This window comes from Pantoea dispersa, from assembly GCF_035783935.1.
Classification (GTDB): domain Bacteria; phylum Pseudomonadota; class Gammaproteobacteria; order Enterobacterales; family Enterobacteriaceae; genus Pantoea; species Pantoea dispersa_C.
In genome coordinates this window covers 1-56653 of the sequence record NZ_JALKOV010000007.1, presented here as the reverse complement: position 1 = coordinate 56653, position 56653 = coordinate 1, and the positions used below count along the sequence as shown (strand labels likewise).

57 protein-coding genes and 1 tRNA gene (1 of these 58 cut by a window edge) are annotated in these 56653 nt (G+C 55.0%); 19 read left to right on the top strand and 39 right to left on the bottom strand.

All coding sequences use genetic code 11. The annotated features are described in order from the left end of the window. The 5 genes from cbl to MXF20_RS14370 form a co-directional block, all read right to left on the bottom strand. Nucleotides 1-156, bottom strand: partial view of an HTH-type transcriptional regulator Cbl gene (cbl, locus tag MXF20_RS14390; protein ID WP_325969966.1) — the 5' portion only. Its footprint begins 804 nt before the window's first position; only the first 156 of its 960 coding nucleotides appear in the window; the start codon lies at nt 154-156; the stop codon falls past the left edge of the window. Nucleotides 157-428: 272 nt separating this feature from the next. After that, nucleotides 429-1346: a nitrogen assimilation transcriptional regulator NAC gene (nac, locus tag MXF20_RS14385; protein WP_325969965.1), complete on the bottom strand. Its 918-nt coding sequence runs from the start codon at nt 1344-1346 to the stop codon at nt 429-431. 454 nt (nt 1347-1800) lie between these two features. Further along, nucleotides 1801-2832 (bottom strand): ABC transporter permease, encoded by a 1032-nt coding sequence (locus MXF20_RS14380; protein WP_058777949.1) that lies wholly within the window; start codon nt 2830-2832, stop codon nt 1801-1803. 14 nt (nt 2833-2846) lie between these two features. Beyond that, the gene (locus tag MXF20_RS14375; RefSeq protein ID WP_325969964.1) at nt 2847-4331 is read right to left on the bottom strand and encodes a sugar ABC transporter ATP-binding protein; all 1485 of its coding nucleotides are present in this window, start codon (nt 4329-4331) and stop codon (nt 2847-2849) included. Nucleotides 4332-4364: 33 nt separating this feature from the next. Beyond that, the gene (locus tag MXF20_RS14370; protein WP_325969963.1) at nt 4365-5288 is read right to left on the bottom strand and encodes a sugar ABC transporter substrate-binding protein; all 924 of its coding nucleotides are present in this window, start codon (nt 5286-5288) and stop codon (nt 4365-4367) included. Between the two features lie 507 nt (nt 5289-5795). Between MXF20_RS14370 and MXF20_RS14365 the strand changes: the two genes are divergently transcribed. Further along, a tRNA-Asn gene (locus MXF20_RS14365) sits at nt 5796-5871 on the top strand. Nucleotides 5872-6250: 379 nt separating this feature from the next. Here MXF20_RS14365 and MXF20_RS14360 read toward each other — a convergent pair. From MXF20_RS14360 to MXF20_RS14325, 8 genes are all read right to left on the bottom strand, one after another. Beyond that, complete coding sequence (locus MXF20_RS14360) at nt 6251-9277, bottom strand: type I restriction endonuclease subunit R (protein ID WP_325969962.1); 3027 nt, start codon at nt 9275-9277, stop codon at nt 6251-6253. Next, the gene (locus MXF20_RS14355; RefSeq protein ID WP_110269033.1) at nt 9274-9942 is read right to left on the bottom strand and encodes a retron system putative HNH endonuclease; all 669 of its coding nucleotides are present in this window, start codon (nt 9940-9942) and stop codon (nt 9274-9276) included. Before MXF20_RS14355 ends, MXF20_RS14360 begins: the two co-directional genes overlap by 4 nt. Next, nucleotides 9943-11361: an AAA family ATPase gene (locus tag MXF20_RS14350; protein ID WP_325969961.1), complete on the bottom strand. Its 1419-nt coding sequence runs from the start codon at nt 11359-11361 to the stop codon at nt 9943-9945. Further along, the gene (locus MXF20_RS14345) at nt 11358-12641 is read right to left on the bottom strand and encodes a restriction endonuclease subunit S (protein WP_110269035.1); all 1284 of its coding nucleotides are present in this window, start codon (nt 12639-12641) and stop codon (nt 11358-11360) included. Before MXF20_RS14345 ends, MXF20_RS14350 begins: the two co-directional genes overlap by 4 nt. Next, a complete protein-coding gene (locus MXF20_RS14340; protein ID WP_325969960.1) occupies nt 12638-14764 on the bottom strand; it encodes a class I SAM-dependent DNA methyltransferase in 2127 nt (708 codons plus the stop codon). Before MXF20_RS14340 ends, MXF20_RS14345 begins: the two co-directional genes overlap by 4 nt. Further along, nucleotides 14761-15423, bottom strand: coding sequence for a hypothetical protein (locus MXF20_RS14335; RefSeq protein WP_325969959.1), 663 nt, complete (start codon nt 15421-15423; stop codon nt 14761-14763). Before MXF20_RS14335 ends, MXF20_RS14340 begins: the two co-directional genes overlap by 4 nt. Then, on the bottom strand, nt 15389-15595 hold the full coding sequence (locus MXF20_RS14330; protein WP_050084567.1) for a helix-turn-helix domain-containing protein: 207 nt from the start codon (nt 15593-15595) through the stop codon (nt 15389-15391). Before MXF20_RS14330 ends, MXF20_RS14335 begins: the two co-directional genes overlap by 35 nt. A gap of 204 nt (nt 15596-15799) precedes the next feature. Continuing rightward, nucleotides 15800-16156, bottom strand: a complete 357-nt coding sequence (locus MXF20_RS14325) for a Tn7-like element transposition protein TnsE (RefSeq protein WP_325970172.1) — start codon at nt 16154-16156, stop codon at nt 15800-15802. A gap of 517 nt (nt 16157-16673) precedes the next feature. On the opposite strand from MXF20_RS14325, the gene MXF20_RS14320 reads away from it, so the two are divergent. Together MXF20_RS14320 and MXF20_RS14315 are read left to right on the top strand one after the other, a co-directional pair. After that, nucleotides 16674-17519 carry a DUF3289 family protein gene (locus MXF20_RS14320; protein WP_325969958.1) on the top strand — a complete coding sequence of 282 codons (846 nt, stop codon included), beginning with the start codon at nt 16674-16676 and terminating at the stop codon, nt 17517-17519. Beyond that, nucleotides 17516-17908 (top strand): DUF943 family protein, encoded by a 393-nt coding sequence (locus MXF20_RS14315; RefSeq protein ID WP_325969957.1) that lies wholly within the window; start codon nt 17516-17518, stop codon nt 17906-17908. The genes MXF20_RS14320 and MXF20_RS14315 overlap by 4 nt, the downstream gene beginning before the upstream one ends. Nucleotides 17909-18043: 135 nt before the next feature. Here the strand turns inward: MXF20_RS14315 and MXF20_RS14310 are convergent, their stop codons facing one another. Together MXF20_RS14310 and MXF20_RS14305 are read right to left on the bottom strand one after the other, a co-directional pair. Next, entirely contained in the window at nt 18044-18493 is a 450-nt protein-coding gene (locus tag MXF20_RS14310) for a GNAT family N-acetyltransferase (protein ID WP_325969956.1), read from the bottom strand. A gap of 85 nt (nt 18494-18578) precedes the next feature. Next, complete coding sequence (locus MXF20_RS14305) at nt 18579-19523, bottom strand: LysR family transcriptional regulator (RefSeq protein ID WP_325969955.1); 945 nt, start codon at nt 19521-19523, stop codon at nt 18579-18581. A 146-nt stretch (nt 19524-19669) separates the two neighbouring features. Here MXF20_RS14305 and MXF20_RS14300 point away from each other — a divergent pair, with 146 nt between their 5' ends. The 9 genes from MXF20_RS14300 (at nt 19670) to MXF20_RS14260 (ending at nt 28578) form a co-directional block, all read left to right on the top strand. Continuing rightward, nucleotides 19670-20620: a PDR/VanB family oxidoreductase gene (locus MXF20_RS14300; RefSeq protein ID WP_325969954.1), complete on the top strand. Its 951-nt coding sequence runs from the start codon at nt 19670-19672 to the stop codon at nt 20618-20620. Further along, nucleotides 20617-21813 carry an amidohydrolase family protein gene (locus tag MXF20_RS14295; RefSeq protein WP_325969953.1) on the top strand — a complete coding sequence of 399 codons (1197 nt, stop codon included), beginning with the start codon at nt 20617-20619 and terminating at the stop codon, nt 21811-21813. The genes MXF20_RS14300 and MXF20_RS14295 overlap by 4 nt, the downstream gene beginning before the upstream one ends. Beyond that, nucleotides 21803-22258, top strand: a complete 456-nt coding sequence (locus tag MXF20_RS14290) for a RidA family protein (RefSeq protein ID WP_021509778.1) — start codon at nt 21803-21805, stop codon at nt 22256-22258. The genes MXF20_RS14295 and MXF20_RS14290 overlap by 11 nt, the downstream gene beginning before the upstream one ends. A gap of 14 nt (nt 22259-22272) precedes the next feature. Next, complete coding sequence (locus MXF20_RS14285) at nt 22273-23151, top strand: creatininase family protein (protein ID WP_325969952.1); 879 nt, start codon at nt 22273-22275, stop codon at nt 23149-23151. Nucleotides 23152-23164: 13 nt separating this feature from the next. Then, nucleotides 23165-24136 carry an ABC transporter substrate-binding protein gene (locus MXF20_RS14280; RefSeq protein ID WP_325969951.1) on the top strand — a complete coding sequence of 324 codons (972 nt, stop codon included), beginning with the start codon at nt 23165-23167 and terminating at the stop codon, nt 24134-24136. Beyond that, entirely contained in the window at nt 24133-24960 is an 828-nt protein-coding gene (locus tag MXF20_RS14275; protein ID WP_325969949.1) for an ABC transporter ATP-binding protein, read from the top strand. The genes MXF20_RS14280 and MXF20_RS14275 overlap by 4 nt, the downstream gene beginning before the upstream one ends. Beyond that, nucleotides 24960-25757 carry an ABC transporter permease gene (locus tag MXF20_RS14270; RefSeq protein WP_325969948.1) on the top strand — a complete coding sequence of 266 codons (798 nt, stop codon included), beginning with the start codon at nt 24960-24962 and terminating at the stop codon, nt 25755-25757. The genes MXF20_RS14275 and MXF20_RS14270 overlap by 1 nt, the downstream gene beginning before the upstream one ends. A 55-nt stretch (nt 25758-25812) precedes the next feature. Beyond that, complete coding sequence (locus MXF20_RS14265) at nt 25813-27201, top strand: FAD-binding oxidoreductase (protein WP_325969947.1); 1389 nt, start codon at nt 25813-25815, stop codon at nt 27199-27201. A gap of 105 nt (nt 27202-27306) precedes the next feature. Continuing rightward, nucleotides 27307-28578 (top strand): TonB-dependent receptor, encoded by a 1272-nt coding sequence (locus MXF20_RS14260; RefSeq protein ID WP_325969945.1) that lies wholly within the window; start codon nt 27307-27309, stop codon nt 28576-28578. Nucleotides 28579-28723: 145 nt separating this feature from the next. Here MXF20_RS14260 and MXF20_RS14255 read toward each other — a convergent pair whose 3' ends face one another. From MXF20_RS14255 to MXF20_RS14245, 3 genes are read right to left on the bottom strand one after another with little or no spacing between them, the layout of a single operon-like run. Beyond that, nucleotides 28724-29380: a methionine ABC transporter permease gene (locus tag MXF20_RS14255; protein WP_325969943.1), complete on the bottom strand. Its 657-nt coding sequence runs from the start codon at nt 29378-29380 to the stop codon at nt 28724-28726. Then, nucleotides 29361-30485: a methionine ABC transporter ATP-binding protein gene (locus tag MXF20_RS14250; protein WP_325969942.1), complete on the bottom strand. Its 1125-nt coding sequence runs from the start codon at nt 30483-30485 to the stop codon at nt 29361-29363. Before MXF20_RS14250 ends, MXF20_RS14255 begins: the two co-directional genes overlap by 20 nt. Before the next feature lie 11 nt (nt 30486-30496). After that, entirely contained in the window at nt 30497-31324 is an 828-nt protein-coding gene (locus MXF20_RS14245) for a MetQ/NlpA family lipoprotein (protein WP_325969941.1), read from the bottom strand. Between the two features lie 211 nt (nt 31325-31535). On the opposite strand from MXF20_RS14245, the gene MXF20_RS14240 reads away from it, so the two are divergent. From MXF20_RS14240 to MXF20_RS14230, 3 genes are all read left to right on the top strand, one after another. Further along, complete coding sequence (locus tag MXF20_RS14240; protein ID WP_325969939.1) at nt 31536-32177, top strand: TetR family transcriptional regulator; 642 nt, start codon at nt 31536-31538, stop codon at nt 32175-32177. A 78-nt stretch (nt 32178-32255) separates the two neighbouring features. Beyond that, on the top strand, nt 32256-33638 hold the full coding sequence (locus MXF20_RS14235; RefSeq protein WP_325969938.1) for a D-arabinono-1,4-lactone oxidase: 1383 nt from the start codon (nt 32256-32258) through the stop codon (nt 33636-33638). Between the two features lie 22 nt (nt 33639-33660). Next, the gene (locus MXF20_RS14230; protein ID WP_325969937.1) at nt 33661-34488 is read left to right on the top strand and encodes a glycosyltransferase family 8 protein; all 828 of its coding nucleotides are present in this window, start codon (nt 33661-33663) and stop codon (nt 34486-34488) included. 174 nt (nt 34489-34662) lie between these two features. Here the strand turns inward: MXF20_RS14230 and MXF20_RS14225 are convergent, their stop codons facing one another. Further along, nucleotides 34663-35685 carry an LLM class flavin-dependent oxidoreductase gene (locus tag MXF20_RS14225; RefSeq protein ID WP_325969935.1) on the bottom strand — a complete coding sequence of 341 codons (1023 nt, stop codon included), beginning with the start codon at nt 35683-35685 and terminating at the stop codon, nt 34663-34665. 356 nt (nt 35686-36041) lie between these two features. Between MXF20_RS14225 and MXF20_RS14220 the strand changes: the two genes are divergently transcribed. Continuing rightward, the gene (locus tag MXF20_RS14220; RefSeq protein ID WP_325969933.1) at nt 36042-36827 is read left to right on the top strand and encodes a phosphate/phosphite/phosphonate ABC transporter substrate-binding protein; all 786 of its coding nucleotides are present in this window, start codon (nt 36042-36044) and stop codon (nt 36825-36827) included. Nucleotides 36828-36865: 38 nt separating this feature from the next. Here MXF20_RS14220 and fusA read toward each other — a convergent pair whose 3' ends face one another. Beyond that, nucleotides 36866-38965: an elongation factor G gene (fusA, locus tag MXF20_RS14215; protein ID WP_325969931.1), complete on the bottom strand. Its 2100-nt coding sequence runs from the start codon at nt 38963-38965 to the stop codon at nt 36866-36868. 211 nt (nt 38966-39176) lie between these two features. Between fusA and MXF20_RS14210 the strand changes: the two genes are divergently transcribed. Continuing rightward, the gene (locus MXF20_RS14210; protein ID WP_325969929.1) at nt 39177-40088 is read left to right on the top strand and encodes a ketopantoate reductase family protein; all 912 of its coding nucleotides are present in this window, start codon (nt 39177-39179) and stop codon (nt 40086-40088) included. Between the two features lie 212 nt (nt 40089-40300). Here the strand turns inward: MXF20_RS14210 and MXF20_RS14205 are convergent, their stop codons facing one another. Continuing rightward, nucleotides 40301-41071, bottom strand: a complete 771-nt coding sequence (locus MXF20_RS14205; protein WP_325969926.1) for a YdcF family protein — start codon at nt 41069-41071, stop codon at nt 40301-40303. Nucleotides 41072-41170: 99 nt separating this feature from the next. Between MXF20_RS14205 and MXF20_RS14200 the strand changes: the two genes are divergently transcribed. Next, nucleotides 41171-42238: a LacI family DNA-binding transcriptional regulator gene (locus MXF20_RS14200; RefSeq protein ID WP_325969925.1), complete on the top strand. Its 1068-nt coding sequence runs from the start codon at nt 41171-41173 to the stop codon at nt 42236-42238. Nucleotides 42239-42281: 43 nt separating this feature from the next. Here the strand turns inward: MXF20_RS14200 and tmaR are convergent, their stop codons facing one another. The 6 genes from tmaR to MXF20_RS14170 all read right to left on the bottom strand — a co-directional run bounded on the left by tmaR (nt 42282) and on the right by MXF20_RS14170 (nt 46557). Beyond that, nucleotides 42282-42602 (bottom strand): PTS system regulator TmaR, encoded by a 321-nt coding sequence (gene tmaR, locus MXF20_RS14195; RefSeq protein WP_021509369.1) that lies wholly within the window; start codon nt 42600-42602, stop codon nt 42282-42284. A 171-nt stretch (nt 42603-42773) separates the two neighbouring features. Further along, nucleotides 42774-43832: an FUSC family protein gene (locus MXF20_RS14190; protein WP_325969924.1), complete on the bottom strand. Its 1059-nt coding sequence runs from the start codon at nt 43830-43832 to the stop codon at nt 42774-42776. Between the two features lie 162 nt (nt 43833-43994). Then, nucleotides 43995-45161, bottom strand: a complete 1167-nt coding sequence (gene dacD / locus MXF20_RS14185; protein ID WP_325969922.1) for a serine-type D-Ala-D-Ala carboxypeptidase DacD — start codon at nt 45159-45161, stop codon at nt 43995-43997. A gap of 375 nt (nt 45162-45536) precedes the next feature. After that, nucleotides 45537-45755: a hypothetical protein gene (locus MXF20_RS14180; protein ID WP_325969921.1), complete on the bottom strand. Its 219-nt coding sequence runs from the start codon at nt 45753-45755 to the stop codon at nt 45537-45539. A 242-nt stretch (nt 45756-45997) separates the two neighbouring features. Beyond that, nucleotides 45998-46318 (bottom strand): phage repressor protein, encoded by a 321-nt coding sequence (locus tag MXF20_RS14175; protein ID WP_325969920.1) that lies wholly within the window; start codon nt 46316-46318, stop codon nt 45998-46000. Further along, on the bottom strand, nt 46318-46557 hold the full coding sequence (locus MXF20_RS14170) for a hypothetical protein (RefSeq protein WP_325969919.1): 240 nt from the start codon (nt 46555-46557) through the stop codon (nt 46318-46320). Before MXF20_RS14170 ends, MXF20_RS14175 begins: the two co-directional genes overlap by 1 nt. 553 nt (nt 46558-47110) lie before the next feature. Between MXF20_RS14170 and MXF20_RS14165 the strand changes: the two genes are divergently transcribed. Further along, complete coding sequence (locus MXF20_RS14165; RefSeq protein ID WP_325969917.1) at nt 47111-48190, top strand: acyltransferase; 1080 nt, start codon at nt 47111-47113, stop codon at nt 48188-48190. Nucleotides 48191-48228: 38 nt separating this feature from the next. On the opposite strand, the gene MXF20_RS14160 is transcribed toward MXF20_RS14165, so the two are convergent. The 12 genes from MXF20_RS14160 to MXF20_RS14105 all read right to left on the bottom strand — a co-directional run. Then, the gene (locus MXF20_RS14160; protein ID WP_325969916.1) at nt 48229-48630 is read right to left on the bottom strand and encodes a tail fiber assembly protein; all 402 of its coding nucleotides are present in this window, start codon (nt 48628-48630) and stop codon (nt 48229-48231) included. A 477-nt stretch (nt 48631-49107) separates the two neighbouring features. Next, nucleotides 49108-49557, bottom strand: coding sequence for a hypothetical protein (locus MXF20_RS14155; RefSeq protein WP_418936856.1), 450 nt, complete (start codon nt 49555-49557; stop codon nt 49108-49110). Beyond that, the gene (locus MXF20_RS14150) at nt 49557-50237 is read right to left on the bottom strand and encodes a DUF2612 domain-containing protein (protein WP_325969915.1); all 681 of its coding nucleotides are present in this window, start codon (nt 50235-50237) and stop codon (nt 49557-49559) included. The genes MXF20_RS14155 and MXF20_RS14150 overlap by 1 nt, the downstream gene beginning before the upstream one ends. After that, entirely contained in the window at nt 50234-51433 is a 1200-nt protein-coding gene (locus MXF20_RS14145) for a baseplate J/gp47 family protein (protein ID WP_325969913.1), read from the bottom strand. The genes MXF20_RS14150 and MXF20_RS14145 overlap by 4 nt, the downstream gene beginning before the upstream one ends. After that, complete coding sequence (locus MXF20_RS14140; protein WP_325969912.1) at nt 51433-51786, bottom strand: hypothetical protein; 354 nt, start codon at nt 51784-51786, stop codon at nt 51433-51435. The genes MXF20_RS14145 and MXF20_RS14140 overlap by 1 nt, the downstream gene beginning before the upstream one ends. Then, nucleotides 51786-52538 carry a Gp138 family membrane-puncturing spike protein gene (locus MXF20_RS14135; RefSeq protein WP_325969910.1) on the bottom strand — a complete coding sequence of 251 codons (753 nt, stop codon included), beginning with the start codon at nt 52536-52538 and terminating at the stop codon, nt 51786-51788. The genes MXF20_RS14140 and MXF20_RS14135 overlap by 1 nt, the downstream gene beginning before the upstream one ends. Nucleotides 52539-52594: 56 nt before the next feature. Beyond that, nucleotides 52595-53824: a GIY-YIG nuclease family protein gene (locus MXF20_RS14130; RefSeq protein ID WP_325969908.1), complete on the bottom strand. Its 1230-nt coding sequence runs from the start codon at nt 53822-53824 to the stop codon at nt 52595-52597. Between the two features lie 101 nt (nt 53825-53925). Then, a complete protein-coding gene (locus MXF20_RS14125) occupies nt 53926-54285 on the bottom strand; it encodes a hypothetical protein (RefSeq protein ID WP_325969906.1) in 360 nt (119 codons plus the stop codon). Continuing rightward, nucleotides 54282-55349, bottom strand: coding sequence for a hypothetical protein (locus MXF20_RS14120; protein WP_325969904.1), 1068 nt, complete (start codon nt 55347-55349; stop codon nt 54282-54284). The genes MXF20_RS14125 and MXF20_RS14120 overlap by 4 nt, the downstream gene beginning before the upstream one ends. 2 nt (nt 55350-55351) lie before the next feature. Beyond that, the gene (locus MXF20_RS14115) at nt 55352-55657 is read right to left on the bottom strand and encodes a phage baseplate plug family protein (protein ID WP_325969902.1); all 306 of its coding nucleotides are present in this window, start codon (nt 55655-55657) and stop codon (nt 55352-55354) included. Nucleotides 55658-55665: 8 nt separating this feature from the next. Continuing rightward, nucleotides 55666-56232: a phage baseplate protein gene (locus MXF20_RS14110; RefSeq protein ID WP_224481670.1), complete on the bottom strand. Its 567-nt coding sequence runs from the start codon at nt 56230-56232 to the stop codon at nt 55666-55668. Further along, nucleotides 56232-56653 (bottom strand): lytic transglycosylase domain-containing protein (locus MXF20_RS14105; RefSeq protein ID WP_325969899.1); only part of this gene is annotated, 422 nt, incomplete at its 5' end. The genes MXF20_RS14110 and MXF20_RS14105, both read right to left, overlap by 1 nt.

Below are 56653 nucleotides of genomic sequence, written 5' to 3'. Positions count from 1 at the left end.
ACGACGAATGAAGATTTCCACGCCCAGCTCATCTTCCAGATCGCGAATATGCCGGCTGACCCCAGACTGAGAGGTAAACAGCGTATTGGCGACTTCGGTCAGGTTGAATTCGCAACGGGCCGCTTCGCGTATAATTTTAAGTTGCTGGAAATTCACACCCTTTTCTCCTGTTTCCTGCCCCTGTTTCGTCCATGTTATGAAGTTGGTGTGATTGCAACAAATAATAAAAAATGGTGTGTTATGCGGAATAGTAATAAGCGTGGGATTGGAGATGGGTGCGCTTTGCCGCCCTCACCCCGGCCCTCTCCCATGGAGAGAGGCAGTGCATCGCGCGAGATTGAGATGGCGTACCGGGATGGATGGCCGCGCCAGACGGTTCCCTCTCCCGCAGGCGGGAGAGGGTTAGGGTGAGGGAAAAAACCTCTCTATCACCCCACTAACATCAGCTCGCGCTCTTCCACCATCGGCTTATTCAGCAGCGACAGCAGAATATTTTTCACCGCCTGCGCCGATGGCGACAGCGGCAGGCGCGCTGAAATGTTCAACGACAGCGGCAGATTAAGCGACGGACTGTTAATGCGCGCCATCCATGCGTGCGTTGAACTCACCAGCGCGCGTGCGGCCGATTCCGGCAGTACGGTCACGCCCATGCCGCTCGACACCGCCGCGGTTAAAGTGGAGATCGACTCAATTTCACCAATGATTTTTGCGCTCAGACGGCGCAGCGAGAACGCTTCATCGACGCGTTTACGCACCGCGCTGTAATCACGCGGCAGGAACAGGTTCATCTGCGCCACGTCCGCCAGATCCACCGTTGCACCCGGACAGGCCGTTGCGCCCACCAGATACAACTCCTCTTTCATCAGCGGAATGCTGTTGATGCCGGCAGTCGGCGCGCGATCGTACAGCACCGCCATATCCAGCTGACCATTCATCACTTTCTCATTGAGCGAAGTGCCGCTGTTCTCGTGCAGATACACCAGCACGTCAGGATACTGCTCGCGTACCGTTTGCAGCAGCGGCATGGTCAGCGATGAAGCTGCGGTGCCCGGTGCGAGGCCAATCGAGACCTGACCATTTAACGCCTGACCAGCGTTAATCACCGCCGTTTGCGCCTGTTCGCACTGGCGCAGGATGGTGCGTGCGTGAGCATAAAGAATTTTACCGGCTTCGGTTGGCGTTACGCCGCGCTTGGTGCGGATCAGCAACTGCTGGTCGAGTTCGTTCTCCAGCGTCGCCACCTGTTGGCTGAGTGCAGGTTGTGCGATATGCAGGACTTCTGCTGCCTGCGTCAGGCTGCCGATATCGACGATTTTTACAAAGTATTTCAGTCGTCTTAAGTTCATATTGCCTCCGTCACGGATCCCCGAATGCCCAAATGATGAGTTCTCAGCCTGCTGGCTTGTGACAAAGAAATTGCAATATGCAGGCCAGGTTTGTGGGTAATGCTGCCGGCACCAGCCAGATTTTTCCTAACGACCGGGAAAATAAGCGTTTCTGATTACCCCGAATGGGTTAATAAGCGCTGCACATGACGCATAAAATTTGTGCGCTGATGATGACGCACCCTGATGGTGCAGCCGCTGCGAGGCAGATGTGCAAAAAAGTGATGACCGCGCGTGCTGGCATGGTGCAGAACGGACAGAAAATGCGCGGATTGTGGGGTAAAAAGTGCAACGAAGAGATAAAGCGCGGCGGGTGTCAGTGGGAAAACTTATTGTGCCGTAATGCCTGCTGCCGGGCAGCGTGGCATTACGGCCTGTACTTTGCTCCTCTCCCGGAAGAGAGGAGAAGAACGGGTTAGCGTTTTTTACGGTTGCGGTGCATATCGATTGAAACCGCCGCGACGATGATCATCCCTTTAATGATGTCCTGCACGTAGGCATCAACGCCAACAAAGGTGAAGCCACTTTTAATCAAGCCGAGGATCACCGCGCCAATCAGCGTGCCGGTAATTCGCCCGACGCCGCCCATCAGGCTGCTGCCACCGATTACCGCGGCGGCGATGGCATCGAGCTCATACGCCATGCCCATGCTCGACTGGCCGCTGCTGACGCGGGCCGCCAGCACCACGCCCGCCAGACCAGAAAGCGCACCGGCGATGGTATACACGATGATCAGGTATTTATTAACGTTAATCCCGGACACTTTGGCGGAGGTCATGTTGCCGCCAATCGCGTAAACATATTTGCCGTAGCGGGTGTGTTTGAGCGCAATGTGGAACAGGAAGGCGACCACCAGGAAGATAATCACCGGCATCGCGCCCTGGCCGATGGAGGTAAACCCATCCGACAGGAAACTGATCGGGTTGCCCTGGGTGTAATACTGAGCCAGACCGCGCGCCGACACCATCATACCGAGCGTGGCGATAAACGGCGGAATACCGGTTTTGGTGATTAGCACGCCGTTGACCACGCCGCACAGCAGGCCGACGCCGATGCCGGCAACGATCGGGATGGCAGCGGGCAGATTAACCAGCGACGGATACATCGGCGACAGGCTGTCGGAGGTCTGCGCCAGGCTGGCCGCGACCACTGCCGTCAGGGCGATGACCGAACCGGACGACAGGTCGATACCGGTCGTAATAATGACCTGGGTGACGCCGACAGCGATGATACCGATGATCGCCACCTGCAGCACAATCAGCACTAAACGGTTGGTGTTGAGCAGAAATGACTGGTCGCGCACGTACCAACCGGCAATTTCAAAAATCAGCGCGATGCCTAGCATCACCACAAAGATGCCGGTGTCTTTCGGCAGCTTATGCCGCAGATTGCCGAAGAAAGAACTCTGTTCGGTGGCCTGAGGGGCCGTTACTTTTACGTTACTCATAGGGGTCTCGTGCCTCACTCGGATGCCAACGACAAAATGGTTTCCTGGTCGGCCTCTTCTTTATCGAGGATGCCGGTTATACGTCCGCCGTGCATCACCATCACCCGGTCGCTCATGCCGAGAATCTCCGGCAGCTCAGAGGAGACCATGATGATGGCCACGCCACGGTTAGCCAGTTCACTGATCAGGCGGTAGATTTCGGCTTTGGCGCCAACATCGATACCGCGGGTTGGTTCATCGAGGATCAGGATCTTCGGTTGCGCCAGCAGCCAGCGCGCAATCAGCACCTTCTGCTGGTTACCGCCGCTGAGGTTGTTGATGATCTGATCCATGGTCGGCGTTTTAATATTCAGTTTGCGGATCTGCTCCATGCAGTCCTGCGCCATCTTCATGTGGCTGACGAAACCGCTTTTGCCGATGTAATCCGGCATGTTGACGATGCTCATGTTCTCCATCACCGACAACACCAGAAACAGCCCGGACTTTTTGCGGTCTTCGGTGAGAAACGCCATGCCTTTCTCAATCGCCATCGACGGCGAATCGATGCTGACCGGCACACCATCAATCAGCACTTCACCGCTGTCGAAGCTCTCCATGCCGAACAGGCTTTCCATCACTTCGCTGCGTCCCGCGCCTACCAGCCCGGCCACGCCAAGGATTTCGCCTTTGCGCACGCTAAAGCTGACATCGGTAAAGCGGTCTTTGCAGGTCAGGTTGCGCACCGTCAGCACTTCTTCGCCGATGGCGCTGTTGAATTTAGGGAACAGCTGCGTCAGTTCGCGCCCCACCATCTGGGTAATCAGCGACTGACGGGTAAAGGCGGTGGTGCTGTTGCTGCCGACCCAGGTGCCGTCGCGGAAGATGCTGATCTCATCGGTGATGGCGAAAATTTCATCCATTTTATGGCTGATATAGATGATGGCTTTGCCCTGGGCACGCAGGTCGCGGATGATGGTGAACAGATGCGCCACTTCGGTTTCCGTCAGCGCCGAGGTCGGTTCATCCATAATCACGATGTCGGAGTTCCACGACACCGCTTTGGCAATTTCCACCATCTGCTGGGACGCAATGCTGAGCTCGCCGACCAGCCGATCGGCTTTCAGACGGATATTCAGTTTGTTAAGCAGCTCCTGCGTCTGCTGGTTAAGCTTGCCGTGATCGACAAAGCCGTATTTCATCGGTTCACGACCGAGCCAGATGTTCTCGGCCACGGTCATGTAAGGCACCAGATTCAGCTCCTGGTGAATCATGGAGATGCCGGAACGCAGCGCGTCCATGGTGTCCTGAAACTGCACTGGCTCCCCTTTAATGCGGATGGTGCCCTTATCGGGACGATACATCCCGATAAGGCATTTCATTAAAGTGGATTTGCCCGCGCCATTTTCACCCATCAGGGCATGTACCGACCCCGGCTTAATACGCAGTGAGACATTGTCGAGTGCCTTCACTCCGGGGAAGAACTTGCTGATGCCTTCGGCTTCAAGCGCAAAAGCGGTCATACATCACCTCCGTACGGCTAAGTCGGTTACGGTTTATTTCTGATTCTGACTGGCGAATTTCTCGTAGTTATCTTTGGTGATCAGCTGGAACGGGATATCGACCACTTTCTGCACTTTTTCACCGTTAATCAGCTTGACCGCCGTTTGTACCGCGCCCTCACCCTGACCTTTTGCATCCTGGAACACCGTGGCGACCATTTTGTCGTTCTTGATCATCTGCAGTGCATCCGGGGTACCATCCACACCCGCGACCAGAATGTGATTCGGGTTTTTACCCAGCGCCTGCAGCGCACCGATCGCCATTTCATCGTTGTTAGAGGCAATGGCCTGAATGTCATCGCCTGCTGTCAGCCAGTTACTCACCACGTCCACCGCATCATTACGGGTGAATTTGGCGGTCTGTTTCTGAACTACTTTGATGCCCGGATATTTGGCGACCACCGCTTCCACGCCTTTGGTGCGTTCACGGGTTGATTCGTTAGCCAGATCACCCAGCAGAATCGCCACGTTGCCTTTGCCGTTCATCTTTTTAGCCAGCGCTTCCATCTGCAGACGGCCGGCCAGTTCAGAATCCGAACCGACAAACGCCATTTTGTCTTTCAATTCGCCCGCGGGTTTGCGGTTGACGAACACCAGCGGCACGCCGGCCTTAGCGGCGGCATCCACCAGCGGTTTCACCGCGTTGGTATCGACCGGGTTCACGATGATGGCGTCAACACCCTGACCAATGAAGTTCTGCACCTGCTGCAGCTGCTGCGACACATCGCCTTTGGCGTCTTCCACCTGGCCTTTGATATTGTCTTTTTGCATCTCTTTCTGCATGGCTGTGCGCAGGATGGTGAGGAAGTTGTCATCAAACAGCGCCATAGAAACGCCCAGCTGGATATCTTTTGCCATCACAGCGGCAGGTAACATGCAAGCTAACAGGGAAGTCACTAACGCTTTTTTGAATTTCATAGGTAACCCTTCTTATTTGTTAACGTGCTCAGGTTGGCTGAGTGCGCGAATGAAAAATATCTTTTACATTCACTCAACGTCGCTGGCGTTTTTTTTCTGTTCGTAGAGGTAAGGCTTCTGGTCTGACGCTATCGGTACCGTGCTGCTCCTTTTTTCAACATCTTCCTTATCAATACGTTACTTTCGCCGGAACCCGGCAGAGATCAAAACTCGTTTCGTGCGTGATGATAAGCAGTTCATTTGTTTCATCTCATGTTCATTTGAAATTTTCATCATAAAAGCACTGAAATGATTGTTTTAAAATCGGCAAATAACAAAACTTTGACACGCATCTAACATCTCAAAGGAAATGCGTTTAAAGTGAGATCTTGCTGGCAGTTTGAAATCTGTCCATTCAAGGCAGAAAAGCAGCATTCCGCTGCTTTTACGCGCACTTAAACCAGAAGTGTGCGATCGGGCTTTGACAACGGGGATCGGCATCGCTAATATTCGCCTCGTTCCAACGATTCCTCTGTAGTTCAGTCGGTAGAACGGCGGACTGTTAATCCGTATGTCACTGGTTCGAGTCCAGTCAGAGGAGCCATATTTAGAGAAGCCCGCTTAAGGAAACTTAAGCGGGCTTTTTGTTTTTTTGCGAATCTTTATGTTATTTAGATTCAAAAGATTAGCGTGAAAAGTCTTCCCGATGCATTTTCAGTTTACCCTCCACATCGGGAGAATTTGGTGGTCATATTCGGGGTCAGGAGTTTACTAATACGGGAAAAGAAACAAAATAATTCTAAACTTTTCCTATTTCTTGTGTTAGTGCTATTCGATAACCCATGACTCTGCATCCGCGCAGCCTTTTATCCCACATTCGAAGCAAGGTTCGATGCCCGAGATTATGAGCACTGTCGCGGGCAAGCGACCAACTGTCCGGAAATTCCTGAATGCTGGCCACCAGCGGAACGAAACCATGCCCATTACGGCCCCGCCTTCTTCGCAGCAGAAAGCCGCTCGTAGACTTGATTACCAAGCCATTTCGATACCAACTCCTGCATCTCCGGCTTGCCCATGTAGTCGGTGAACAACTCCTCGTTCAATTCAATGCGCTCGATGAAGAGGGACTCTAGCACCTGCCTGAAAACCAGTTGGAACTTATCGAGGGAGTTAACCTCGGCCGCCTTCTGCAGAGCTTCGCTTCGGCTGGCCGCCTCGGCGATCTGATCGAAGAACAGTTGATCTGCTTCGTTTAGTTCGCCCCCAAAACGATGATTGATGATATCGATGAGGCGCGACAGCGAAACATGTTCCTCGCGCACCATTCCAGACCCAACCTCACGCGGGCCATCCAGCGGTTTAGCATAACCCTCATTGAGGCTGATCGAGCCTTCGCTGATCTTCTGCAATCGATAATAGTCGAGCTCGATCTCCTCATCAAATTGATATCCCGGTCCACTCTTGCGCTTAGGCAGCTTCAACGCGAGGTGCCGTAGGTACGTAAAGAGCTTTTCCAAATCGCTGTCTTGATAGGGGATCACCTGACTCAAAAAACTGTAGAGATTACGAAAGGCTTGTAGTTTGCCGCGCCACAGCTCAGCTTCCGCCTCCTCCGTGTTCTGAAACTGCACGAAGCGCGCGACTGCCTGATCGAGAATCGCGTTCATCGCCTTGTGGTCGCCGGGGCTTTGGCGGCGCTTTGGCGCGAAGAACACGCGCGTGAACTCGGCCACCTCGGTCTGCAGATACACGCCTGACGCATCTAGCTCGGCTTTCACCTCGTAGAGCTTGTCGGGATCGACTTGCTCACCCATCACTGAGCCATCGTAGTACTGGCGGAAAGCCTCCTGGATCTCGCCGGGCTCATTGACGAAGTCGAGCACGAATGTGTCGTCCTTAAGCGGATGAGTACGGTTCAAGCGTGACAAAGTCTGCACCGCCTGAATGCCTGCCAAGCGCTTGTCCACATACATAGTGTGCAGCAACGGCTGATCGAAGCCGGTCTGGTATTTCTCGGCCACCAGCAGAACGCGGAAATCCGGCTTGGCGAAGGTGTCGGGCAGCTCTTTCTCTTTTAGGCCGCCATTCATCTCGACCTCTGTGTAAGACTTCTCCGAAGTCTTGTCGTCCTCCACTGCGCCTGAGAATGCTACCAGGCTTTTGATCGGATAGCCCTTCTCCCGGATGTGGCGGTCGAACTCCTGCTTATAGCGCACGGCCTCCAGCCTTGACCCAGTCACCACCATCGCCTTGGCATGCCCGCCTATCTTGTGTCGAGTGAAATGCTGAAAGTGTTCAACCATCACCTCAGTTTTCTGGCCGATGTTGTGCGGATGCAGGCGCATAAAGCGCGCTAGCGCCTTGGCGGCTTTCTTGCGTTCGACGTTGGGGTCTTCCTCAGCCTTCTTGATCAGCTTGTAGTAGGTCTTGTAGGTAACGTAGCTCTTGAGCACGTCCTCGATGAAACCCTCCTCAATTGCTTGGCGCATGGTGTAAGAGTGGAAGGGCTCTCCGTTGCGGCCGAAGATCGCCAGCGTCTTGTGCTTGGGCGTGGCGGTGAAGGCGAAGAAACTCATGTTCGGTTGATGGCCCCTCTTGGCCATGGAGCGAAACAGTCGCTCCAGTTCGACTTCGCCTTCCTCCTCGGCCATCTCTTGCGCCTTGCAGCGCAGCTCGGCACCGCCCAGCACGCCCTTAAGTTCGGTTGCTGTCTCGCCTGACTGTGAGCTGTGCGCCTCGTCGATAATCACCGCGTACTTGCGCGTTGGTAGATGACTATTGCCGCCTTCACCGCGCTCCTCGCTCAACTTCGCAAGTTGGACCGACACAAACGGGAACTTCTGCAGCGTGGTGATAATGATCGGCACGCCATCTTCAAGCGCCTCTGCGAGCTGGCGCGAATCTTCGTCGATTTTCTGCACCACACCTTGGCGGTGGTCAAACTGGTAGATGGTGTTCTGCAATTGTCGATCCAGCACCACGCGGTCGGTGATGACGACCACAGTGTCGAACAGCCGCTCGTCGCGTGCATTGTGCAAGCTGGAAAGGCGATGCGCCAGCCAGGCAATGGTGTTGCTCTTACCGCTGCCGGCCGAGTGCTCGACTAGGTAGTTATGTCCAATCCCCTCGGTAGCTGCAGCCGAAACCATCTCACGCACCGCTTGCAACTGGTGATAGCGTGGAAAGATCAGGTTTTCCTTACGTACCTTTTTTCCATCGTTTGTAGTTTTTTCTTCAATGTTCAGGTGCAAAAAGCGGGCAAGTAGATCAAGCAAACTGTCGCGCTGTAGAACCTCTTCCCACAAATACGCTGTTTTGTAGTTGCGATCGTCCCGGTCGGGCGGGTTGCCCACACCGCCATTAAAACCCCGATTGAACGGCAGGAAATAGGTGGAGGTCCCGGCCAAGCGAGTGGTCATGTGCGCTTCTTCCGTATCCACTGCAAAATGCACCAAGGTACGCTTGGTGAACTCGAAGATGGGTTCACGCGGATCGCGGTCGTGGCGGTACTGGTGGAGGGCGTTCGCCACCGTCTGGCCGGTCAAAGGGTTCTTGAGCTCCAGCGTAACCACCGGAATACCGTTGACCGACAACACCACATCCAGCGACTTTCCCGACTTCGGGCTGAAATGCAATTGGCGGGTCAGCCCCAGCCGATTGGCCTGGTAGCGCGCCTCCAGCTCAGGATTCAGGCCGTGGGCCGGGCGGAAAAAGGCAATTCGCAGCGTCTTGCCGAAACACTTGAAGCCGTGGCGCAACGTGGCCAGCGCACCATGAGTATCGAGCCATTTGCACAGAGACTCCAGAACGCGCGTACCGGTTTGCTCACCGTGCAGGACTTCCAGCTTTTCCCACACCTTGGTTTGGGTAACACGGATGAAGGCCAGCGCCTCATCGGGGAAGATCGCGCGCTCGCGGTTAAAGCCTTTGGTGTCGAGCCGGGAGTAACCCTCGCCCAGCAAGACCGCCTCTATGGCGGTTTCAAATGCGGCTTCACTCGTGGATTTCATGCGCCCCCCCTAGAGATTCTCTTTTGCAACCAGAACACCATCACCTGCGCGAATTCAGGAAGATCCCCAGCTTGAGTGCCATCCCATTTCTTGAGTTCTTGTACAGCGTTAAGAGTCCCTTTTCCTAGCCGCAGCTTAAACGCATCAAGTACAGCTTTACGGTTATTTACGAGACGGTACCAGTTTAGGTTTAGCACGTCATTCAAGGCATCGTTCATTGCTACGTCGTCAGACTCGATTCGCCCATCCCCCAAGAACTTGATCTTTCGCTCAATGGGATGCGCCGGGTCGCATACGCTGAAGCACAGCCCGTTATTGCCCTTTCGCGTGTCACAATGTTGCTCGCGCGCAGGGCGGCCCTGCCCGCCGAGACAAGCGCCTAGCAGGTTGCTGTAGTCTAATTGACGTGCGGGAAAGCCAGTCTGGCTCTGCCAGTGCTCAATTTTCATCTCATCTTCGTTAGCGCGGATTCTGGACTGGCAGTAACAACACAGCCCCCGCTGTTCCGTCACCAACGCCTGTCGCAATGCGTCTTTGCCTGTATTCAGTACTTTCGCGCCCGTATTGGCATCTACACTGTTGGTGTAATTGTCATAGTTCGCGTGTGGTTGTTGCCGATGTCTTGTCAAACAGGGCGGCTCTGATCCTTTGTAAATGGTCCGCATCTAATCTGAACCTTCCAGAAAGTGGATCAGCGAACTGGCCCGGGTTAACTCGGGTTCATCCTCGCCGAGCTTTTGTTCAAGAGCCGCAATAGCGGCACGGGCTTCGTCGAAACGCTCCTGGTCGATCAGCTCGAAGAGGGCATTCAACTTCCCCTCCACCTCACGGTTGCGCACCGGTGCGCCCATGAGCTCTTGCAGGATACGATTGGCATCCATGCCATAGGCCTCAGTGGGAACGGTAACACTCACTTTGCCATCCACAATTTCGAGGAAGCGTACACAGCCTGCAGGCACCTCCCCCAACACTAGTGGCGAATGAGTGGTCACAACAAACTGGCAAGCCTTGAAGGTGTCGCGAAGACGTTGCAGCACCTCGCGTTGCCACCTCGGATGCAGGTGCAGCTCGATCTCGTCGATCAGCACCAACGCCTCACCTTCTGCTATTGGGTTTGAGAGATTAGGATTGGCGACAGCAAGACGGCGGGTTAGGTCAAAAACCAAAGCAATCAATCCACGTTCGCCGTCGGATAATTGCTCCAAAAATAACTGCTTTCTCGCTTTTTTACCGCGGGCCTGTTCATCTATCGTCGCATCTTTCACGACGGAGTAACGAGGTGGGTTTTCTTCATGAAACCAGAATTCCTTGATCTGGGGCATGAGGCTAGAAATAGCTTCCTGAAGCAGCTTCAAAATCCGTTCCCCATACTGCACAGCTTCTTTTCGAAGCACGCGGGTCGAGAATATGGCACGTTGCCACTTGGCAAATTCGTTCAGCGATATCTCAAGTTGCGTCAGCGATTTTGAGAATGCCGCCCCCTGCTTAAAAGGCAATGTGCCTTGAAGTTTTGGCGGAAGCCTTGAAAGCAAGCGGTGTGTTGAGTAATAGATAACCAGTGGTTGTGTCGGGCTGCTTTTTAAGTAGCGTTTCAGCCTTGCTTCTGTTTCATGAGTGTCGGTAAACAACCAGTTCAGACGCTTCTCAAAATTTCCTTCTAGTCGCTTGTCTATCCAAGTGATCTCGTTTTTTAGGTTTTTGTAATCAGGCGTCCCCTTTTCCAGAAGAGCCAGATCCTTCTTCATCTGGGCTTGCTTATGCTCAAGAGTCAGCTTTTCACTCTTATCAAGGCTTTCCTTGGACAGGAAGGTGATCAAGTATGCAGCTCCTAAGTCACTGCTTCCTATTTCAATGATGCAGGTGGACTTTCCTTGCTGGATATCGGCATCAAGTACCGGAAGTGCTTTCTCTCGCGAAACTGTAAAATCTGGTAAGGAGTGGGAATATGCTATCGCAATGGCCTGTAAAATAGTTGATTTGCCAACACCATTGACACCGGCAATTACGGTCAACCGCTCGTCAAAATCAATGTCAAGCCGATCAAAACCTCGGAAGCTGGTCAACCCTAAGCTATGTAGTTTCATGATGTTATTTCCTCCGGCGGAATCTGCCCAGTAACGGCGGCAGTAATCAGCGCGGTGCGACGCTCCAAGAGTAAAGATAAAGAAGAAGAGACCTCCCTCGTGATTGACTGAAATCGCTCTTCGGCGCGCTCAAGGCACTCCACGATCTCAACTTGTTCGTTGAGTGGAGGAAGAGGTGTAAGCCAATCCAAAACGTGGCCTTGCGATACCTTGACCATTGTTCCACTTGAACCTCTTGCGTCGCGACGAATCTGAACGCGCGCTGCTGCTGTCGTTAGGAACGATGTCAGGTACTCAGGAAGAATTTTCTTCTCGTGAACCCGGAGCCTGTAGATAAGGTCTGGGAGCAACAGGTTTGGCTCGGCATAGGGGACGCATGCGACGTCAGCCACGAGCTCCGGTGTGTTGCCCCGTGTTATGAGTACATCTCCTTTGCGTAGCGAAAGTAGTTGCTCTTCTTCATCGGTTCCGCGCAGCGCCTTGTTCTCCTCCCGCTTGAATCGACCTTTTGAAACGGCGCTTAGCTTCAACACTCCCAACTCGTCTGGCCCTGCCGGCGTGTTGGCTGCAATTGGCGAACTGCCTTGATCTATTGAGATAATGACATATTTAATGCGCTGTAGTCCCCAATGCGCCGGAATCTCGCCCAGCCATTCCTGACCGGATGGATTGAGCGGGACATTGGGCTCGAGGCCACGAGTGACAACACGGCTGATGAGGGCGGCGCGCTTTTCTTCTAGCAGCGCCAGCATGCGTTCTTTTTCAGCGATCAGCCCGTCGATGCGGACTATTTCTCGGTCTAGGTAGATAGCGATTCGACTTTGCTCATCAGGATTAGTTGGACATGGCAATTTCAAGTTTTTTAGGAATTCGCCATCAACATGTGGTATTCCCATGCCATTTGTAAATGTCTTCAGAACAGGCTCAACGGCTTTACAAATCCAAAAAAGAAACTGCCGATCAAACTGCAGAGGTGTGACGAGTGAGGTAGTGGAGGAAACAGCACCATGTTTAGCTTTCAGAAACTCTCCCGCATTTGAACCATCCCATAGTAATAAAACATCGTTATCCTCTGCAGTAAGCATTCCCTGTGCAGGCACATATTGGGAAGCTTCCGTATCACCACGTAAATACTCCATTGACAGATAAGGGAGAACATCGACAGTAACATCCTCCTCTTCCTTTGCAGGTAATCGCCCCTTGGATGTAGCTGCAATGTATCTAAATCTTACTTCACGCCAGTGGCTTGGCAGAGAGGTTGCAATGCTGATTGGATTCACTCCGTCACCTCACCCAGTAAACCCAAGATCCGCTTTTCCACCTCCGCCAGCTCGGCATCAATATCGCGCAGGGGGCGTGGCCGCAGATACTGAAAGAACACATGGTTGAAATTGATCTCGTAGCCGACTTTGCCAATGCCACCGTCCTGCTCATCCAGCGCCTCGCGGTCGATCCAAGCATCGGCCACGTAGGGGCGCACCTCGCGCAGCACGTAGCTGATGATGTCCTCCTTCAGTGGAATGTTCTCCGTATCCTTGAGTGCCGGGTCGGGTTCGTATTCCACTAGGGCTTTGCCCTCGGTGTGCAGCCCGAGCAGCGCATACAGCTCGCCGGAACTCATCGTCGGAAGCGACTGGCGCGGGAACAAATCCGTACCGATGGTAACATCGCCCTTTTTGTGGCGCTTGGCAATCACCGGCGCGGCTTCGGGATCCGCCACGGTGAAGCAGTCGCGAAAGATTTTCTTTTGTGCCGAACCCTTAGCCCCCTTGGCCCAGCCTTCGACGTCGTTGGGCAGGTCTTTGAAAACCCGCTGCACGGTGTCCCAAGTGTCGTTCCAGTCCAATAGTGGTTCGCTGCCGAGTGTGTCCTGCACGGCCTGCAGGGCGTCGTACAGTTCGGGGCAGGTATTGAGGAAGCGCTCGCGAGCCTCATCGGTGATCTTAAAGCGCAGTCGCAGTGGACGCAGCACGGTGATGCGGCGGTAGCCGAAGTCGGAGTTGTCGAACACGCGGCTGGTCTTGCTGTTCTCCATGGCGCCGTGTTCGCGCGTGACGTCATCAAGCGCCGCTTGGTCGACGTAGCGGCGCTTGTCGCCCAGGCTGCGCTTCATCGGCGTGTAGCGCTCGCGGGCGTCGATGAGCTGGATCTTGCCTCTGCGGTGTTCGACCTTGCGGTTGCTGACCACCCAAATGAAGGTGCCGATGCCGGTGTTGTAGAACATCTGTTCGGGCAGGGCGACGATGGCTTCGAGCATGTCATGCTCAATGATCCAACGACGGATCTCGCTCTCGCCGCTGCCAGCGCCGCCGGTGAACAGCGGCGAGCCGTTGAACACGACGGCGGCGCGCGAGCCGGGCTTGTTGCGGTCACCGGCCTTGTAGTCCTGGAACTTGCTCATCATGTAGAGCAGGAACAGCAGGGCGCCGTCGTTGATGCGAGGCAGCTTGCCGCTGTAGCCACGGAAATTGGGCCAGCGGTCGATGATCTTCTTCTCGGCTTTCCAGTCCACGCCGAAGGGCGGGTTGGCTAACAGGTAGTCGAAGCGATGGTCGGGAAACGGGTCGTCGATGAGGGTGTTACCCAGTACTACTTGGCCATCCTTGTGGCCCTTGATCAAGAGGTCGGAAGCGGCCACTGCGTAAGAGCGTGGGTTGTAGTCCTGTCCAAAGACCTTAACCGTGGCTTGATCGTTGTGGGCGCGAATCCAGTTCTGCGCCTCGGCCAGCATACCGCCGGTGCCGCAAGCAGGGTCGCAGATGGTAACGATGACACCTGCCTGGGTGAGCACGCTGGTGTCGGGCTCCAGCAACAGGTTGACCATCAGTTGGATGACTTCGCGCGGGGTGAAGTGATCACCAGCCGTTTCATTGGCGGCTTCGTTAAAGCGCCGGATCAGATCCTCAAACACCAAACCCATGGTGATATTGTCGACGTTACGCGGGTGCAGGTCGATCTCCGCGAACTGAGAGACCACCTGATACAGGCGGTTGGACTCTTCGAGCTTCTCGATTTCTTTGTCGAATTCGAAGCGCTCGAAAATCTTTCGGATATTTTCGGAAAAGCCCGCGATGTAGTCGGCCAGGTGCCGACCGATGTTGTCCGGGTCGCCCTTGAGCTTGTAGAAGTCGAGCTGACTGTGGTTGTGGAAGCCCAGCGGCGTGCCATCTTCATCTTTGGCCAAGTTGTTGAGGATGGCGTCGATGTTGGCAATGCCCTTGCTGCTCAGTTCGGTATAGCGCTTGAGCACGGCATCCTTGCTAGGAGCCAGAACAGCATCAAAGCGGCGCAATACGGTGAGCGGTAGCATCACGCGCTCGTATTGTGGTGGGCGGTAAGGGCCGCGCAGCAGATCGGCGACAGACCAAATGAAGTTGGCAAGTTGTTGGAAGTTGGTACTCATGGATGCGTCCTGGAGTTCGATGGATTCTGTTTTGCCTCTATCGACCGACCAGTACTGGAGGTGGTCGATATAAGACTTTGATTTATTTGGCCTGCGTAGGCGTATCGCACAGATACTATCGCTCGGCTATCACCGATGATGACATCCACGTCACTGCGCGGGATATGCAAAATAGTCTGTGTTTCCCAAGGCAATGTGCCACGCTCACTGGCCAGCCGCATCACGTCATCACCGGTGACTGGCTTGCTTTGGTCTGCAACGCGAGGGAAGCACCGGACATCGGTGGTGGACGCTACTGCCATGGCGCTCGGAATGCGTAATTCGATGTACCGGCCGCCATTCGGGGCGGTAACAACATCAGGCAAAACGGATACGTTAACGGTACGCTCGGCCAATTTTCGTCGCACTGTATCTAGCCAGCCTGACGAGATATGTTGGTCGGTCGGTGGTGTGCTTTGACCATTCTCCATGCCAAGAAGCAGAAGACCGCCGGTTGCATTCGTAAAAGCAATGCAATCCTTAGCTATTTCATTCCAGTCTGTCGTCATGCTGGTCAGTACCCGCAAGTGCTTCTGGTCTAGGAGCTGTCCTTGTAGGCTCACGCGAGAGCTTCCCATGCTGAATTCATTTTTGTTCGCTCCTGTATTCTGTGTTTTCATCGGCGCCGCCAGCACGCACCCACTCGTCCACCTCGGAGAGCTGGAATTTCCACAACCGCCCAATCTTGTGCGCAGGCAAACCTTTGCGCTCTCGCCAGCGATACACGGTGTCTTTCACCACGCCCAGATGCCGAGCGACATCAATTGCAGTGACCCACGGTTCAGAGTTCATGGCATTAGCGCTCACAGAGGGATTAAAGTCGTTTTAAATCGCCATCAGTCTACCAGACAGTCGGAGTAGCGGCCATCCTGAAATGGCCAAGGTTAGCGGAATGGCTATTCAAGGTAATAGTCTTTAATTTGGGGAAAGGTCAAATCGCACCTAAAAAGTCTGTTCGATTCAACTGGGGGCAATTTGTAGTTTTAAAAAGCCAAATTAGCTCACTATGCATTGGACAAACCTCAACGCCCAGCTTTCAATAGACTCTAATGGAATATTCCCAGCCTCAGCCCCCTGATGCTTCGGATGGTTGATGCCAATGTGGTTAAGCTCACCAAACAGGCAATCTAATAACTCATTTGGCCAGCTAATTGATTTTGCGACAACGCCCTTGCGGATCTGCAGGAACTGGTCAATCCAATCCTGCAGTTCAGAGCCAAATAGCACTTTGGTTGAAAGCATCTTAATTCCATCAGAAGTATCGACTTCCAGTAGTACAGCCTCCGTTGCTTTATAACGGATCCTGACGGCTTTAATAGCCCGAGGCGATTCACATCTATCTTTGGAAACAATCTCGCATAGATCAGACTTTTTTATGCTCGTTCAAGCGACCCTTCCTTTGCAGAGAACGTCGTAGAACGTTCAACCCATGAAGCGAAGTATTTAAACCGGCTTTTAGTAACCAGCAACTGTTGGTGGTCATTCTGGTGGTCTTGACAGGAAAGCGATCCTGATTTAGCTTATTTATTAGCCAGTTACTGGCAAAGGCGATCCCAGTCAGAGGAGCCAGATTTAAAGAAGCCCGCTCAGGGAAACCTGAGCGGGCTTTTTGTCTTCTGCGTGCTCCCTTCTCCAGACCACCATCCTGCCATGGCTTACTGGCTAACCAGCGCTGCATTCACCCTGTCTTCAGTCGCGGGCATGCGCTCCCCGGGATTGCTCCGCAAACATTCTGTACCGCTTACGGGATTTAATGACCTTTTTTTGTTCTGGCACCAGGCAGTGAGGCGGTAAAACCCGCAGCATGAGCAAATCTGCGCATTCATGTGTGTTTTCAACAGGGACAGACACCAGCAAGGGAGCACTTTTTATGAGTAATGCTGTATTTCCAGCGACGGTTTTCACCACCCAGCGGCGTTTTAACGATTACTCTTCTGACGATATGCGTTATGGGGATATCCCGGAAGAGAGGATGAAAAGAGAGTTTGGACTGGTCAACGTATCAAACGTGGTGGATCCTTACACCCTGACCCGATTGACTGCCTTTGATACTCCGCAATCGAGGTTCGCAGGGGCATACAATGGCATACACCGTGGTGGTAAACTCAGCGTTGAGCAATGTGCGCAACTGCTGTTTGAAGAAATGCAGGTAACCTCTCTGCCTTACTCTTTCATCGGTCCGCACAGATATCTTATCAATCAAATGCTGAGGCATTTTCAGCTTTCACGCGGTTCAGCATTCTATAACGCTCAACTTAATTTAGCGTATCGCGATAAGTTACATTCTGACTATGATGCCAGAAAAACAACGTCGATCATGCGTGAGACCATTGGGTTATTTATTGACTATAACAGCATGGGATTTCCTCAGGAGAAATTAGAGCAATTAACTTCAGCCATTAAACTCTCAATTCTACCGAAATTTGACTCGATGCTACTTGATAAAATCAATGGTATGGGGATTACTGTGCATGATGTCCATGCAACGAAAATAGAAATTATCCGTCTCGATGTTAACGATGCTGGATGGCGTGCGAGTATCAAATTTTCCGGGCAGGACCATTTTGGGCTTGACGCCCGTGATATAGGTAAGCAAAAATTCAGCCAGTTCCAGTTTTTCAAAATCTGGTTTGTGTTGCAACATTTTGACAGATTCGGCTTCCGTCCATTTCTGACTAACATGGAAGCGGTGATCGATATCGAGGGAAAGCGATGATGCGTAAGTTAATTATTCCAGCCATGGTGATAGCTTTATGCAGCCTCATTTATCTTTTTATCGGGAATGATAAAGTTTCTGTTATTGATGCTCATTATGATGGCAATACAGCAAAAATTATTGTTGATAATTTACCTTTTGCTGAGTCCAGGAAAATTGACTGGTGGAAAAATAATCGTGAAAAAATACTGGATAAATATAATATTCCATCTGGAAATAACACGCCATTCCTGATCGCTATTTATGCTTTTGGAAAAGGCTATCAAGCGCAAGGTAAAGAAGACAGGCTTTGCTTCTCTGATATGAAACCGCCAAAGAACTGTATTGACAAAAATATTCTTATGATGATTTGGCGTACCCGCGAAGGCGGCGTTAAATATCAATTTTAATATCCTGCCAGATTTAAAGAAGCCCGCTCAGGGAAACCTGAGCGGGCTTTTTGTTTGTCGAGGGTCGACGGGAAAATGAGGGTGATATGCGCCTTGAAGAAAAACCCGCCAGACTGATGGCAGCTAATCGCGCAGTTAAAGTGTCTTACCCAGGCAAATGGCCTCTTCCCGGCCGCGGTAAGGTCCGTAATTTTCAATCTGCCGGTAACCCTGCTTGAGATAAAAATCCACGGCACGCTGATTAACATGCCGCGTTTCCAGCCACAGTTCACGATATCCCAGAGTTTTTGCCGCAGCTTCCAGAAACGCCAGCAAAGCGCGTCCGATGCCCGGCAAGCTGCGGTCGGAGAACATTCTTTTCAGTTCGGCGATCCCGGGTGCTAAGGGCCGTAATGCGCCGCAGCCGACGGCACTGCCCTGCGCATCTCTGGCAATCACCCACAATGCGCCTTCACCCTGAAGGGTCTCCACGCTGGCGCGGCTGTTCCCGCCATCGCCAGTGATAGCCGCAAGCTCGGCGGAGAGTTTTTCAATCAGCCACTGTGACTCCGCCGAGCGCGGGTCTGCATGTTCAATCTTTACCATCGTGATACCTTTATAAAGGGATGCTGATGCGCCGTTAGTGGGTTGACATATCTTCTACTGCGGGCAAGTCAGGCCATCGAGGCTTTTATCCGCGGTGCTTTTCTTCCTTGCCGGCCTGCGCCTCCTCGCTCTCTATCATGGCAAAAAATAACTCCAGTTGACCCAGCATCATTGACGCGGCGACGGATAACTGGCGTTGGGGTGCCACACACAGCGACAGGGTAAAGGGTTTTAATACCGTGTCGATCAACGGAATGAATTTCAGTTCACCGCGACGATATTCGTCCACGATATCCAGCCAGCACATCAGGCTGATCCCGACATCATCACGCACTAACGATCGCAGCATATGAATGTTATTGGTGCGTCCCACTTCCTTCAGGCGTATGCCGGAACTGTTTACCAGCGCGTCCAGCGGATCGGCCAGCATTAACGGCGCAGCGGGCACAATAAACGGCCACGGCTCGCAATGGCTGAAGCGAATAGATTCCAGCGCTGCCAGCGGATGGTGACGGCTTACCACAATTCCCAGACGAAGATCGGCGAAGGATTTCACCAGCAGTTCACGCGAGCTTTGCGGATTCAGCATGATGCCAAAATCCGCATCGCCGGCGGTCAGCGCATTGGCGATATGGATGTTACTCATGGTGGTGAGGGTAAACGAAATGCCAGGGTAGTCTTCACGTATGCGCTGCAGGATGGATGAGAAGAAGCCACGATTAATGGCATCAATGGTGGCGATATGCACATGACCATGTCGCAAACCACGCAGATCCTCTAATTGCGTACAAACCCGGCCAAAATCACGTTGCCAGTTTTTAGCCGCATTAAACAGGATCTCCCCCGCTGCCGTCATACATAAACCTGATGGATGACGTTCAAACAACGGCATATCCAGCTGTTCTTCCACACGTAAAATCTGCCGGTCAATTGAAGAGGCTGAGACGTGTAACACCTCGGAAGCCTTACGTAGCGAACCCTGACGGGCCACTTCGGTGAAATAAATCAGAAAACGGGAGAAGGCAAACATAGTGGGTGCTCTCTTTTTTGCAACGCATCATGCGAATTAAACAGATGGACGCTTACACAACGGCAAAATAATAATCGCCTCCATGATAAAGACAAGGGCATGCGCGGCATTAACGCTGATGACAGCCCTGTAAAGACAGGCTGATTATGAAATCATCACACCTGGCCGCCACCGTCATCGCAAAGCAGTCCAACGGTGCTGGCAATCTGTTACTGACGCTGGAAAGTGCCAGCGGCCAACCGCTCCCGGCCTTTACACCGGGCGCGCACATTGATGTCCATCTGCCAGCCGGCGGGGTGCGCCAGTACTCCCTGTGTTCGCCAGCCAGTGCGGCTGGCTATGAAATCTGCGTGCGTCTTGATCCCGCCTCGACGGGCGGTTCCCGCTGGTTGCATCAACAGCTGAATGTCGGCGATACCTTAACCCTGTCGGCACCGCGCAACCATTTTCCCCTGCCGGATGCACCGCGCACCTTACTCTTTGCGGCCGGTATTGGCCTTACGCCGCTGCTGGTGATGGCGGAAGCCCTGGCCGCGCGGCAGGCGGCGTTCACGCTGCATCTCTACCTCAAACGTCATGATGAACTGGCGTTTGCGCCGCGGCTGGCGCAACTCGGTGAACGTGTCGTTATTCACTACAGCAGCGAAGGTGACAGCCTGCGCACCCGGATACCTGACGATCTGGAAACATCAGCCAATAGCGCGCTGGTGGCCTGCGGCCCGGCTGGCTTTATGCAGCATCTGCAGCAGCGGGCGCTGGAACAGGGCTGGCAGCCGGAACAATGGCACAGTGAACGTTTCCATGCTGATGCGGCAATCCCCCCTGCAGGCGACAGCTTCGAGGTGGAGATTGCTTCTTCCGGCGCGCGTTTTCACGTCGGGCAAACACAAAGCATTGCCGGGGTGCTGGCAGCGGCAGGCATCGACATCGAACTCTCCTGCGAACAGGGCATGTGCGGTGCCTGCATTACCGGGGTGTTAGCGGGTGAACCCGATCACCGTGACGAGGTGTTAAGCCAGAAAGAGCGTGCCGCGAATGACTGCATCGTGCTGTGCTGCTCACGTGCGCGCTCTCCGCTGCTGGTGCTGGATTTATGAAAATCTATCCGGGCGCGACCGGCGCACGCTTACCCCGCTGGCTGCTGCCAGACAGCTGGCCGATGCAGGGCAATCAGCCGCAGCTGGCGACGTTACATTTTCACCCTGACGGGCTGCAATTCGCGCCCTGTGAAGGAACCTATGCCGATTATCTGCCGCTCAATGGCGCGCTGGTGCTTCCCGCACTGATCGAACCGCATGCGCATCTGGATAAAACGTTCACCTTTGAGCGTAGCCCGGCACGCCAGCCCGGTTTACTGGCTGCGATTACCGCGATGCATCAGGATCGCGTGCACTGGAGCCGTGAGGATCTGCAGCAGCGCGCTGAGCAGGCGTTGCGCTGGGCGGTGGAGAGTGGCGTAGGTTTACTGCGCACCCACGTCGACTGGTTTAGCCCTGAAGCGCCGCTGGCGTGGCAGGTGATCGGTGAGTTACAGCATCCGCTGTGCCGTATTGAACGCGTGGCGCTCGCCCCGCTGAGCTTTTTTGCCCGCCAGGATGATGCGCAACATATTGCCGCCCAGGTGGCCGTCAGCGGTCCGGGCGCGCTTCTCGGCGGTTTCATCCACAGCAGCAACTGGGATGCAGTCGCCTTCGCCAATCTGATGCACGCGGCCGAACAGTGGCAGCTGGATATCGACCTGCACATAGATGAAGAGTTGAATGCCGATGCGCAGGGCATGCGCTGGCTGGCGAACTACCTGGAACAACATCCGTTCAGTGGCCAGATTACCTGCAGCCACAGCTGTGCGCTGTCTCAACAGGAAGATGCCTTGCAGATTCTTGATCGGCTGGCCCTGCACCGGGTGACGCTGATCGCCCTGCCCCTGACCAACCTGCTGCTGCAGGACGCGGTGCCTGATCGCACACCGCGTCAGCGCGGATTGACGCTGGTAAAAGAAGCGCAGGCGCGGGGGCTTTCACTGCTGCTGGGCGCTGATAACGTGCAGGACGCTTTCTGCCCCCTCGGCAGTTATGACCCGCTCGATACCCTGTTCAGCGGCGTATTGAGCCTGCAGCTGGGTTCCGCCTTTGATGAAGCCTCTCAGCTCATCTGCCAGCCCGATGCTTTCCGTCACAACGATGTGGTGATTTTTCCGTCTGCCGATGCGGCAAGCTGGCCGCTGCGCCAGCGCCAGCGCTATCGGCTCAAACAGGGTGTTCGTTATGGAGACGAAACAGATGACGCTTGATGATGGCGCGGGTAAACCGCTGGCGAAATATGCGGCGTGGCGACGCGTCGGCGACTTTATTTTTCTCTCCGGCATTATTCCGGTGAACCCGCAGACCGCCACCATCGTGCGCGGTTACAGCGATATTCCTGACGCGGCGCAACGGCTGCTGGGACGCAGCGGTGAATTCTCTACCGATTTCAAAGAGGGGCCGATTCTGGCACAGAGCTGGTATGTGCTGGAGAGCATCCGCACCACCGTTGAACGCGCCGGTGGGCAGATGAGCGATGTGTTCAAACTGGTGCAGTATTTCCGCAATCTGGACCATTTCCCGCACTACAGCCGGGTGCGCAGGCAGTTCTTCCCGGATGAACCGCCGGTGTCAACGGTGGTGCAGGTCAGTGAAATGCTGCCCAGCCCGGACGTACTAATCGAAGTTGAAGCCACGGCGTGGTTGCCGCAATAACGCGAGGAAACAGTATGTTGCATGGTTATATCCCGGCAAACCGCTTTTTGCCGTATCTGAGCTGGACCGACATTGCCACGCTGGATAATAAAGCCAACACGGTGATCATTTTGCCGACCGGAGCGATTGAACAGCACGGCCCTCATCTGCCGTGCGCGGTGGACAGCGTGATTTCAGCGGGCGTGGTCGGGCATGCGCTGGCACGTTTGCCCGCTGACATCCCCGCGTACGCCATTCCGCCGATCACCTACGGTAAATCCGATGAGCACCTGCATTTTCCCGGCACGCTGACGCTGACCGGCGAAACCTTGTTACATACCATTCTGGAGATTGGTGAATCGCTGTATCGCGCCGGTTTTCGCAAGTTTCTCATGGTGAATGGCCATGGTGGCCAGCCGCAGCCGCTGCAAATGGCGGCACGCGAACTGCGTCTGCGCCACGGTGACATGATCATCATCATGCAGGACACCTTCAAAGTGCCCAACTGCGCCGAAAGCTTTATGGACGATAAAGAGCGCCAAATGGCGATGCACGCCGGTCACGCGGAAACCGCGCTGATGCTGGCGCTCGCCCCCGATACCGTGCAGATGAGCCAGGCCGTGGCGAATTATCCGCCTGAATTTCCCTGCCCGACACTCTCCACCAGTAAACCGATGGCGGCATGGGCTTCCTATGATTTCGGCCCCAGCGGCGTGATTGGCGATCCACGGCCTTCCACACCCGAACAAGGCGCGGCGATTCTGGATTCGCTGGCGGAAAGTTGGGCACAGGTTATCACCGAAGTGCATCAAATGAGCTGGGTGACGCGCGCTGAACCGGCATGGGGCACCGGTCACTGGCAGGGCAAAGTGTTAGACCACAACGACGCAGCATCACTCTTACCACCGCGCTAAACGGGGATCGACGATGAATAAAAAATTAAACATGATTGCGGCACTGTCGCTGGCGCTGTCGGCCCAGAGCATGGCGGCGGAGAAATTCACCTTCATGACCAACTGGTATGCGCAAGCCGAGCATGGCGGTTTTTATCAGGCTCTGGCGCAGAATCTGTATAAAGATGCCGGGCTGGACGTCACCCTGAAAATGGGTGGCCCACAGGTTCACACCATGCAACTGATGGCGGCAGGTCAGGCGGACTGCATCATCAGCGACAACATGCAGGCACTGGAATCCTGGCAGCAAGGCGTGGAAGCCATGCCCGTTGCCACCACGTTCCAGCACTCGGCGATTGCTTTTCTCACCCATCCTGATGTGAAAGATAAAGCCGATCTGCAAGGCAAAACCTTCCTGCTGGCGGCGGAAGCTTACACCTCCTACTGGCCGTGGGCCCAAAGTGCGCTCGGCCTGAAAAATGCGCGCGTGCGCCCTTACACCTTCAGCATCCAGCCATTCCTGGCAGATAAAACGCTGGTGCAGCAGGGCTATATCACCTCGGAACCTTTTGCGGTGCAGAAAGCCCATGCGCAAGCCAATGTCTACCCGATCAGCGAATGGGGCTATCCGCCTTACGGCAACAGTATTGTGTGTATGAAATCAACCATTGAAAAACGTCCGCAAGCGGTAGCCGCATTCGTTAAAGCCTCAATGCAGGGCTGGAAAAACTATCTGCAGGACCCGCGCGCTGGCAATACGCTGATCCGCAAAGAGAATCCGCAGATGAGCGAGGAGCAGATCGCCTTCGGCATTGCCCAGATGAAGAAATATCAGATGCTGACGGGCGGTGATGCGCAAACGGCGGGTATCGGTATCATTACCGAGCCACGTCTCAAACAGACATGGCAACTGCTGGTGGATAACAAGCTGATCGATCCGGCCAAAGTGCCGTTTGCAGGTAGCTACACGCTGCAGTTCATCAAAGACGTTAAGGTCATGCCATGAACACCGCCAGCAACATAACGCCGATCAATCCGGATAGCCAGCCGCGGCCTGCAGCGCCGCCGGCGATTGAGGTGCTGTCCGCGGAGAAAATCTATCCCAACGGGACGCGTGCGCTGCTGCCGGTCGAACTGACGGTGCGTCAGGGCGAGTTTGTCTCACTGCTCGGTCCCTCCGGCTGTGGCAAAAGTACGCTGCTGAAAATGATTGCCGGCTTAATTGAACCCAGCGATGGCAAACTGATGTTGTTCCGCCGCGATCGCCGGGAGAATCAACGTGACCTGCCGCTTTCCTTTGTGTTTCAGGAAGCCACCCTGATGCCGTGGAGCAGCGTGCACAAGAATGTCCGCCTGCCGCTGGATCTGGCGGGCGTTCCGCGCGCCGAAGCCGATACCCGCGTGCGCGAGATTCTGGAACTGGTTGGCCTGGGCCAGTTTGGTCACGTATTACCGCGCGAGCTTTCCGGTGGCATGCAGATGCGGGTGTCGATTGCTCGCGGTTTAGTGACGCGCCCCAGGGTGCTGTTGATGGATGAACCGTTCGGCGCCCTGGACGAAATCACCCGCAACAAACTGGACAGCGACCTGCTGGAGTTGTGGCAGGAACAGAAGCTGACGGTCGTGTTTGTTACCCACTCCATTCAGGAAGCCGTATTCCTGTCGCAGCGGGTGATCATGATGGCCGCACGACCGGGCCGCGTGGTGGATGATATCCGCATTGACACCAGCCAGCCGCGTGATGATGCGTTTCGTGTCAGCCAGCCGTTTACCCATTATGCGCAGTTGCTGCAGCGCGGCTTGCTGGCAGCCAGTCAGGAGAGCCAGTAATGAAACCGCTCGCAGCAAACCGTAGATTTCAACAGTGGCTGTTTCCAGCGGTGGTGGCCGTCGCCATGCTGCTGCTATGGCAGTTTCTGGTTACCGCGTTTAAGGTCCCGGCGTTTCTGGTGCCTTCGCCGGTGGTAGTGGCGCAAAGCCTGGCGCAAAACTTTCCTGCATTGTTTATGTCGCTGCTTTACACCCTGAAAATCACGCTGATCTCGTTTGCACTGGCAACGGTGATCGGTTGCCTGATTGCCTTTTTGCTGGTGCAAAATCGGTTTATCGAGACGGCGCTATTTCCTTATATCGTCTTTCTGCAAGTCACGCCGATCGTGGCCATTGCACCGCTGATCATTATTTGGGTGAAAGACACCACCGCATCGCTGGTGGTGTGCGCCACCCTGATGGCGGTGTTCCCGATCATCTCCAGCACCACCCAGGGTTTACGCAGCGTGTCGCCGGGTCTGCTGAGCTACTTCAGGCTGAACCATGCCTCGCGGCTGCAAATTTTACTCCGCCTGCGCATTCCATCTGCATTGCCTTACTTCTTTGGCGCGCTGCGTATTTCCAGCGGTTTGTCACTGATTGGTGCCGTGGTGGCGGAGTTTGTGGCGGGCACCGGCGGCACGGATACCGGGCTGGCCTACCAGATTTTACAGGCTGGCTATCAACTCAATATCCCGCTGATGTTTGCCGCATTGTTACTGATTTCTCTGGCCGGCTTTCTGCTGTTTGCCCTGATGTCGTGGCTGACGCGCCGCGTATTAGCCGCCTGGCACGAGAGTGAGTTAAGCCCGAATTAATGCCAAACGGGCGGAAAACCTCCGCCCTGCGCCCCCCTACGAACAGGAGCATTACATGTCTGAACCCGATCGCCAGTCTGCCCTGGCGGCGCTGGTCGCGGCGTTGCCGGAACTGGAGTGGATTAAAGAAGCGCCGAAAGTGAAACGTCTGTCACGCGACTTTCACTGGTTCAGCCCGGTGCTGAAATCCCAGCTGGAAGAGAAATTTGCCGAGCTGGCCGTGCGTCCTCGCGATGAAAACGAGCTGCTGGCTGTGGTGGCCGCCTGTGCAAAAGCCCGTATGCCACTGAACCTTCGCGGTGGCGGCACCGGCAACTACGGCCAGCTGATTCCGCTCAATGGCGGTGTGATAGTCGACATGACACGCCTGAACAGCGTCACCGCGCTGGGCACCGGTACGGTGCGCGCGCAGGCGGGTATCCGATTAGGCGATCTCGAAGCCCATACGCGCCCGCACGGCTGGGAGTTGCGTTGCATGCCCTCAACCTGGAAACTTGCCACACTTGGCGGGCTGTTTGGCGGCGGTTTTGGCGGGGTGGGATCGATTAACTACGGTCCACTGGCCGCGCCTGGCAACGTGCTGTCGATTCGGATGATGACCATGGAAGAGACGCCGCGCATCATCACCTTGCAGGCACCGGATGCGCTGCTGTTGCATCACGCCTACGGCAGCAATGGCATCGTGCTGGAGATCGAACTGGCGCTGGCGCCCTGCCATGACTGGATCGAACGTCTGGATACCTTTGCCGATTTTCCTTCCGCGATGGCTTATGCCGATGCGCTGGCGCGGTCGCCGGGCATCGTTAAACGCCAGATTGCCGTGTTTGCCGCACCGGTACTGGATTATTTCAGCGATTTAGCGGATGCGCAGGTTAAGGGGCAACACGGTGTCATTTCGGTAACAGGAAGCGAGAGTGATGGTCTGCTGCCCGCCCTTGTGGCGCAACACCATGGCCGCAATGCATTGCACTTTGCCGAAGGTGAAAATAGCGGCCACTCCCTGATTGAATATTGCTGGAACCACACGACCTTACAGGCATTGAAGATCGACAAGACCCTGACCTATCTGCAAACCGCATATTCCCCGGATAATTATTATCAACAGGCACTGGCGATGGAAGCCGAATTATCGGATGAAGTGATGTCGCATATTGAGTTTCTGCGCGATATGAACGGCACGCTCACCTGCAGCGGTCTGCCATTGATCCGTTACCGCAGCGAGGAGCGACTCAATGAAATTATGGAGATCTATCGCAGTAATAACGTGAAAATAAATAACCCCCACGTGATTCATATTGAGGATGGTAAACAAGGCATGGTACGGGCCGATGTCGTGGCCATAAAACGCGCCTGCGATCCTCACAACTTATTAAACCCCGGCAAGCTGCGCGGCTGGGATGTGCGTGAGACCTTACCGGCGGTGCATATTCCAGGCGTTAATTAATCACTATTTCTCCGTTACGGCATCGCGAACTGCCGGGTGAGCACCTCACCCGGCAGGCATCGTGACGCTTTCTTTAACCAGGTGTGTTTATTCAGGGATCATGCAATGAGAGCACTAAAACGTGTCGGTTTACTTGCGCTGTTTTTCCCGTTCGCGCCAGCAGCACTGGCGGCGACACAGAGTAATATCAGCGACTGTCATTACGATGCCAGCGGCGTTGACAGCTTTAGCGATATATTCACCTGCGGTACCGTTAGCGGCAGTTTACGCACGCTCTACTACTCCACGCACAATGCGTACTTCTCTAAAGGGTTTAATCAGGACACCACCAGTTACGGCGGCAGTGTGAAATATGAAACGGCCCCCGCCTATGGTTTTCGCGCCGGCGTCAGCGCCATCTTTTTGCGCGGGATTGATCATCCTGATGAAGCGCATACCATCAGCGACATTGGCGATAATCAGACCAATATCGGTGAGGCTTATTTAAGCTGGCAGCAGGATACGTTTAAAATCACCGCCGGCGATCAACGCATTAATATTCCCTTTGTTGGTGACTATGACTGGCGTATTACACCGATACTCTTCAGGGGCGTTGATGCCAATTATGGCGATAGCACGCAATTTTTGCATGCGACCAAAGTCTGGCGCTATAAGCCGTGGGGCGACGATCAGTTCCTGAATACCACGGCCTATACGGATATTGATGAGCGCACCAACGGCATGTGGGCAATTGGCGGCGGACAAGGCACGCAGTGGGATAATAAAAAACTCACCGGACAATTGTGGTATCAGGAATATGCTGATTATTCCCGCGTGGTGTATGGCGAGAGCCATCTGCAGTGGCAGGATACGTTGTTGCAGCCTGATGTCGCCCTGCAGTTTATTCGCGGTACCAGCCTGGGTAAAGCGCTGGCCGGTGAGGTCAATAGCACCTCTTACGGTGCTCAACTCGCGCTGAGTTTCACCCCGGCATTGAACTGGAAATTAGGCTACGACCACATTGCTGCCAGTCCCAACAGCTGGGGTAACGGTTCCCTGGTGGTGCCTTATGCGCACAACAGTTCATCAGGGCCCTATTTCGCCCAGCCGTTTTTCACCAGTACTCAGGATCTGGGCAGCGGCAATGCCTATATGACCAACCTGAATTACGCTCTTAATGAGAATCTCTCTCTGGGGACACAATATTCGTTTATGGATTTAAAACCCTCGGCGCAGTCGGCCAGCATTAACCAGTCGGAATATCTGGTCTATTTCACCTGGGCATTCAGCGGCGTATTAAAAGGGTTGAGCGTGACCGATTTTGCTGGCGTGCAGACATCACCTTTGTACGATTCACATTTCTGGCAAAATCGTTTGAGCTTGCAATACGATTTTTAACCCTGAATAAACGCAGCATGACCTGTCTTAAACGTCAGCAGGGATTCACCCTGCCGTTACAGGCTCCTTGTAACAGGAGCCTGTAACGCTTCTTAAGGCTATTCGCCGCCACCAGCAGGCGTGATTACCCGCGCAGACGCGTGCCTCAGTGGCGTTTATCAATGCGCTGCACCAGCCGATCGCCGAGCCACTGGATACCGCACACCAGCACGATCAGTACGGCGATTACGGCCACCATTACCGCGGTGTCAAAACGCTGATAACCGTAGCGAATCGCCAGATCGCCCAGACCGCCCGCTCCGATGGCACCCGCCATTGCCGAAGCGCCAATCAGCGCCACCAGCGTGACGACAAAACCGGAAAGAATGCCCGGCAGCGCTTCCGGAATCAGCACCTCCCAGACAATGCGTAATTTGCTGGCTCCCATGGCACGCACCGCATCAATCAGCCCGCGATCGACATCGCGCAGTGAAACTTCCGCCACCCGGGCAAAATACGGCGTGGCGGTGATCGATAACGGCACAATCGCCGCCCAGGTGCCGAGAGAGGTGCCGACCAGCAGACGGGTAAAGGGAATCAGCGCCACCAGCAGAATAATGAATGGCAGCGAGCGAAAACCGTTGATTACCAGCCCCAGCAGGCGGTTGATCGTACGGTGTTCAGCAATGCCGCCGGGACTGGTGGTCACCAGAATCAGCCCCAGCGGCAAGCCGGCCAGCAGCGAAAACAGGCCGGCCACCGCCGTCATCAGCAGCGTTTCACCCAACGCATTGAGCAGTAAATCAATCATCACTGGCGACATAACCGACCCACTCCACCTGTGCCTGCTGCGCGCGCAGCCAGCTGAGAACCTGATACTCATCGGCCGCGTTGGCAGCCGGGAGCGCAATAAAGAAACGCTCGACCGCGTAGTGCTGAATGTGGTCGATGCCGCCCTGCAGCAGGCGGAATTTCCCCGGCAGAGCGCGGGCAAACGGCGTCAGCAAATCCCCCTGCGCGGCCACGCCGGCAAAGTGAACGCTGTAGATCGCCTCCCCCTGACGCTGTTCGCTGAGCCGCGCAGCGAGATGCTCCGGCAACTGCGGCAGCAGACCGCGCAGCAGCTTGCGCGTCAGCGCGGATTGCGGATGAGCGAACACCTGCCATACCGGCCCCTGCTCGACAATTTCTCCGGCGTCGATAACCGCCACGCGCTGTGCTACCGACTTGATCACCTCCATCTCGTGGGTGATCAGCAGGATGGTGATTCCGAGCTGCTGATTGAGTGATTTCAGCAGCGCAAGAATCGAGCGGGTGGTTTCCGGATCGAGCGCCGATGTGGCTTCGTCACACAGCAGCAGCGCCGGGCTGGCGGCCAGCGCGCGGGCAATCCCCACGCGCTGTTTTTGCCCGCCGGAGAGCGCTGCCGGATAGTGTCCGGCCTTATCACTCAACCCCACCAGCGCCAGCAGTTCCGTGACGCGCCGGTTGCGCTGCGCCTTGTCCATGCCAGCTATTTTCAGCGGCAGCGCCACGTTCTGCGCCACGGTTTTCGCCGACAGCAGATTGAAGTGCTGAAACACCATGCCGACGCGACTGCGCACCGCCTGCAGCTGCTGTTCCGACAGGCCGCTGATACGCCGCCCTTCAATCTCGATTACCCCTTCGTCCGGCTGCTCCAGCCCGTTAAGGCAGCGGATCAGCGTGGATTTCCCGGCGCCGCTGCGCCCAATCAGGCCAAGGATTTCGCCTTTTTGCAGCGTCAGTGAGACATTACGCAGCGCCTGCGTCTGGCCGAAACGGCGTGACACGCCCTGCAAACGCACCACGTTGTTGTGCTGCGCCACGCGTTCGCGTGTTTGTCCCTCCTCGATCACGCCGCGCGCCACGGCAGTCAGGGGCACGGTGGCTTCGGAAAAGAGCGTCATGGATCTGTTCCTTACCAGGCGGTTTCGCCGGTGCCTTTGTAGACCTTGTTAAACACCGTTCTGACGGCATCGTTCTGGTACGAAGCCACCAGCGTTTTCACCCAGGGTGCATTGACGTTCTCTTTTTTCACCGCGATAAAGTTGTTGTACGGGTTATCTTTTACCGGCTCCTGCGCGATGCGATCTGCCGCGGTCAGGCCGCTTTTCAGCGCCCAGTCGGTGTTGACCACGGCCGCATCGAGATCCGGCACCGAACGACCAATGATGCCGGAATCCAGCTCTTTGATTTTCAGGTGATGGGGATTATCAATGATGTCGGCGGTGGTCGCGGCAATACCGGCACCGGGTTTGAGTTTGATCAGCCCCTGCTGCTGCAACAGCACCAGACCGCGCGCCTCGTTCGACGGATCGTTCGGCACGCCGATTACCGCTCCCTCTTTCAGACCGGCGGCGCTTTTCACTTTCTTCGAATAGAGACCGATCGGCCAGACGGCGGTATCGCCGACGCGCACGATATCGTAATGGTTGACCTTGATTTGGTTATTCAGGAACGGCTGATGCTGGAAGGCGTTGGCATCTACTTCACCGTTCTGCAACGCTTCATTGGGCTGGTTGTAATCATTGAAAATCACCGTTTTTACCGTCAGGCCTTTCGCCGCCGCCTGCTTGATCACTTCGCGCCAGACGTCTTCGTCCTCGCCGCTCATGATGCCGACCCTGACCGCAGTTTTATCCGCCGCCTGCGCCACCGAAAACGGCGCGACCACGCTGCCGGCGAGCAGTAACGCCGCGGCAGTTAACAACAATTTATTTTTGGCTGATGCAAGGCGTGTGTGCATAAATTATGTCCTGAGTGTTATTATTACGCGTGTCAAAATAAGCTGCCGTGATCGACAGATACGCGCAGTATACGCAGTTGCTTATTCCCGTATTATGATTTATCCGGAAATGCTATTCCTGAAATGAATAAAGCCACGCCGTCGCTCGTCGCGCCAAAAGGCTGCGGACGGCTGTGATACCATGCCTGTTTGAATGAACCTGTTGAGCGCTATGTCGGATACCACACCCAAACGTAAAAACGACCCGGAAGGGCTGAAAAAACGCATCCTCGCCGGTGCGCTGCAAACCTTCGCCGAGTACGGTATGCAGGGCGCGCGGATGGAGCAGATTGCCGAGCTGGCGCAGACCACCAAACGCATGGTGGTGTACCACTTCATCAACAAAGAGAAGCTGTATATCGAGGTGCTGGAGCAGGTGTATCAGGCGATTCGCCAGCACGAAACCGGCCTGAATCTGGCGACGCTGGAGCCGGAAGAGGCGATGGTTAAACTGGTGGAAGCCAGCTTTGACTATCACGTGACGCACCCCGATTTTATGCGCCTGGTGTGTACCGAAAACCTGCTGCGCGGGCGCTACATCGTGCAGTCTGAGCGCATCAAAGCGATGAACAAAAGTACCCTCGATTTGCTGGATGACATCCTGTCGCGCGGCCAGCGCCAGGGCATTTTCATCGACACTCTGGATACCGTGGACGTGCACCGCCTGCTGAGCAGTATTTGTGTGCACCACGTCTCGAATCGCTACACCTTCCACACGCTGTTTACCCCCAACGACAGTGAAGAGGACAGCATCCGCCGAAACCGTCAGCTGGCGGTCACGGCCACGCTGCGCTATATCCGCAAAGCCCCGTAATCTGCGGGTTCGCTGTGATGGTCTACGCTTGATCAAATAAACGGTACCGTCACAGACCTCAGATTAAGGAACGCAGTAGTGAAGAAAGATGCTCTCCTCTATCCGTTACGCAACACGCAAAATACCGATCGCGCCCCTGCGCTGTGGAACTGGGCGCAAAACTCGGTCGTCGGCCAGCGTCAGCAGCTGCACCAGCCGCGCAGTGAAGCTGAACTGCAGCAGCTGCTGCGCGACTCGCACGGCAAAGTGCGTGTGCTCGGCAGCCGCCTGTCGCCCGGTCGCATGCTGTGCGTACAGCCGCAGGACGTGCTGCTGGATCTCAGCGCCCTGCGCGGCATTCTCGCCCAGGATGATGAGAGCGTAACGTTTGCCGCCGGCACGCCGCTGCAGCAGGTTTATGACAGCCTGACGGCAATAGATCGCATGCTGGCCTCTTCGCCCGGCGTGATTGCGGTGCAAACGCTGGCTGGCGCGCTGGCAACCGGCACGCACGGTCAGGGACTGGCGCAAAGTTCGCTGGCGGACGAAGCGCTGCACATCCGCATGGTGCTGGCCGACGGCAGCGTGCGCGAGTTTCAGCGTGGCGATGCCGATTTCCCGGCGGCGATGGTCTCGCTGGGCGCGCTCGGCATCGTTACCGCCATTACGCTGCGCACGCAGCCGTTTCACCTGTTTACCTGCCATAAATTTGCTGCCTCCGCTGATACGCTGGAGCAGGACCTGCTGACGTGGAATGAGCAGCACGCACTGAGCAAAGCCTGGTGGTTTGTCGATGACAACCTGATGCACGTGTGGAACGCCGATGTGGCCAGTGCGGAAGACAGTAAGGCATGGTATGACAACCAGCGCGAGGTGATTGAGCACGGCGATCAGGCTGACAGCAGCCTGAACGACACCATCGATCAGACGCTGGAGCACATGCATCGCGACACGCAGATTCACGGTAAAGGCGGTAAGCAGTTCCGCACCGTCACCCGCTTCCGTGATTTCACCGACATCAGCGGCGATATCTACCAGCTGTTCTGTCGCGGTATCGCCGTACCGCAGATCAACGTTGAGATCGGCGTGCCGCTGGCCAAAACGCCGCAGATTATCAGCAAGATCAAAGCCTGGTATGCGCAGAACCGTCCGCATATGCACTATCCCATCATCCTGCGCTGCACCGGCGCTTCGCAGGCGTGGATGAGCCCGGCACATCAGCAGCCGACCTGCTTTTTTGGCTTCGTGGTGTATTACGCGGATGACGGCTCACTGTCGCAGGACGGACTGCACTTCCTGACCGAAGTGGAAAAACTGCTGGCGGCGGAAGGGGGACGTCCACACTGGGGCAAATATTACGATCCCCAACGCTATCAGTGGCGCGCCATCTATCCGCAGTGGGATGCGTTTCGTGCGGTGCGTGAACAACTGGATCCGACGCACCGCTTTAGCAATGACTACGTCACGGCTTTGTTTGATTGATTGAGTTTGATGGGGAGAATCTATGTACGCCTGGGTAACGCTGCTGACGCAGCCGGACTATTTTGTCGGGGTTAAAGCCCTGCACCGCTCATTAAAACGCAGCGAAACGCGCTGGCCGCTGATTGTGATGGTCACTGATGCCATCGATCTGACCATGCGCGAAACATTACAGGCGCTGGGCTGTGTGATCCATCCGGTCCAGCCGCTGATGCCGGACGCCGCGCTGGAGCAGCATTATGCCTCGGCACAGTTTGGCGAAGTGTGGAGCAAACTGCGCGCCTGGGAACTGACCGGCTGCGAACGCGTGGTGTTTCTTGATGCTGATATGCTGGTGCTGCGCAACATGGATGAGCTGTTTACGCTCGACCTCGGCAAGCATGCGCTGGCGGCCTGTCACGCCTGCCGCTGCAACCCGAATCACATCGCCAGCTATCCTGACAGCTGGCAGCCGGAGCACTGTCACTACACCTGGCAGGCGCGCGGTGAAACTCCCCCGGCCGACCTTGATCACTATCTCAACGGCGGCTTTCTGGTGCTGCAGCCGGATCAGGCGGTATTCGACTGGCTGCAGCAGAAAGTGGCAGAGATCAACGACCTGCGGCGCTATCCGTTCTCCGAACAGGATTTGCTTAACGAAGTGTTTACCGGACGCTGGTTGCCGCTACCGTACATTTATAACGCGCTGAAAACCCTGCCATTCCAGCATGCCGGCTTATGGCATGACGACGAGGTGAAGAATCTGCACTACATTCTCGCCAAACCGTGGAAGCGCGACCTGAATCAGCCGGAAGCACAGCGCGACCGCTATTATGCGCTGGATAAGCTGTGGTGGGAGCTGGGCGCGGATTAGTGGCTGATAACGGCGCGATTTATCGCGCAATAGTTGGTCGCCATCAATGGCGACCCTACAGAATCTAAAACGGGTCAAAGCCTTTGCTGAATTTCGTAGGGTGCGCATTGATGCGCACCTGGTCGCGGCGCGATTTATCGCGCAATGGTTGTGCGCTTCCCTGCGCACTGTCGCTTAACGCCAGCCGAGTTCTGGCGCGACGTGGGTGAGAATGCTGTCGATCACATGCGCACAGTAATCCACGCCAAGCTGATTAGGGATAGTCAGCAACAGCGTATCGGCTTCTGCAATCGCTTCATCCTGCGCCAGCTGTTTGATCAGCTGCTCCGGCTCTGCGGCATAGCTACGACCAAAGATGGCGCGGGTTTTCTCGTCGAGGAACCCGACGGAATCCTGCTCCTGTCCGCCGCGACCGAAGTAGGCGCGGTCGGTGTCGTTCATCAGGGCAAAAATGCTGCGGCTGACCGACACGCGCGGCGCACGCTGATGCCCTGCCGCCTGCCAGGCTTCTTTGTAGGCACGAATCTGCTTCGCCTGCTGCACATGGAACGGCTCGCCGGTTTCATCATCTTTCAGCGTTGAGCTTTGCAGATTCATCCCCAGCTGGGCCGCCCAGATCGACGTGGCGTTGGAGCCGGAACCCCACCAGATGCGCTCGCGCAGCCCTTCGGAATAGGGCTCCAGGCGCAGCAGCCCCGGTGGATTCGGGAACATCGGCTGCGGATTCGGTTTAGCAAACCCTTCGCCGCGCAGCACTTCCAGCAGCTCTTCGGTGTGACGACGTCCCATATCTGCGTCGGTTTCCCCTTCGCGCGGATCAAAGCCAAAGTAGCGGTAGCCTTCAATCACCTGCTCCGGCGAACCACGGCTCAGGCCGAGCTGCAAACGGCCGTTGGCGATCAGGTCCGCGGCACCGGCGTCTTCCGCCATGTACAGCGGATTTTCATAGCGCATGTCGATCACACCGGTACCGATCTCGATGCGGCTGGTTTTGGCACCGACGGCCGCCAGCAGCGGAAACGGTGAGCTCAGCTGGCGGGCAAAATGGTGTACGCGGAAATAGGCACCGTCAGCGCCCAGTTCTTCAGCGGCGACCGCCAGGTCAATCGACTGCAGCAGCACATCCTGCGCGGAACGGGTGGCCGAGTGCGGTGACGGGGTCCAGTGACCGAAAGATAAAAAGCCAATTTTTTTCATGCTAAATGCTCCTCGCGGGCCAGAACGGCACCGGCGTCATCAATCAGAATTCGATGAGATTAGGTTACGCCTGTGCGAAGAGGACTGATAGCCAATAGTTTTCGCGCGCTTCTTCAACTTTTTTGCACAATCCAATCCTGCATCGCCGTGCCGGAATCTCAATGATCATGCTGTACATCACGATCTGCCCGGTTTACCCTGGTACGGTCTGCGTAAAGTCTGTTTGTTCTGGCGCGGCGGCGACTCTCCGCGTCAGCAGGATTTTTACGTTGCCGGTTACGATGAAGGGAGCAGGTGCGGCTGGCGCCTGCCGATCGAGGTTAACGCCCATCCGGGACACCACAAGGACGCACAGCATGCACATCATCTCTTTTCCGATGTACGACATCGACCACCCGAGCACACTGGCCATGACTTCAGTGCTGACGCGGCTGCTGGCGAAGCGCGGCGTGCAGGCTGAGGTGCAATGGCACGACGACCTGCTGCCGCACTGGCGTGATGACAACCTGCTGCTGAGCCAGACCTGCGGTTATCCGCTGGTGGCGCTGCTGCCTGATGTGCAGCTGGTCGGCACCTTTCAGTCCAATGCGGCAGGCTGTCATGACCTGCGCTATCGCAGCTGGCTGGTGGCGCGCCTTGAGGATGAGAACCTGAGCCTCGCCGATTTCCGCGGCCGCCGCGCAGTATGTAACAGCGATGACTCGCACTCCGGATACAATGCGCTGCGCTACGTAGTCGCGCCGCTGGCGCAGAACGGCAAATTCTTTGCCAGTACCCGGTTCAGCGGCAGCCACCGCCAGTCGCTGGCCGCGCTGCGCGCCGGACAGGCCGACCTCGCCGCCATTGATTGCATCACCTGGGCGCTGCTGCGCACATACCGGCCGCAGGAGCTGCAGGGCTTAGCCATTATCGGTGAAACCCCGCTGTGTGCCGCGCTGCCGCTGATTACCTCGGCGAAAACCGACAGCCTGCTGCTGGAAAAACTGCGCAGCGCACTGTTTGAACTGGCCAATGTGGACGACTACAAGGATGTGATGCAGGCCAATCTGCTGGCGGGCTTTTCGGTGCCGCAGCGCGACTGGTTTGATGAGGTTAAACGCTGGGAGGATGACGCCGCCGCGCTGGGCGTGACGGCGCTGTAATAAAGCACGAACCGGCGGCGTCCCTGCCGCCAGCGGACTTACTGCGCGCGTGCCGCAATAATCGTCTCCGCGACATTACGCGGTGCTTCGGCGTAGTGGGCAAACTCCATGCTGTACGTGGCGCGGCCCTGAGACATCGAACGTAGCGTGGTGGCGTAGCCAAACATTTCGGCCAGCGGCACTTCAGCACGGATAATGCGCGCGCCGAAACGCTCGTCCATGCCCTGCAGCGTGCCGCGACGGGACGACAAATCGCCCATCACGCCGCCGGCATACTCTTCCGGCGTCTCCACTTCCACCTGCATCACCGGCTCCAGTATCACCGGATCGGCCTGCTTAGCAGCCGCTTTGAAGCCAAAGATCGCCGCCATGCGGAACGCCATCTCCGACGAGTCGACGTCATGATATGAGCCAAACGTCAGCGTGGCTTTGATGTCGACCACCGGATAACCGGCCAGCACGCCGCTGTTGAGCGCTTCGCGAATGCCCTTCTCCACCGAAGGAATGAATTCGCGCGGCACCACGCCGCCTTTGGTTGCGTCTTCAAAGGCGAAACCGCTTCCGGCCGCCTGCGGCTCCAGCGTCAGCACCACGTGACCATACTGGCCCTTACCGCCCGACTGCCGCACAAATTTCCCTTCCACCTCGCGCACCGTTTTGCGGATGGTTTCGCGGTAGGTTACCTGCGGCCGGCCAATATTGGCTTCCACGCCGAACTCGCGTTTCAGACGGTCGACGATGATCTCCAGATGCAGTTCGCCCATGCCGGAGATAATGGTCTGGCCGGACTCCTCATCGGTGTGCAGCCGGAACGACGGATCCTCTGCCGCCAGCCGCTGCAGCGCCAGTCCCATTTTTTCCTGATCGCCTTTGGTCTTTGGCTCAATCGACAGCGAAATCACCGGATCGGGAAACTCCATGCGCTCCAGCGTGATCACCGCATTAGGATCGCACAGCGTTTCGCCGGTGGTGACCTCTTTCAGCCCGACGCAGGCGGCAATATCGCCGGCGCGGATCTCATCAATCTCGATGCGATCGTTAGCCTGCATCTGCACGATGCGGCCGATGCGCTCTTTACGCCCTTTCACCGCGTTCCACACGCTGTCACCCTTGCGCAGCACGCCAGAATAGACGCGCACAAAGGTCAGCTGACCGACGTAAGGATCGCTCATCAGCTTGAACGCCAGCGCCGAGAAAGGTTCCTCATCGTCAGCATGGCGTTCGTCGTGTTCGCCGCGCTCGTTGATGCCGGCGACCGGCGGCACGTCGAGCGGTGAAGGCATCAGTTCGATGACCGCATCAAGCATGCGCTGCACCCCTTTGTTTTTGAACGCGCTGCCGCACAGCATCGGCTGGATTTCGCCCGCCAGCGTGCGCTGCCGCAGTCCGGCAATCACCTCGTCTTCACTGAGATCGCCCTGCTCCAGATAGCGATCCATCAGCGCTTCGCTGGCTTCTGCCGCTGCTGCCACCATGTTTTCCCGCCACTCCGCCGCCTGCGCCTGTAGTGCGTCCGGAATCGGCGCATAGCTAAAGCTCATGCCCTGGCTGGCATCGTCCCAGTAGATGGCGCGCATTTTGTTGAGGTCGATGACACCGCTGAACTGCTCTTCAGCGCCAACAGGAATGACAATCGGCACCGGATGCGCCTGCAGGCGATCTTTCATCATCTGCACCACGCGGAAAAAGTCCGCGCCCTGACGGTCCATCTTGTTGACGAACGCAATGCGCGGCACGTGGTATTTATTCGCCTGCCGCCACACGGTTTCTGACTGCGGCTGAACGCCACCGACCGCGTCGTACACCATCACAGCGCCATCCAGCACGCGCATTGAGCGCTCCACTTCAATGGTGAAGTCAACGTGTCCGGGAGTATCAATGATGTTGATACGGTGCGGCGTAAAACTGCCGTCCATGCCCGGCCAGTAGCAGCTGACCGCCGCCGAGGTGATGGTAATGCCGCGCTCCTGCTCCTGCGCCATCCAGTCGGTGGTTGCCGCGCCATCGTGCACTTCACCCAGCTTGTGGCTCATTCCGGTGTAAAACAGGATGCGCTCAGTGGTGGTGGTTTTACCGGCATCGATGTGCGCGGAGATGCCGATGTTGCGATAACGTTCGATGGGGAGGGGTCGGGGCATGATGCGTCCTTAGTCTGTTGACCTGAAAAACCGGCAGGCACCATTGCCCGCCGCTGTGCCCCAGCATAGACCCATTGTACGAATGAATACGAACAGTTTGAGCTTTTTTTGCTCATCATGCAGATTGTCGCTGTTTTCCGCATTTGCGGAGTGGCGCACTGGCACGCCGCGCTTTAAGGTAAGGCTTTCATGCTCAACGGGAAAACAGTCTATGCGCATTCTGATTGTGGGAGCCGGCGCCACCGGCGGCTATTTCGGCGCACGCCTGGCGCAGGCCGGACGTGATGTGACCTTTCTGGTGCGAGAGCGCCGCCAGCAGCAGCTGCAGCAAACCGGCCTGGTGCTGAAAACACCGGAAGGCAGTACGGTGCTGCAGCCGCAGCTGGCGCTGGCCACGACGCTGAGCGGTCATTACGATTTGATTATGATGACGGTGAAAAGCTTCGCGCTGGAACAGGCGATCGAGGACATCGCCCCGGCAGTCGGGCCGCAGACGCTGATCATGCCGATCCTCAATGGCATGCGCCATATTGATACGCTGCGCGCACGCTTCGGTGACAAGGTGATCGGCGGGCTGTGTAAGATTCACGCCACGCTGGGCGAGCACGGCGAAGTGATGCAGCTGTCGCCGCTGCACGTGCTTTACTACGGCGCGCTGGACGGCAACAACGATGCCCGCCTGCAGCGCGTGGATGCCGCGCTGCGTGACGCGCAGTTTGACAGCGTGTTTGCCGATAACATTATCAGTGAGCTGTGGGAGAAGTGGCTGCTGCTCAGCACGCTGGGTGCGGTGTGTTGTCTGGCGCGCGGCAACACGCAGCACATCCTGCGTTCGGCCGGTGGTGAAGCGCTGCTGCAGGGCATTTTCGCCGAAGTGCTGGCGGTGATCACCGCTGACGGTTACCAGCCGCGCCCGGCAGTGACGGCGAAGATTTATGAGACGCTGAACAATCCTGAGGCCGCGATGACTTCATCCATGTACCGCGATTTAACTCAGGGCTACGATATCGAAGCCGATCAGATCATCGGCGATTTGCTGGTGCGCGGCGCACGCCATGCGGTGGCCACGCCGCTGCTGAACGCGGTGTATGTGAATTTGCAGGTGTATTTGCAGACGCGGTGATAAGTCCGGTGCCTGGCGCCAGGTGCGCATGAATGCGCCCCCTGTGATTTGTGCGCCATGTTATTGCGGCACCAGCCAGTCGCACAAACCGTAGCGGCGCGATTTATCGCGCAATTTGCCGGATCGCATCGCGGCCGGTTGCGCAATAAATTGCGCCGCTACGGGTCGTGCAATATCTGCTTTACCCAATCACATGTGCTTCTGGTGACGACTTAACCCAGCCGCGACTGCACGCCGGGCAGCTGCATCAGGCGCTGCCAGCCGGCTTCGACCGCGTCGGGTACATCAACGTGGCCGAAGAACCCCTTGCCGTTCGGGCCGTAGCCGCTGGCGTCGTCACGCAGGCGCTGCACTTCGCCCATCAGCAGCGACAGAAAACGCTCCACTGACCACAAACCCTGCGGCGGCGCGCCGACGATGCGCAGCATGCCCGCATCCATCATCACCTGCGGCACAAACACCGGCCAGCTAATGAACTCCGGCGCGTTTTCGCGATCGCGCCACTGCCAGCGGAAGGTTTCCCAGCTGCGACGCTGCATCAACGGATCCTGCACCAGCAGCACGCGCTGCGGCTGCCACTGCTGCTCATCCAGCAGGCGCTGGCTCAGGGCGGCGTTTTCGCCACAGTTGCGTGAGGCGGTTTCCAGCAGCAGCTGATCGTCAGGCAGCTCCGCGAACACGCGCGCCATCTCGCCCAGCAGCTGCGCTTCGCCCTTGCCGGCGGTGTCGATCTGACGATACAGAGGATGGCTGGCAATCATCGCGGCCAGCAGCCGGGTGGAGTGACCAATGCCGCCGCTGATCAGCAAGGGCAGCTGGTATTTTTTTGCCAGCGCAATCGCCGCTTCGACGTTCGGCAGTACCGCATGCCCGGCAAGAATGACTAAATCGACCTCCAGCGTGCCGTCCTTTGGCAGGTGATCAAGCGCCAGCCAGGCAGCGATAGTGTTGATATCCTGAATTTGATGGTCATTGAGCTGCATCACTTTCTCCTTGCGTTATCACTGGCAGTGTAACGCCTTAATACCGCGACGGCAGGGAAAAATTTGCTACACTCGCCGCATTCTCATCAGGAGGGATCAATGACAGCGCGTTCCGTAACGCTTGACGATGTCGCCCGGCTGGCTGGCGTCTCCTATCAAACGGTTTCCCGGGTGCTCAACCATTCGGCGCAGGTGTCACCGCGCACCCGCGCGCGGGTGGAAGCGGCGATGCAGCAGCTCAGCTACGTGCCAAACCGGGTCGCACAGCAGCTGGCCGGCAAGGCCACGCGCACGCTCGGTCTGGCGACCAGCGATCTGGCGCTGATGGCACCCGCGCAGATCGCCTCGGCGATTCAGCAGCGCGCGGCGGCGCAGGGCTATCATCTGGTGATCGCCATGGCCAATGCCACCAGCCACGCGCAGGATACGGTGCATGAACTGCTGGCGCAGCGCGTCGATGCCCTGCTGATCAACCTGCCGCTGGATGCCGCGCAGGCAGCGCAGATTCAGCAGCAGTGCGGCAGCAAACCGACGCTGTTTCTGGATGTGGAGCGTAGCGCGGCCGTGGCGCAGTGTCAGTATCAGAGCGCCAGCGGTGCGCAGCAGGCAGTGGATCATCTGGTGGCACTCGGCCATCGGCAGATCGGCGTGCTGAACGGCCCTGCCAGCTCTGCATCGGCGCGGGCGCGTTTTACTGCCTGGCAGCAGGCGCTGGCGCGCCATCATCTTGCGCCGGTCTGTGTGCTGAGCGGTGACTGGAGCGCGGCGTCCGGCTATCAGGCGCTGCTGACCCGGCTGCCCGACCAGCTGCCGCAGGCGCTGCTGGTAGCTAACGACCAGATGGCGCTGGGCGCGATGCGCGCGCTGCATCAGCATGGCGTACGGATTCCGGCGGAGATATCGATCATCGGTTACGACGACACGGCCGAGAGCGCGTGGTATCAGCCACCGCTGACCACGGTACGGCAGGATTTACAGCAGTTGGGCACAGTGAGCGTCGATCGTCTGCTGGCGCAGCTGGAGGGTGACACGCCGGAGAGTCAGCCGCTGGAGACCGAGCTGGTGTTGCGCGCCACCACGGCAGCGCCGTTGCAGCAGCAAATGGATGTGGCGGAGATTGCGCAGCAGTTACAGCAGCTGGCGCGGGCATTAAAAAGGTCGCCATAAATGGCGACCCTGAAGCAAAACGCGGGTATCAGGCCGGTGAGGCTTACTGCCCTTTTGGTTCGCCCATCGCTTTGAGCTTTTTCGACAGTTCGCGACGCTCTTTCGACAGATCGGCGTTTTTGATGATGTACTCATCCACGCGATCTTCATAATCCACGCGCATGCTGGCGATGATTTCCTGAATCGCTTCCACGCTCATACCAGGTTTGATGTACTCGCTCAGGTTGTCCAGCAGCAACACACGTTTCTGGTTATCACGGATTTTCTTTTCGTTGTCCGTAATTTCGCGCTGCAGTTTGTTTTTACGACGAAACATACGCACAAACTCCAGTACGTCCTGAAATGATTGCTTGGCATTTTCCATGTTGGCACCTTTCTTGTGGCCTGCCGCGGCAGGCGAAATAGTCATAAACCGGGAAGACATTTAGCTTAGCGGCTTATAAGCCGGGTTCGCAATTTTCACCGCTAAATTCGGACTGGCACTTATCTTAGCGCAAAGAAAGGGCAATTCGCACTAAGTCATTGCCTGAGAAAACTATTTGCGCAGCGCCAGACGCACCAGGTCAGTCATGCGCTCCAGCTGGCGCGCCTGCTCCAGACTCAGCCAGACGTAACCGTAAATCGCCGTGGTCTCCAGCCGCGCGCTGCCGTTGGCGATCAGCGCTTCCAGCTCCTGAGTGATGGCTTCCAGCTCGTGGCTGTTGGCAATCACCTGTTCGGTCTCGCCTTTCACCATCAGCGCCGCCAGCGCGTTCAGGGTGTTCTCGGTCATCTGCTGCGTGCGGCGCAGCGTCGGCGCATTGAGCAGGATCAGATGGCTTTCGCGCGACGCCCACCAGGCTTCAATCTGCATCTGCATGGTGTTAACCATATTACGGTTAATGGTCTGAATGGCTTCAAACACCGATTTGGGAATGCGCGTCTCCTTGCTCGCCGGCTCCAGCAGCGCGCGCATTTTGATCACGCTGGTAAGCAGTTTCTGGAAGCGGGGATTGAGGCGTGGCTTCTCCACCAGATTGGCAGAAAAGCCGGCGTGATGAATCTTCGCCATGTTGATAAAGGCGTCCGACAGCTGAATGCGCCAGTGGGTATAGGCGCGCTGCGCCCAGATGGCGCTGAACAGCAAGGCCATCAGCGAACCAAGAATCACATCGCCGCCGCGCCACAGCGCCACGGTGAAGTCGCCGGCCGGCGCGCCGACTACCACGCCGAGCGTGATGCCGATCAGCAGCGCCATGTAGGGGTGTTTGCCCAGCGTCAGGTAGCCGCAGACGATCATCACGATAAAGCACCACACCAGCATCAGCGGCAGTGACAGCAGCTCCAGCTTCAGCGCAATCAGCCCCGATAACAGCCCGGCAAAAGTACCGCTGATGCGCTGCACCACGCGCGGTAACACGTTGCCCCAGGTGGAGATCGGTCCCATCACCACCACCAGCGTAATCAGCGGCCAGGTGCCTTCCGGAATATCGGTCAGACGGACAAACAGAAAGCACAGCACAAAGGCGATAGCGATACGTACGCCGTGCACGGCGCGGTAGTGGCGGTAAAACCAGAACTCAATCGGAGAGATGGGCTTGTCAGCGCGTAACATGGTGGTCCGGGTGCGATAAAAATTTGCGCGCTATGTTACCCTGGCGCGGCACGAACATTGAGGGTCTGGCGCAACTTTTTGCGCAATAATACAACTGCGCTACATCCTGTTTTCTCAGTGCACACAAGGATGTAACGCAGCGGTTGCTTATTGTCCGACGGATTACAGTTTCTGTTTCACGTAATCGCTGATGCGCGTGATGATGCCTGCTTCATCGACCGACTGCAGCGCGTACAGCGGATAGCTGGCCAGCTGCTTGTCTTTATCCAGCACCTGAATTTCACCCACCTGCTCACCGGCTTTGAGTGGCGCTTCAAGGTCTTTACGATCGATGACGTACTTCGCCATCACGTTCGACACTTCGCTGCGCGGCAGTGACAGGAAGATATCCTGAGTGGTGCCGACGTCCACTTTATGCGGGTTGCCGTACCAGACGTTTTCGCTGCCGATCTTTTTCCCGGCGTGGAACAGCTGCACGGTGTCGAAGTTGTTCTGTCCCCACACCAGCAGTTTACGCGCCTGCTCTTCACGTCCCTTCGAACTTTTCCCGCCCATGATCACCGCAATCAGACGATGGCGGCCGACGATGTTCGAGGCGACGATGTTAAACCCGGCGCTCTCGGTGTGGCCGGTTTTCATGCCGTCGACGTGCAGATTCTGATCCCACAGCAGGCCGTTGCGGTTGTTCTGGGTAATGCCGTTGAAGCTGAGGGTTTTCTCGCTGTACATGGCGTAGAAATCCTGCTCACCGTTGATGATGGCGCGCGACAGCACCGCCAGATCGCGCGCGGTGGTGTGCTGCCCCGGCGCATCGAGACCGTGCACGGTTTCGAAGTGGGTGTGCGTCAGGCCGAGCTTCTGCACGTAGCTGTTCATCATGTTGACGAAGCTCTCCTGGCTGCCCGCCACATAATCGGCCAGTGCCACGCAGGCGTCGTTGCCGGAATCGATGATCACGCCGCGCATCAGGTCGCGCACGGTGACTTTATCGCCCGGCTTGAGGAACATCAGCGACGAGCCTTTAAACACCGGATTGCCGGCGGCCCACGCATCTTTACCCACCGTCACCACATTGTCGCGGGTGATTTTTTTCTGATCGACCGCGCGGTCGACGACATAACCGGTCATCAGTTTGGTCAGGCTGGCCGGGTTGCGCTCCGCGTCCGGATTGCCCGCGGTGAGGATCTGCCCGGTGGTGGCGTCCATCAGCACCCACGATGCGGCATCCACGGCCGGCGGCGTCAGGGGAAACGGCATGCTGTCATCCGCGTGCGCCAGCGATGCCCAAACAATCATTCCAGATACAGTTACCAACAGACGCCTTTTCAACACTTCTTCCTCAACATCAAATAAATGAATTTACCGCCGCACGTTTTACGGCAAATAGCGCTTTGATATCTGAATAAATTGAAAAAAAGTATGAACCGCGGACAAATGCTGCGCGCCCGCTCGCAGCGATGGCGATCGAGGTTGTGCTGTACCGGGCTGACGACTATTCTGTGCGTTGATTTTCCATAGCCAGGATAACGCCGTGCCCGCCTCTGAGTTCACTTTTCTGTTCCACGATTACGAGAATGGGTGGGCTAACAACTGATTTAATTCACTATTTTACTTGATCCGTTTTTTTTGGTACTCATTTTGGTACGCAGTGACAGTTTTAACATCTGCTTTAGATCGTTGTACGCCACTTCTCACCTAGGGTCATTACCGCTGAGACACGAAAAGATTTTTATGCCCCTTTAAAATTAATCGACGCTGCTCATCCCTTAACAATCGCAATACCGGTATCAGTTGCACCCGAATAACCCTAGCTAACTCCCGGTCAATTGCTGGCGCTCTGCTCATCAGAACCTCATCCATGTAAAGGATGTATGAGCGCGTCAGGTGAATGTATCGATTGAGTTCGGACAGGTTGGAAGACATGCAGCATTCCTTTGCTTTTGGTTAGCAGGCCATGATGAGGAATCACGATCGCACTGTCTGTCATCATTGTCTGGCTATCGGGTAATGAAAAGATGAATCACCGCTTCGCTAGCGTTTCCCCGGTGCCAGCCTAATATTTAATTGTCACTTCAATTCCCTGTGATGTTGACCATCAGTTCATTGGAAATGTTAGGCATAGGATTGTGCCAGCCCGGCCTGCCACCAGTACCGGGCTTTTATTTTTATATGGTCGGCCGCCAATTTTCATCCAGTGTCAGCACTTCCACTGTCACCGCACCCAGCACAATCACATCCTCCAGTTGCTCACTCTCAATCAAGCCGTCTTCCGTCATCAGGTGCTTCGGGTACCACTTCCCGAGCATGGGATTGCCTTCCATCTGGAATGCAACCAAATCGCCTGGCCTAACCTTTGCTGCGCCATCAACCAGCATGAAGCCGGTGGCGGTTTCGATGCGGAATGTTTTGCCCGGATTCGGTACGAATATCCGGTTGAGATTAATGCGCTCTTCGATGTAGTCAGTTGCTGGAGATACGAAGCCCATTAGCGAATCGTCCCCATGTTGCGGGGCGTGTAATTCCGATCTGCACCGTCACCCTCAGTGATGTCCATGAAGCCGCCCTGATTGCGGACTATCCACTCATTGCATCGTTCAATTGACCAGTCGTGATGCGCCTGGTACAGCGCGGTGCGGAAGGCTGATGTGGTGATCACCTTGCGTCCAGCAGCATCGAGCCTGATGGCGCGGATGAAGGCTGGTTTGATTTCGTAATCGCGGGGCATGGCGCACAGCCCTAGTCATACTGTATATATGAACAGCATTATTTGTAAGGAGAAGCTGATCAAGTGGAATGTGCAGATAGGTTGGGAAGGGATTGGCGGAAAGGGAATTTAGTTGGTTGAGATTGTTCTTAACGCCAATAGGTCATGATGTTATCTTTGTAAGATAAACGTAAGGATATCGTCAGGCGCTCTTTAAATGACAGTTTTCATTAGGATTTTTTGGATTATTACTTTTAGCTAACATATTGGTTTTTAAGTCATATCAATGGGACAACCGCGTGTATTTCTGGTTGGATGTTGCGGGTGTGACCATAAGGTTATTGAATGAGTTCAGTATTAGAAAGAAGATTAGCAAAGGAAAAGATAACACATAGTTATTAGCTACCTATAGCGATGCACAGACCTCATCATGAGAATTTTCTTACACAATTAAGCAACGAACCTCTTCCACCAAATCGTAAAGAGATCAACAATAAATCCATAATATTTTGGAAGCACCTTGTGATTCACGGCGGCTTCAAGCATGGGTTTGCGCTTCTTTTAGGATGAAAAATTGAAATCACTCAACATTAGTTATATGGATCGGATAGACCATCTAAGGTTTTTTGCTGCCGTAATGCTCATGATTCATCACTTCAGAGGTAATATAAATTGGGATGGAACTTATTCCGCCAATGCATTTGCCCGACTGTGGATGGAAAACGGCTCAAGCGGGGTGTCATTTTTCCTGGTTCTTACTGGATTTCTTTTCTGCCTGATATCTAATTGTGGAGAAAAGCAAATACGTTACAGTGGATACCTGTATAACCGTATCTTGCGCATTTTTCCACTAATGATATTCCTGGTGTTTATTGTTATATGCTGTAGCCGCCAGCAATCATCACCAATGGATATATTTAGAATAATTACCCTTCAGCTAAACACCGGCAACTCCTACACTGGTTGGGGGCATGAATTTTTCCCATCAGGCCCAATATGGACAATCGCTGTTGAATTCCAGTTCTATCTGATATTCCCATTCCTTGCGATGTTTTTGAATAAATACGGTCCGAAATATTTAATCGGTATCGTTATCCTGATGCTTGCGACACGTTTCAATGTTGCAACAATTAAAGGTGGCGATATTTATTACAATATGTACCACACAATGGTTGGGCGCTTGGATCAGTTTGCGATCGGTATGGCATTCGGATGTGCATATCAAAGTGGATATTTCAAAAAGCTTTCCAACTGGGCAATCCTAATTCCTGTTTTCGTCTTGTCATTAGCTGCTCTCACCTACCTGTTTACCTTCAACAAAACCACTGTTGGATACAGCACATGGTCATTTACTGTAGAGGCTATTTGCTGGGGATTGGTTGCAGTGTGTTACCTGAATGCTTCTTTACCAGATATAAAGCCTATAAATACTGCGCTTTCATACCTGGGGATGACCAGCTTCTCTATGTACCTGCTTCACCTTCCACTAGGTCGCATGGTTAACAGCGTTATTGGATTTAGTAATGCAACAACGGTCAGCGGCTCACTCGCTGAATCAGCGGTAAGGATACCTATAATCGTAGCCATCTCATTCTTCACTTTTTATATGATTGAGAAGCCATTCATGGGGATGCGAGTAAAATATACAAAATAAGCAATGGGCCAAGAAGGCCCATTCATATTTAACAAATATTAATTAACTGGCTTGTCCGGCCATGTGATATCAGGAACTGTAGATGTATCAACCGCCTGAACCTGCTGGTAGTACTTCATCCATGTAGTCAATAATTCCTTATCAGTTTCCGTGATAATCCCCAGCATCAACTGAGTTTGCCATGGCTGGGTGTATGTATTCGCCTCGGAAAGCAAAACGCTTTTCTGCTGATTGGCTTGGTTTACCAGTTCTTCTTTTGGGATGACTGGTATTGGTGGAGAAATAAATTCACCGTTCTTATAGGTCCAGCCAATACCAGCACCACTATCACCTGCAGCTATTACAGTGGTTCCCTCTGGTGGCACCCAGTCATTTTCGCCATCCCATACTACCGTATTGATGACGTTTCCATTTTGGTCAACAATTGCGTACGCAGCCATTATGCATATTCCTCAACAATAACTAATCCATCTGCTCCATCAGCGCCGGCGACTGCAGAGCCATTCTGCCCCAGCGCAGCACCACCACCACCAGAGCCATAATTCATTGCGGGTGAGGGAGATGACGATGTTACGCTCTGCCCACCTGCGCCACCGATTCCAAAGAACGATGCACCACCATCTCCACCTTTGATCAGCCCGGTTGAAAAGCCTGTAACACTTGCCGCCGGAGCTCCGCGGGAATAAAACAATACACTTCCGGAAGGTGCATTTGTGGGGCTTCCTATCTGAGCAACAATGTTGCTATAAGCTGATGCAGCACCACCTACTCCCCCACCTCCGCCTGGCGCACTGATTATGCTTCCAACAGATGTTGCCCCGCCGGCTGTTCCAGTATTAGCGCCTGTAGCACCGCCTTTGCCTTTGGCCCCGACTGTAATAGCCGTGTTGTCAGCAGGAGGGTCAATAAGCGGCGTCTCAGCATAAGAACCAGCAAGCCCACCCCCCCCCTGCGGAAAACTGGCCTGATCCGGTTGCAGCTGCTCCACCACCGCCACCGCCAGCACCAATTACACGCCATCTGGTTTTTCTTGTGCCTGGAGTTTTTATGTAAGGGGTTGATGCTGAGAAAACCCTAACATTAAGTAATCGGCCCGGAGTCAGCGCAGTCATACTTCCTTTGAGGTTTGCCAAAATGGTTGCCGGGTTTCCATTATCCAACACATCAACGCTGGCTGAATCTGAGATGAATTGTGCAAGGACATACGCCATCACCGTACTTTGCCGCAATGCTTTGTTGATCTGTGCAGATGATGCCTTGCCCGACTGAAATCCGGTCAGCAACGCGGCCAGCGCCTCATAATCAGCCTGGCTGGTCACGTTAGCGCCTGCACCAATGCCAAAGGCCTTGAAGTTATTAGTAGCCATTACAGTGTTTTCTCCCAAGCGCCATCATCAAATCCGGCGATGTATTCGTTGTCCATGTCGAAGCCAAAAAAACGGTTACCGACAGATGGGGTTTCAATTGAAGGTGTCTGAATGTCGCCAGCCCAGACGCCGGCAGCTTTAACGGTGAGATATCCCTGCCGAATGGCAGCGATGAGTTCCAGCGAGACCTGGCTGATGTCTTCTTCCGGAAACACCCACACAGAGATGGTCATGTCCAGGTTATCGACGATCTGCATTTTCAGGCCTGAACCTTCCAGTGCGGCCTCAAGGATTGGCGGCAGCGTATCGTTTTGCCCGTTCCAGTTGTTGATCGCTATTTTCGCCTTCAGCACGATGCGGTAGGTGTCATCGCTAAGGCTGGTATAACCAGCATCAGGGTCATACGGCCCTTGCCATATGCCCTGATCCCATCCGAGGCCGTCCGTATCAAACGAGAAGTAGACGCCGCTGATAGGCTGTCTGACGATGCGCGTTCGCCCGATCCACTCTCCGAGAATATCCAGTTGCGCACCAACGGCGCTGTCGATGTCAAAGGCAGTAACCAGCCCCTGAAGCGCAGTTGAAGCATCTGTAAGTGGCCGAGTTGAGAGGTCAACATGTGCGACGAACCGGGATTTACCAGCGTGATAGTTGGTGATCAGTTCGGTGTATTTGCTCATGAGGTCACCGTCAGCATTATGTTGGCGGTACTGCAGGATGCTGATTCGTTGAAAGCAATATCGACGTTGGCCGCCGCCACAGCACCCGAGCTTTTGCCAATCTGCAGCGACGAAATGTCGTAATACTTCGCATTACCTCCGCTGACAACACCGAGGTTGGCCGGTGAGTAAACACGACTCAGAAGCACGTCATCACCAATCAGTAGGCTGTTGATGTAGTCAGCGATCGCCTGCTTGATCTGCTCGCCAATCTGCGTTGTGTAGCCAGTGAAAACATTCAGCGACAACGCGATATAAATCGGCACGTCAGTGGAGCGGTAAAAGCTTATGACGTGTGGATTACCGTAAGTGTCGGCTACCGTCACTGAGGTGGTGCCGTAGGTGGAGACGCCCTGCCCCTTCTTACCGCGTATTGTCTGTGCAATGACCGTCGCATCACCGCCGTCGACGACCGCAGAGATGGAGTGTGCCGGCAGACCATTTGAATCAACCGCGCCGGTATCGTTCTCATACAGCTTGTGCCGCGTCACGCCATCAACGTTCGCCAGCGCGCCATCCAATGCATCGAAGGGTGTCAGTGATGGCAGCGCCACGCTCTGACCCTGACGGATGCGCAGATCTGAATCCTTTTCAACAGCGGTACCAACAGTGGCCGCGCTGGAGTTAGTGACTGATGCCCATCCCCGCGTTGGCGTGTTAATTTGGTTCACCGAGCCAATCACCGCCGCTACAGCGCCAGAAGTAGCACAGGTAGCCGTAGCAATGACTGAGCTACCTGTATCAATTGTGACGCTTGGTGGAAGGTTCCAGATAATGCCGTTGGCGTCTTTAACCGAACCATTTGTGATGGTGGTTCCTGCTGTTCCGGTTAGCGTCAGGTCAACAGTAGAGTTGGTGGCCTCTTTGCGCGAGATGCCGTTAATTTTCACGTTGCGCGTCAGGGCATCAGACATTGCCGTTGAGGGAGAAAACGAGTTGTAAACCTGAACTGCAGTATTGTTGGCATCGTTGATAGCCAGCGCCACCAGGGCTACCATCTGTCCGTCTTTGCTGTCCGGATCGAGGTAGGAGTCGGTACCGTAAATCTGCTGAAAGTAACTGGTGATGGTGGAAAGTATCGTCTGGTAATCAGGCGCACTAATCCCTGAGGCGGTCACCGTAGCGGAGAGCCCCAGCGTGTCGAGATCAAGAGCCATTATGCCTCGCTTGTAACGGTCGTCGTTCCGTAGATGGTGTCGATCGTCGCAGTAAAAATTACGCGGCGAGTGGTGGTATTCAGGTCGGTATTGAAAGCCAGGATGGAATTGACGCCCTGCGTCTCAAGGATGCGCTGGCGAATGGCGAGGTTATAGGCCTCAGGTTTTTGCTTGCCAAGCACCGACTGAATCCACGGTGTGCCAGCAGTGGTATCGAGAAACCATTGCCCATACCAGAGCAGAAATCGTGTTTTAACCGCCTGCGCCACTGCTTCAGGCGAGTTAATCAGCCAGGTATCATCACCCTGCCCGAAGGTGTAATCACCGTCGTCATCTTCGCGTCTGTATCGCATCAGTTCACCCCGCCTGTATTATCATTCCCTTTCTGCACACCCTTATGCGTGTGGCCATCGCTGATGTCTTTGCCATTGGAAGTGAGCGTGCCGATGAACTGGATAGCGCCGGTAATCTTCGCCGCAGTTCCGGTTGCCAGACTGCCTACCATGCCGCCCAGCCACGTAAACAGGCCATTCACTTTGACCGCGTTACTAAACTCTGACAGCGGCGCTTTCACGTCTAATCCGCCCGGCGCTACAATGTTTATGGCGTGGCTATTCGGGTCCAGCTCGATATAAGCAAAGCCGTCATCGGTACGCATCTGCAGCGTGGTGGTGCTGATGTTGCTGATGACGTTAGCCTGAGATTGCGGCCCAACTATTGCGAAGGCGTCTGATAAATCGTGCTGGCGCGGATCAACAGTCTCCTGCACGCCGCCGCTTTGCCACCAGAAGTCGATGCAGCGATCGGAGAAAACTACCAGACATTCATCTCCCGCTTTCACGGGGAACGTGATGGTGCAGCCACCGCCACGTGGGAAAACCACTGGCACATCCACCAGCAGCGGAAGCGGCGCTGATTTCATGTTGCCCAGTTCGTCGGCGTTCTGGCCCTTCAGCGCCGGCTGAACGGTACAGGTGCATGCGATGGGGTCAAAGGATTCGATTATGCCAGGCAGCGAAACGCGCAGCATGGAGAAGATGGTGTCTGACAGCACCTTCATGGCTTGCTGTTCGCCACCGGCCAGCGATTGTGGTGATACCGACATGTTTTCTCCAGGCAATAAAAAACCCGCCGAAGCGGGTTTAATTTTTGATTAGGGCTTTAGGGAGCGAATGATCGCTCGCCTTCAGAGTACTGTGCGTCAGTTATTTCCATTGAACGGTAATATTGAAGAGCCGCTGGGTCAGCCACATAATCGACTTTTCCATGGTTTTCCTCAACGCATTTAATGATTTTATTAATATCGGTTCTAAAAAATTCCTTGCGCAGATTTACTTTATTGATGCGGTCACCGCCAAGTAAATTATGTAGTTTAGCTTCTAAGGCTGGAGCGTCATCACAGCTAATCATTGCATGCACATCAAACTCAAATGGAACGCTTGCACCACTTAACTCGCTGACGCGGTCATGCGGTTCTAAACGGCGAGTCATGCCAATTTTAAATACATTTTCACCAAAAGATCCAATGTTAGAAATAACATAAACGTGACCTTGCTTTGTCATTTGGGCCATAGACTTGGCGCGCTCATATTGTTTATGCACTTCCTCAATCTCCTGCTCAAGCTTGCGGCGCGTTTCTTCAAGTTCAAGGCGATGATCTTCGTCAGCAGCCAATAAGGCTTCCTCTACTGCCTTCCTGCGTGCTTCTAACTCCATCTCTTTTTCTTCAGCCTCTAACTGCTGACGCTCTAGCTCTTCAGCCCTTTGGCGCTCTTCACGCATCTGGCGTTTTATCTCATTTTGAGCTTCGCGTTCATCCTGCGCCGCCTGCAGGTCTAAAACCTTATCGCGAAATTCATTTTCTACCGAATCCCAATCGGAGTTATCAATAAGTTCGAAATAATCATACTTAGCAATTAATGATTGATAGATAAAAGTCTCTTTCTTAATATCTTCCAGCTTTCGCTCAAAATTCTTTAAAGATATAGAACTAAGCAACACTTTCTTTTTGAAACGATAGGTGTCATCAAGTACTCGCTGAATTTCAGCTTGAGCGTTTTGGTGCTGGTCTTTAAATATCTTTTCGAAATCGAATGCGAAATCCACAGCCTTATTCAGAATTGACTTGCTTCTGTCCTTGTGGAACTCAATCGTTTTATTAAGTTCAGCCAAAAGCTTTCCATGCTCAGCATCTCGAAGAACATCGCGATTTTTATATCGTTCAATGGCTTCATCTTTCTCATCGATGGTTTCGTTGATTATCTTTTTAGCTTCAAGTTCAAGCTTTCTTAACTTTTCATCATTCTTTTTGCTTAAAAATTTGTATGTAGCAAATGAAGCGCATAAAGCCCCAGCGCCAAATATGATAAGTATCAGGTAGATTCCGTCCATTTAATGCCCCAAAGTTGTTGTTTATTCGCTCAGAAATATAACATGGTCTTCTCCAAGGTAGCCACGAAATGTTAACGAAAGCTGATGATATGAGTTTGAGACTATTTAATTTTCACACAGTCATAAGATCCAAACACTCGAGGCTGATCCATGTTGCTGCGAATCGCTTCAACATTCAGGATGGCCTTTCCGTTGCGCTTAACATAGTCAATGCCGAACCAGCCGGGGGCGTCGCTGCGCTGTACCATCCACTGATAGCTAAGGTTGTTATAGTCGTCCTTAGCACCAAGGAACCTGAATTTCTGACTTTGTGGTCGAACATTATTGATATGCATAAACCCATCGTAACTGGATGACAGAGTGAAGGGACCGCACTTCATTAATGGCTTAGCCTGATCATCAGAAACTGCAACTGCCGATATCATTAACATTGAAAATGCGAATAAGGCTTTTCCTTTCACACTCCAGCACTCCTGTTCAACACACTAGTCGATTGAAGATCAGCAGAACCTCGAGCGATACACATTAAATCCATGTACCACGGCTGACCTCTGGTATCGCCAGTATAATCTATAGCCGATACGATATACACGCCGTCAGCCGCAATACTTGCGGGCTGTTGCAGTGTTCCGTTCACCGAGAAATTGCCGTTTGTATTGGTTTCGCTGGCCCGGCTGGGAAGGGACTTCACCTCATCGGCTGAAAGGCTGGCGCGGTAAACCGACGCCTGGTCGATTTGCACCAGCCCTTTGAGCTGAATATTCGGGTTTATCAGACAGCGCACATTTACACCGCCGCCCATTGTTTGCTGCGGCATGCCGATCAGGCCGGTGTCGCTGTTAAGTACAATGGCGCTCTGCACATACTTTTCAGTTGGGACCATCTGCGCCTGTCCGGCGACCAGCTGCCATGTTGCGCCGCACTGCGCCGCCACATTATCCATGATGTCGCGGGATGACTGATAAATGACGCGCCCGCGCGGGAATATTGTGGCCGGCATATCGCCGGTGATCCCCTGCGTTACTCCGTATGGGTTGAAACTGTCCATTGCAGCCGCGTGCACGTCAGCAACCGTGTAACCAGCGGACAGGGTTTTGGTCACGCTGGCATTCATAAACGCCTGGTGCCCATCAATGGCCTGGATCAGCACCCACGTATCAGTGGGGTTATCGCGCCCGGTAATCGTGAAGCGAATGTCGCCGCTGAATATCTCACCGAAATTTGTGCCGTTTGACTGGCCAACTTCGGCGGCATTGATGTTTTTTACAACGCCAACCTGACTGGCATCCACTGGCTGCGCGATGCCATCGTACCCCGCGATGATTTTTATCTTCGCGAACTCCTGCCCCAGAATGCGTGAAGCCGTATCCTTCGACAGATTATAGATCCGCACCATCGCCACACGCGGCCAACGCGTATCTGTCCGGGCGATGTTAAACACCACCTTGAAGTCACTCAGGCTGATGCCCTTCCCGTTTTCTGAAAGGATCTGCAGCTCAAAGTGGCGCATCCAGTTCTGTGACATGCTTACTCCGTTACCGCCAGCAGGTGGCTGCGGATCCCGTTATCAGTTTTTGTCGGGTAATCCAGCGCCGGGTCATCGCATACCACCGCCAGGCCAAAACCGAGATTGAGGTAGGCGAACTGCGCCAGCAGATTCGCGCCGGTCACCAGCGGGATGCCCGTTACGATGGCTTTTCCGCTGCTGTCCATCAAGTCGATAATCCAGCCAGCGTCATCCCGCCATAGCGTCAGAATGGAGTAATTAACGCCGTTAATCGCGGTGGTGAATTGCTGATTATCCGGCGACAGAGGTATCTCGTTAGCCTGCATTATTCCCCCTAAAACAGGTTCGATACCCTGGAAAGGATTGATTCGCTTTGCGGTACCGTGGATTTAACGCCGGCGTTCTGCACGGCTGAGGTACTGACGCCCTGCGACATATCTGCCTTGTCAGCCACAGCAATGCTCTGGGTTGAGGTGATCAACACCTCACGCAGCGTGAGCGTGGCCGCAAGCACGTTCTCAGTGGCTTTGTCGGTAGTTACATCGAGCACGCGGATCAGCATATTGCTGTAAATGCGCTTGCCGGTCGTGACGCTGAACGGCACACGGCTGCGCTGCAGGTCGATAAGCTCCTGATACACCTCTTTCGGACTCAGCCCAAGACTAACCCCGATTGATGATGTATCCAGTAAATCGAGCAGCGAGCCGCCGCCAGCAAAACCAACTTCCATCACTAAATCCGAAGGGCGCCGGAAAGCGTGGTCAGCGACCGGCGCTTTGTCTTCCACCGGATGTTCTGTGATTTCCAGCGTGTCGCTGTGCTTTTCGGTGATCACCACGTCAGGCACTATCATCCCTATCCTGCGGCTTTGCAGGGAAAATAGCGTAGAGAGAATATCCATTATCGGGGCCCTGTAGACATCACCTGACTGAAGCGTGAATTGACTGAGGTTTGCTGGTCCGCAACTGCCTTGCCAGCCTGGCCAGGGTCGCTTACGCCGTAAATGTTGATGTTGGTTTCCTGGCTGATCTGCGCGCCACCAGCTGAAGGCATGTTGCTCAGAACACGCGGGATGTAATTGCGCGTTTCCTCGGGCATTAATGCCATGCCGTGCTTCTGGACATTGCCTATGCCCCAGTTGTAAGAGGCAAGGGCTTTGCTCAGGTCACCGCCGTTAGCTTTCAGAAGCTGACTAAGATATTTGGCTGCAGCGCCGGCGGACTTCACCGGGTCGAACGATTCATTGCCACGCAGCCCCAGATCTTTAGCCGTTCCCGGCATCAGCTGAAACAGCCCCTGAGCGCCAGCGCCTGACATTGCAT

What these genes read in the sequence shown, in the direction of transcription:
- MXF20_RS14380 (WP_058777949.1), bottom strand. Translation starts at nt 2,832, where the DNA reads ATGAGTAACGTAAAAGTAACGGCCCCTCAGGCCACCGAACAGAGTTCT.
- MXF20_RS14355 (WP_110269033.1), bottom strand. Translation starts at nt 9,942, where the DNA reads ATGCGGACCATTTACAAAGGATCAGAGCCGCCCTGTTTGACAAGACAT.
- MXF20_RS14220 (WP_325969933.1), top strand. Translation starts at nt 36,042, where the DNA reads ATGCACATCATCTCTTTTCCGATGTACGACATCGACCACCCGAGCACA.
- MXF20_RS14375 (WP_325969964.1), bottom strand. Translation starts at nt 4,331, where the DNA reads ATGACCGCTTTTGCGCTTGAAGCCGAAGGCATCAGCAAGTTCTTCCCC.
- MXF20_RS14350 (WP_325969961.1), bottom strand. Translation starts at nt 11,361, where the DNA reads ATGAAACTACATAGCTTAGGGTTGACCAGCTTCCGAGGTTTTGATCGG.
- MXF20_RS14160 (WP_325969916.1), bottom strand. Translation starts at nt 48,630, where the DNA reads ATGGCTGCGTACGCAATTGTTGACCAAAATGGAAACGTCATCAATACG.
- MXF20_RS14305 (WP_325969955.1), bottom strand. Translation starts at nt 19,523, where the DNA reads ATGTTTGCCTTCTCCCGTTTTCTGATTTATTTCACCGAAGTGGCCCGT.
- MXF20_RS14335 (WP_325969959.1), bottom strand. Translation starts at nt 15,423, where the DNA reads ATGAAAACACAGAATACAGGAGCGAACAAAAATGAATTCAGCATGGGA.
- MXF20_RS14370 (WP_325969963.1), bottom strand. Translation starts at nt 5,288, where the DNA reads ATGAAATTCAAAAAAGCGTTAGTGACTTCCCTGTTAGCTTGCATGTTA.
- nac (WP_325969965.1), bottom strand. Translation starts at nt 1,346, where the DNA reads ATGAACTTAAGACGACTGAAATACTTTGTAAAAATCGTCGATATCGGC.
- MXF20_RS14280 (WP_325969951.1), top strand. Translation starts at nt 23,165, where the DNA reads ATGAATAAAAAATTAAACATGATTGCGGCACTGTCGCTGGCGCTGTCG.
- MXF20_RS14315 (WP_325969957.1), top strand. Translation starts at nt 17,516, where the DNA reads ATGATGCGTAAGTTAATTATTCCAGCCATGGTGATAGCTTTATGCAGC.
- MXF20_RS14275 (WP_325969949.1), top strand. Translation starts at nt 24,133, where the DNA reads ATGAACACCGCCAGCAACATAACGCCGATCAATCCGGATAGCCAGCCG.
- MXF20_RS14155 (WP_418936856.1), bottom strand. Translation starts at nt 49,557, where the DNA reads ATGGCTACTAATAACTTCAAGGCCTTTGGCATTGGTGCAGGCGCTAAC.
- MXF20_RS14290 (WP_021509778.1), top strand. Translation starts at nt 21,803, where the DNA reads ATGACGCTTGATGATGGCGCGGGTAAACCGCTGGCGAAATATGCGGCG.
- MXF20_RS14270 (WP_325969948.1), top strand. Translation starts at nt 24,960, where the DNA reads ATGAAACCGCTCGCAGCAAACCGTAGATTTCAACAGTGGCTGTTTCCA.
- fusA (WP_325969931.1), bottom strand. Translation starts at nt 38,965, where the DNA reads ATGCCCCGACCCCTCCCCATCGAACGTTATCGCAACATCGGCATCTCC.
- MXF20_RS14360 (WP_325969962.1), bottom strand. Translation starts at nt 9,277, where the DNA reads ATGAAATCCACGAGTGAAGCCGCATTTGAAACCGCCATAGAGGCGGTC.
- MXF20_RS14175 (WP_325969920.1), bottom strand. Translation starts at nt 46,318, where the DNA reads ATGGGCTTCGTATCTCCAGCAACTGACTACATCGAAGAGCGCATTAAT.
- MXF20_RS14150 (WP_325969915.1), bottom strand. Translation starts at nt 50,237, where the DNA reads ATGAGCAAATACACCGAACTGATCACCAACTATCACGCTGGTAAATCC.
- MXF20_RS14140 (WP_325969912.1), bottom strand. Translation starts at nt 51,786, where the DNA reads ATGCGATACAGACGCGAAGATGACGACGGTGATTACACCTTCGGGCAG.
- MXF20_RS14130 (WP_325969908.1), bottom strand. Translation starts at nt 53,824, where the DNA reads ATGGACGGAATCTACCTGATACTTATCATATTTGGCGCTGGGGCTTTA.
- MXF20_RS14225 (WP_325969935.1), bottom strand. Translation starts at nt 35,685, where the DNA reads ATGAAAAAAATTGGCTTTTTATCTTTCGGTCACTGGACCCCGTCACCG.
- MXF20_RS14245 (WP_325969941.1), bottom strand. Translation starts at nt 31,324, where the DNA reads ATGCACACACGCCTTGCATCAGCCAAAAATAAATTGTTGTTAACTGCC.
- MXF20_RS14200 (WP_325969925.1), top strand. Translation starts at nt 41,171, where the DNA reads ATGACAGCGCGTTCCGTAACGCTTGACGATGTCGCCCGGCTGGCTGGC.
- MXF20_RS14230 (WP_325969937.1), top strand. Translation starts at nt 33,661, where the DNA reads ATGTACGCCTGGGTAACGCTGCTGACGCAGCCGGACTATTTTGTCGGG.
- MXF20_RS14145 (WP_325969913.1), bottom strand. Translation starts at nt 51,433, where the DNA reads ATGGCTCTTGATCTCGACACGCTGGGGCTCTCCGCTACGGTGACCGCC.
- MXF20_RS14310 (WP_325969956.1), bottom strand. Translation starts at nt 18,493, where the DNA reads ATGGTAAAGATTGAACATGCAGACCCGCGCTCGGCGGAGTCACAGTGG.
- MXF20_RS14190 (WP_325969924.1), bottom strand. Translation starts at nt 43,832, where the DNA reads ATGTTACGCGCTGACAAGCCCATCTCTCCGATTGAGTTCTGGTTTTAC.
- MXF20_RS14115 (WP_325969902.1), bottom strand. Translation starts at nt 55,657, where the DNA reads ATGCAGGCTAACGAGATACCTCTGTCGCCGGATAATCAGCAATTCACC.
- tmaR (WP_021509369.1), bottom strand. Translation starts at nt 42,602, where the DNA reads ATGGAAAATGCCAAGCAATCATTTCAGGACGTACTGGAGTTTGTGCGT.
- MXF20_RS14295 (WP_325969953.1), top strand. Translation starts at nt 20,617, where the DNA reads ATGAAAATCTATCCGGGCGCGACCGGCGCACGCTTACCCCGCTGGCTG.
- MXF20_RS14180 (WP_325969921.1), bottom strand. Translation starts at nt 45,755, where the DNA reads ATGTCTTCCAACCTGTCCGAACTCAATCGATACATTCACCTGACGCGC.
- MXF20_RS14250 (WP_325969942.1), bottom strand. Translation starts at nt 30,485, where the DNA reads ATGACGCTCTTTTCCGAAGCCACCGTGCCCCTGACTGCCGTGGCGCGC.
- MXF20_RS14300 (WP_325969954.1), top strand. Translation starts at nt 19,670, where the DNA reads ATGAAATCATCACACCTGGCCGCCACCGTCATCGCAAAGCAGTCCAAC.
- MXF20_RS14120 (WP_325969904.1), bottom strand. Translation starts at nt 55,349, where the DNA reads ATGTCACAGAACTGGATGCGCCACTTTGAGCTGCAGATCCTTTCAGAA.
- MXF20_RS14210 (WP_325969929.1), top strand. Translation starts at nt 39,177, where the DNA reads ATGCGCATTCTGATTGTGGGAGCCGGCGCCACCGGCGGCTATTTCGGC.
- MXF20_RS14330 (WP_050084567.1), bottom strand. Translation starts at nt 15,595, where the DNA reads ATGAACTCTGAACCGTGGGTCACTGCAATTGATGTCGCTCGGCATCTG.
- MXF20_RS14260 (WP_325969945.1), top strand. Translation starts at nt 27,307, where the DNA reads ATGAGAGCACTAAAACGTGTCGGTTTACTTGCGCTGTTTTTCCCGTTC.
- MXF20_RS14170 (WP_325969919.1), bottom strand. Translation starts at nt 46,557, where the DNA reads ATGCCCCGCGATTACGAAATCAAACCAGCCTTCATCCGCGCCATCAGG.
- MXF20_RS14340 (WP_325969960.1), bottom strand. Translation starts at nt 14,764, where the DNA reads ATGAGTACCAACTTCCAACAACTTGCCAACTTCATTTGGTCTGTCGCC.
- MXF20_RS14110 (WP_224481670.1), bottom strand. Translation starts at nt 56,232, where the DNA reads ATGGATATTCTCTCTACGCTATTTTCCCTGCAAAGCCGCAGGATAGGG.
- MXF20_RS14265 (WP_325969947.1), top strand. Translation starts at nt 25,813, where the DNA reads ATGTCTGAACCCGATCGCCAGTCTGCCCTGGCGGCGCTGGTCGCGGCG.
- MXF20_RS14135 (WP_325969910.1), bottom strand. Translation starts at nt 52,538, where the DNA reads ATGTCGGTATCACCACAATCGCTGGCCGGTGGCGAACAGCAAGCCATG.
- MXF20_RS14255 (WP_325969943.1), bottom strand. Translation starts at nt 29,380, where the DNA reads ATGTCGCCAGTGATGATTGATTTACTGCTCAATGCGTTGGGTGAAACG.
- MXF20_RS14320 (WP_325969958.1), top strand. Translation starts at nt 16,674, where the DNA reads ATGAGTAATGCTGTATTTCCAGCGACGGTTTTCACCACCCAGCGGCGT.
- MXF20_RS14205 (WP_325969926.1), bottom strand. Translation starts at nt 41,071, where the DNA reads ATGCAGCTCAATGACCATCAAATTCAGGATATCAACACTATCGCTGCC.
- MXF20_RS14240 (WP_325969939.1), top strand. Translation starts at nt 31,536, where the DNA reads ATGTCGGATACCACACCCAAACGTAAAAACGACCCGGAAGGGCTGAAA.
- MXF20_RS14285 (WP_325969952.1), top strand. Translation starts at nt 22,273, where the DNA reads ATGTTGCATGGTTATATCCCGGCAAACCGCTTTTTGCCGTATCTGAGC.